The organism is Patulibacter americanus DSM 16676 (assembly GCF_000420025.1).
Taxonomy (GTDB): Bacteria; Actinomycetota; Thermoleophilia; order Solirubrobacterales; family Solirubrobacteraceae; genus Patulibacter; species Patulibacter americanus.
The window spans coordinates 1-56482 of the sequence record NZ_ATUD01000017.1 but is presented as its reverse complement, the minus strand read 5'-3'; the positions used below and the strand labels follow the sequence as shown (position 1 = coordinate 56482).

Annotated in this window: 50 protein-coding genes and 2 riboswitches (1 of these 52 cut by a window edge); of the genes, 24 read left to right on the top strand and 26 right to left on the bottom strand. The window is 74.7% G+C overall.

The genetic code is table 11. The features are described 5' to 3' along the window. Window positions 1-794, top strand: partial view of a hypothetical protein gene (locus tag F593_RS0119640; RefSeq protein ID WP_022930452.1) — the 3' portion only. It extends 622 nt beyond the left edge of the window; the window shows 794 of its 1416 coding nt (coding positions 623-1416); the start codon falls outside the window, past its left edge; it ends in the stop codon at window positions 792-794. A gap of 3 nt (window positions 795-797) precedes the next feature. On the opposite strand, the gene F593_RS0119635 is transcribed toward F593_RS0119640, so the two are convergent. After that, the gene (locus F593_RS0119635; RefSeq protein ID WP_022930451.1) at window positions 798-1160 is read right to left on the bottom strand and encodes a hypothetical protein; all 363 of its coding nucleotides are present in this window, start codon (window positions 1158-1160) and stop codon (window positions 798-800) included. A 155-nt stretch (window positions 1161-1315) separates the two neighbouring features. On the opposite strand from F593_RS0119635, the gene F593_RS26900 reads away from it, so the two are divergent. Further along, window positions 1316-2185 carry an acyltransferase gene (locus F593_RS26900; protein ID WP_084630229.1) on the top strand — a complete coding sequence of 290 codons (870 nt, stop codon included), beginning with the start codon at window positions 1316-1318 and terminating at the stop codon, window positions 2183-2185. Between the two features lie 65 nt (window positions 2186-2250). On the opposite strand, the gene F593_RS0119625 is transcribed toward F593_RS26900, so the two are convergent. Further along, window positions 2251-3192 carry a class I SAM-dependent methyltransferase gene (locus tag F593_RS0119625; protein ID WP_022930450.1) on the bottom strand — a complete coding sequence of 314 codons (942 nt, stop codon included), beginning with the start codon at window positions 3190-3192 and terminating at the stop codon, window positions 2251-2253. A 43-nt stretch (window positions 3193-3235) separates the two neighbouring features. Between F593_RS0119625 and F593_RS0119620 the strand changes: the two genes are divergently transcribed. Further along, window positions 3236-4033, top strand: a complete 798-nt coding sequence (locus F593_RS0119620) for a class I SAM-dependent methyltransferase (protein ID WP_022930449.1) — start codon at window positions 3236-3238, stop codon at window positions 4031-4033. A 43-nt stretch (window positions 4034-4076) separates the two neighbouring features. Next, window positions 4077-4172: riboswitch (TPP riboswitch) on the top strand. An 89-nt stretch (window positions 4173-4261) separates the two neighbouring features. Continuing rightward, on the top strand, window positions 4262-5062 hold the full coding sequence (locus F593_RS0119615; RefSeq protein ID WP_022930448.1) for a 3-oxoacyl-ACP reductase: 801 nt from the start codon (window positions 4262-4264) through the stop codon (window positions 5060-5062). Window positions 5063-5149: 87 nt separating this feature from the next. On the opposite strand, the gene F593_RS0119610 is transcribed toward F593_RS0119615, so the two are convergent. Further along, window positions 5150-6586, bottom strand: coding sequence for a cryptochrome/photolyase family protein (locus F593_RS0119610; RefSeq protein WP_022930447.1), 1437 nt, complete (start codon window positions 6584-6586; stop codon window positions 5150-5152). 135 nt (window positions 6587-6721) lie between these two features. Here F593_RS0119610 and F593_RS0119605 point away from each other — a divergent pair, with 135 nt between their 5' ends. Together F593_RS0119605 and F593_RS0119600 are read left to right on the top strand one after the other, a co-directional pair. Further along, complete coding sequence (locus F593_RS0119605) at window positions 6722-7345, top strand: LON peptidase substrate-binding domain-containing protein (RefSeq protein WP_022930446.1); 624 nt, start codon at window positions 6722-6724, stop codon at window positions 7343-7345. A gap of 2 nt (window positions 7346-7347) precedes the next feature. Beyond that, window positions 7348-7806: a GNAT family N-acetyltransferase gene (locus F593_RS0119600; protein WP_022930445.1), complete on the top strand. Its 459-nt coding sequence runs from the start codon at window positions 7348-7350 to the stop codon at window positions 7804-7806. Window positions 7807-7819: 13 nt separating this feature from the next. Here F593_RS0119600 and F593_RS26895 read toward each other — a convergent pair whose 3' ends face one another. The 5 genes from F593_RS26895 to F593_RS0119575 all read right to left on the bottom strand — a co-directional run bounded on the left by F593_RS26895 (window position 7820) and on the right by F593_RS0119575 (window position 14021). After that, entirely contained in the window at window positions 7820-8731 is a 912-nt protein-coding gene (locus tag F593_RS26895) for a DMT family transporter (RefSeq protein ID WP_022930444.1), read from the bottom strand. Continuing rightward, a complete protein-coding gene (locus F593_RS0119590; RefSeq protein ID WP_028721827.1) occupies window positions 8728-9855 on the bottom strand; it encodes an epoxide hydrolase family protein in 1128 nt (375 codons plus the stop codon). Before F593_RS0119590 ends, F593_RS26895 begins: the two co-directional genes overlap by 4 nt. Window positions 9856-9976: 121 nt before the next feature. Beyond that, window positions 9977-10780 carry an alpha/beta fold hydrolase gene (locus F593_RS0119585; protein ID WP_022930442.1) on the bottom strand — a complete coding sequence of 268 codons (804 nt, stop codon included), beginning with the start codon at window positions 10778-10780 and terminating at the stop codon, window positions 9977-9979. Next, window positions 10777-12417 (bottom strand): flavin-containing monooxygenase, encoded by a 1641-nt coding sequence (locus F593_RS26890; protein WP_022930441.1) that lies wholly within the window; start codon window positions 12415-12417, stop codon window positions 10777-10779. Before F593_RS26890 ends, F593_RS0119585 begins: the two co-directional genes overlap by 4 nt. After that, the gene (locus F593_RS0119575; protein WP_022930440.1) at window positions 12414-14021 is read right to left on the bottom strand and encodes a GMC family oxidoreductase; all 1608 of its coding nucleotides are present in this window, start codon (window positions 14019-14021) and stop codon (window positions 12414-12416) included. Before F593_RS0119575 ends, F593_RS26890 begins: the two co-directional genes overlap by 4 nt. An 81-nt stretch (window positions 14022-14102) precedes the next feature. Between F593_RS0119575 and F593_RS0119570 the strand changes: the two genes are divergently transcribed. After that, the gene (locus tag F593_RS0119570) at window positions 14103-15431 is read left to right on the top strand and encodes a PucR family transcriptional regulator (protein ID WP_022930439.1); all 1329 of its coding nucleotides are present in this window, start codon (window positions 14103-14105) and stop codon (window positions 15429-15431) included. A 21-nt stretch (window positions 15432-15452) separates the two neighbouring features. On the opposite strand, the gene F593_RS0119565 is transcribed toward F593_RS0119570, so the two are convergent. Then, the gene (locus tag F593_RS0119565; protein ID WP_022930438.1) at window positions 15453-16970 is read right to left on the bottom strand and encodes a flavin-containing monooxygenase; all 1518 of its coding nucleotides are present in this window, start codon (window positions 16968-16970) and stop codon (window positions 15453-15455) included. 106 nt (window positions 16971-17076) lie between these two features. Between F593_RS0119565 and F593_RS0119560 the strand changes: the two genes are divergently transcribed. Continuing rightward, window positions 17077-17778, top strand: coding sequence for a TetR/AcrR family transcriptional regulator (locus F593_RS0119560; protein WP_022930437.1), 702 nt, complete (start codon window positions 17077-17079; stop codon window positions 17776-17778). A 41-nt stretch (window positions 17779-17819) separates the two neighbouring features. Beyond that, window positions 17820-18422, top strand: coding sequence for a hypothetical protein (locus F593_RS0119555; RefSeq protein WP_022930436.1), 603 nt, complete (start codon window positions 17820-17822; stop codon window positions 18420-18422). A 31-nt stretch (window positions 18423-18453) separates the two neighbouring features. On the opposite strand, the gene F593_RS0119550 is transcribed toward F593_RS0119555, so the two are convergent. The 4 genes from F593_RS0119550 to F593_RS26880 form a co-directional block, all read right to left on the bottom strand. Then, the gene (locus F593_RS0119550; protein WP_157252010.1) at window positions 18454-19935 is read right to left on the bottom strand and encodes a hypothetical protein; all 1482 of its coding nucleotides are present in this window, start codon (window positions 19933-19935) and stop codon (window positions 18454-18456) included. 82 nt (window positions 19936-20017) lie between these two features. After that, a complete protein-coding gene (locus F593_RS0119545; RefSeq protein WP_022930434.1) occupies window positions 20018-21583 on the bottom strand; it encodes a gamma-glutamyltransferase in 1566 nt (521 codons plus the stop codon). Window positions 21584-21933: 350 nt separating this feature from the next. After that, window positions 21934-23403: a cell division protein FtsZ gene (ftsZ, locus tag F593_RS26885; RefSeq protein ID WP_022930433.1), complete on the bottom strand. Its 1470-nt coding sequence runs from the start codon at window positions 23401-23403 to the stop codon at window positions 21934-21936. Beyond that, entirely contained in the window at window positions 23400-24278 is an 879-nt protein-coding gene (locus tag F593_RS26880) for a ParA family protein (protein ID WP_022930432.1), read from the bottom strand. The genes ftsZ and F593_RS26880 overlap by 4 nt, the downstream gene beginning before the upstream one ends. A 124-nt stretch (window positions 24279-24402) precedes the next feature. Here F593_RS26880 and F593_RS0119530 point away from each other — a divergent pair, with 124 nt between their 5' ends. Continuing rightward, window positions 24403-25422 (top strand): ArsA-related P-loop ATPase, encoded by a 1020-nt coding sequence (locus F593_RS0119530; RefSeq protein WP_028721825.1) that lies wholly within the window; start codon window positions 24403-24405, stop codon window positions 25420-25422. Beyond that, on the top strand, window positions 25419-26546 hold the full coding sequence (locus F593_RS0119525) for an ArsA family ATPase (RefSeq protein ID WP_033208527.1): 1128 nt from the start codon (window positions 25419-25421) through the stop codon (window positions 26544-26546). Before F593_RS0119530 ends, F593_RS0119525 begins: the two co-directional genes overlap by 4 nt. Window positions 26547-26581: 35 nt before the next feature. Here the strand turns inward: F593_RS0119525 and F593_RS0119520 are convergent, their stop codons facing one another. Further along, the gene (locus F593_RS0119520; protein ID WP_022930431.1) at window positions 26582-28609 is read right to left on the bottom strand and encodes a hypothetical protein; all 2028 of its coding nucleotides are present in this window, start codon (window positions 28607-28609) and stop codon (window positions 26582-26584) included. 81 nt (window positions 28610-28690) lie between these two features. On the opposite strand from F593_RS0119520, the gene F593_RS0119515 reads away from it, so the two are divergent. Next, the gene (locus F593_RS0119515; RefSeq protein WP_022930430.1) at window positions 28691-29170 is read left to right on the top strand and encodes a Fur family transcriptional regulator; all 480 of its coding nucleotides are present in this window, start codon (window positions 28691-28693) and stop codon (window positions 29168-29170) included. Between the two features lie 100 nt (window positions 29171-29270). Then, window positions 29271-30572, top strand: coding sequence for a YibE/F family protein (locus F593_RS28890; RefSeq protein WP_022930429.1), 1302 nt, complete (start codon window positions 29271-29273; stop codon window positions 30570-30572). 122 nt (window positions 30573-30694) lie between these two features. Here F593_RS28890 and F593_RS28885 read toward each other — a convergent pair whose 3' ends face one another. The 3 genes from F593_RS28885 to F593_RS0119495 form a co-directional block, all read right to left on the bottom strand. After that, window positions 30695-32434, bottom strand: a complete 1740-nt coding sequence (locus F593_RS28885; protein WP_022930428.1) for an N-acetylmuramoyl-L-alanine amidase — start codon at window positions 32432-32434, stop codon at window positions 30695-30697. A 146-nt stretch (window positions 32435-32580) separates the two neighbouring features. After that, complete coding sequence (locus tag F593_RS26865) at window positions 32581-32943, bottom strand: winged helix-turn-helix transcriptional regulator (RefSeq protein ID WP_022930427.1); 363 nt, start codon at window positions 32941-32943, stop codon at window positions 32581-32583. A 230-nt stretch (window positions 32944-33173) separates the two neighbouring features. Further along, entirely contained in the window at window positions 33174-34274 is a 1101-nt protein-coding gene (locus F593_RS0119495) for a sigma-70 family RNA polymerase sigma factor (RefSeq protein WP_022930426.1), read from the bottom strand. 323 nt (window positions 34275-34597) lie between these two features. On the opposite strand from F593_RS0119495, the gene F593_RS0119490 reads away from it, so the two are divergent. From F593_RS0119490 to glpX, 3 genes are all read left to right on the top strand, one after another. Further along, window positions 34598-35242 (top strand): hypothetical protein, encoded by a 645-nt coding sequence (locus F593_RS0119490; RefSeq protein WP_022930425.1) that lies wholly within the window; start codon window positions 34598-34600, stop codon window positions 35240-35242. Between the two features lie 396 nt (window positions 35243-35638). Continuing rightward, window positions 35639-35807, top strand: a riboswitch (cyclic di-AMP (ydaO/yuaA leader). Window positions 35808-35876: 69 nt separating this feature from the next. Then, window positions 35877-36638, top strand: a complete 762-nt coding sequence (locus F593_RS28880; protein ID WP_022930424.1) for a septal ring lytic transglycosylase RlpA family protein — start codon at window positions 35877-35879, stop codon at window positions 36636-36638. Between the two features lie 135 nt (window positions 36639-36773). After that, entirely contained in the window at window positions 36774-37763 is a 990-nt protein-coding gene (glpX, locus tag F593_RS0119480) for a class II fructose-bisphosphatase (protein ID WP_022930423.1), read from the top strand. A gap of 21 nt (window positions 37764-37784) precedes the next feature. Here the strand turns inward: glpX and F593_RS0119475 are convergent, their stop codons facing one another. Together F593_RS0119475 and F593_RS26855 are read right to left on the bottom strand one after the other, a co-directional pair. After that, entirely contained in the window at window positions 37785-38588 is an 804-nt protein-coding gene (locus tag F593_RS0119475; protein WP_022930422.1) for a hypothetical protein, read from the bottom strand. A 51-nt stretch (window positions 38589-38639) separates the two neighbouring features. Further along, window positions 38640-39548, bottom strand: coding sequence for an NAD(P)H-binding protein (locus F593_RS26855; RefSeq protein WP_022930421.1), 909 nt, complete (start codon window positions 39546-39548; stop codon window positions 38640-38642). A gap of 139 nt (window positions 39549-39687) precedes the next feature. Here F593_RS26855 and F593_RS0119465 point away from each other — a divergent pair, with 139 nt between their 5' ends. From F593_RS0119465 to F593_RS0119425, 8 genes are all read left to right on the top strand, one after another. Beyond that, window positions 39688-40605 carry an ROK family protein gene (locus tag F593_RS0119465; RefSeq protein ID WP_022930420.1) on the top strand — a complete coding sequence of 306 codons (918 nt, stop codon included), beginning with the start codon at window positions 39688-39690 and terminating at the stop codon, window positions 40603-40605. Then, window positions 40602-42275: a transaldolase gene (locus tag F593_RS26850; protein WP_022930419.1), complete on the top strand. Its 1674-nt coding sequence runs from the start codon at window positions 40602-40604 to the stop codon at window positions 42273-42275. The genes F593_RS0119465 and F593_RS26850 overlap by 4 nt, the downstream gene beginning before the upstream one ends. Then, window positions 42275-43213, top strand: a complete 939-nt coding sequence (gene gnd / locus F593_RS0119455) for a phosphogluconate dehydrogenase (NAD(+)-dependent, decarboxylating) (protein WP_022930418.1) — start codon at window positions 42275-42277, stop codon at window positions 43211-43213. Before F593_RS26850 ends, gnd begins: the two co-directional genes overlap by 1 nt. Before the next feature lie 63 nt (window positions 43214-43276). Beyond that, window positions 43277-44806: a glucose-6-phosphate dehydrogenase gene (gene zwf / locus F593_RS0119445; protein WP_022930416.1), complete on the top strand. Its 1530-nt coding sequence runs from the start codon at window positions 43277-43279 to the stop codon at window positions 44804-44806. Next, complete coding sequence (locus tag F593_RS0119440) at window positions 44806-45948, top strand: glucose-6-phosphate dehydrogenase assembly protein OpcA (protein ID WP_022930415.1); 1143 nt, start codon at window positions 44806-44808, stop codon at window positions 45946-45948. The genes zwf and F593_RS0119440 overlap by 1 nt, the downstream gene beginning before the upstream one ends. Then, complete coding sequence (locus tag F593_RS26845; RefSeq protein ID WP_051160606.1) at window positions 45939-47849, top strand: glycoside hydrolase family 15 protein; 1911 nt, start codon at window positions 45939-45941, stop codon at window positions 47847-47849. The genes F593_RS0119440 and F593_RS26845 overlap by 10 nt, the downstream gene beginning before the upstream one ends. Before the next feature lie 50 nt (window positions 47850-47899). After that, on the top strand, window positions 47900-48580 hold the full coding sequence (pgl, locus tag F593_RS0119430) for a 6-phosphogluconolactonase (RefSeq protein ID WP_169449228.1): 681 nt from the start codon (window positions 47900-47902) through the stop codon (window positions 48578-48580). A gap of 70 nt (window positions 48581-48650) precedes the next feature. Further along, window positions 48651-49283, top strand: a complete 633-nt coding sequence (locus F593_RS0119425) for a histidine phosphatase family protein (RefSeq protein WP_245540832.1) — start codon at window positions 48651-48653, stop codon at window positions 49281-49283. Window positions 49284-49296: 13 nt separating this feature from the next. Here F593_RS0119425 and wecB read toward each other — a convergent pair whose 3' ends face one another. The 7 genes from wecB to F593_RS0119390 all read right to left on the bottom strand — a co-directional run bounded on the left by wecB (window position 49297) and on the right by F593_RS0119390 (window position 56369). Next, complete coding sequence (gene wecB, locus F593_RS0119420; RefSeq protein WP_022930411.1) at window positions 49297-50403, bottom strand: non-hydrolyzing UDP-N-acetylglucosamine 2-epimerase; 1107 nt, start codon at window positions 50401-50403, stop codon at window positions 49297-49299. Window positions 50404-50535: 132 nt separating this feature from the next. Next, the gene (locus F593_RS0119415; RefSeq protein WP_022930410.1) at window positions 50536-51570 is read right to left on the bottom strand and encodes a 6-phosphofructokinase; all 1035 of its coding nucleotides are present in this window, start codon (window positions 51568-51570) and stop codon (window positions 50536-50538) included. A 101-nt stretch (window positions 51571-51671) separates the two neighbouring features. Then, complete coding sequence (locus F593_RS0119410; protein ID WP_022930409.1) at window positions 51672-52310, bottom strand: hypothetical protein; 639 nt, start codon at window positions 52308-52310, stop codon at window positions 51672-51674. A 243-nt stretch (window positions 52311-52553) separates the two neighbouring features. Next, window positions 52554-53708: an acetyl-CoA C-acyltransferase gene (locus F593_RS0119405; protein WP_022930408.1), complete on the bottom strand. Its 1155-nt coding sequence runs from the start codon at window positions 53706-53708 to the stop codon at window positions 52554-52556. Between the two features lie 199 nt (window positions 53709-53907). Continuing rightward, a complete protein-coding gene (locus tag F593_RS28875) occupies window positions 53908-54534 on the bottom strand; it encodes a metallopeptidase family protein (protein WP_022930407.1) in 627 nt (208 codons plus the stop codon). Window positions 54535-54578: 44 nt separating this feature from the next. Further along, window positions 54579-55736, bottom strand: coding sequence for an acyl-CoA dehydrogenase family protein (locus F593_RS0119395; RefSeq protein ID WP_022930406.1), 1158 nt, complete (start codon window positions 55734-55736; stop codon window positions 54579-54581). A gap of 198 nt (window positions 55737-55934) precedes the next feature. After that, on the bottom strand, window positions 55935-56369 hold the full coding sequence (locus F593_RS0119390) for a Fur family transcriptional regulator (protein WP_022930405.1): 435 nt from the start codon (window positions 56367-56369) through the stop codon (window positions 55935-55937). Window positions 56370-56482 lie beyond the last annotated feature (113 nt).

Below are 56482 nucleotides of genomic sequence, written 5' to 3'. Positions count from 1 at the left end.
CGGGGGCGGTGGCCACGGCGCTCGCGGTGCGCGACCACCCCCGCACCTGGGCCGCGCTCTCCTGCGCGCTGCTGTGCGCCCTGCTGCCCTGGCTGTGGCTGCCGCTGGCGCCCGTGGCCCTGCTCGTCGCGGCCGCCCTGACCCGCTGGATGCGGCGCCGTCGCCGCGGCCTGACGGGGTTCCTCTCGCTCGAGGTGCTCCTGCTCTCGGCCTTCGTCTACCTCACCGTCCACGACCGCCTCTTCGGCGGCCCGACGCCGTGGGCGCCGCAGGTCGGCTGGTCGCTGCCGACGTACTTCGACGGCGTGGGCGACGTGCTCGCCCGGATCGTCCTCTCGCCGGTCGGGCTGCTCCTGGACCGCGACCTCGGCCTGCTGCGCTGGGCGCCCGTCCTGGCGCTCGTCTTCGTCGCGGTGTGGCGGCTCGTGCACTGGCGCCGCTCGCGGCTCTTCCGCGTGTTCGCCGACGAGATCCACGTCGAGGTGAGCGTCCTGTTCCTCCTGCTGGTGCTCGTGGCCGCCACGGTGCCCTACGCGATCCTCTCCCCCTGGCCGGCCACGAACTGGCTCGGCGGCGCGGGCGCGACGGCGGCGCTGCCGGTCGCCGCCGCGACCGTCGGTTGGGCGTGGCAGCGCGTGCCGCGGGCCGGCGCGGTGCTCGCCGGGCTCACCGTCGTCGCGACGGTCTGGACCCTCGCCGCCGCCGTCCTGGATCCGGGGGCCGGTTCGGCGCCCCCGCAGGGCGCGCTGCCCTGGGCCGGGGTCGAGCAGGTCCTGCCGGTCTTCCGGCGCTGAAGGTCAGCGGGCGTCGGGCGCGGGCCCGAGCTCGGCGAGCCAGCGGTCCGCAGCGTCGGCCTCGGGGGCCGACTCGGCGAACCAGAGCGCCATCATGCCGCGCGTCAGTCGGCGCGTCACGGCCAGGACGATCGCCTGGCTCACCACGAGACCGAGGGCGTCGCCCTTCTCGTTCGAGGGGCTCGCGAACAGCTCCGCGACGAACCAGACTGTCCCGCCGACCACCCCGATCAAGGACATGGCCGACGCCGAGACGACGAGCCCGAGGCAGATCAGCGTCCAGCTGGCTCGTGGTCGCGGCCGGCCGCGGGGCATCGGGGTGCGTCCGCGGGCACGCAGGACGTCGGGAAGCCGGGGACCACGCACGCGCGGCACCGTAGCGGAGACCATGGCAGCCCACGCACCCCGCGGGTGCCCCGAGCCCCGCCCAGGTCCTCCACCGCGCGGACCACGACGCTCGAGGCCTGGCCCGCGCCGCGTACCCCCCGACGCGGCGCGCCGCGCCGCCCTAGGCTTGGGCGGTGGCGACCGAGCACAGCCCCAGAACCGCCGCGGACGACGCCGACGGCCCCACCCCGGGCGTCCCGCATCCGGACGACGCGCCCGGCACCGACACGCCCGGCCCGGCTCCCGAGGTGCAGCGTCCGCCCGCCCCGGCGAAGGGCGGGCTGCTGCACCTGCTGCGCCACGCGCGGCGCGAGCACATGCTCGGCTGGCGGTACTGGGTCCTCGGCCTGCGGGCCCTGCGGCTCAAGCTCAAGTACCGCGAGCGGCTGCAGTTCGACGGGCCCGCGTTCATCTGCCCCGGCGTGCACTTCGAGATCGGCCCGAACGCCGTCGTGCGGCTCGGCCGCTGGTCGTGGCTCGGGGACGACACGAAGATCCGCTGCCACGAGGGCACGATCGAGATCGGTGCCAAGAGCGTGATCGGCCAGGAGTGCACGCTCTCGACGTACGAGCGGATCTCGATCGGCCGCGAGTGCATCGTCGCGGACCGCTCGATGTTCATCGACTTCGATCACTCCGTCGCGTGGACGGACACCCCGATCCGCAAGCAGGGGATCTACACCCGCCCCGTGATCGTCGGCCACAACGTGTGGATCGGCTACGGCGCCTGCGTGCTGCGCGGCGCCACCGTCGGCGACAACGCGGTGCTCGGCACCTACGCCGTCGTCACGAAGGACGTGCCGACGAACGCCGTGGCCGCCGGCGTGCCCGCCCGCGTCGTCCGGATGCGTGACGCCCCGGAGCGGATGGTCTGGGCCGATCCGCACGACGTGCCGCTGCCCGCCGAGGACCGGGTGCGCCTGCGCGAGGAGCGCCAGGCGAAGGAGCGGCGCGCGGCCGCCCGCGCGCGGAACGAGGCCCCGCCGGCCGCGCCGACGGACTGAGGCGGAAGCGCGGCGACCGGGGCGACGGCGCCTGTCGGCCGCCCCCCGGGGGGGTTGCGGCCCGCTCAGCCCGCCTTGCGGGCCGTGACCATCAGGTTGTAGAAGATGCTCGCGGGCAGCCGGCCCTCGAGCAGGCGGCGGTCGAGCTTCTGGAAGAAGAGGTAGCCCTTGAAGGCGTACATCTTCCAGCCCCAGGGGACGTCCTCGTCGCGGGCGCTGGACTCCATGCCGCGGTTGAACCAGCCGAACCAGTTTGCGGCGAGCTCCTCGCCCTGCACGTCGACCGTCTCGAACCCGGCGGCGGCGATGGGCGCGCGCAGCTCCGTGGGGACGAACGCGTGGACGTCGACCTGCGACTCCAGCGCGTGGTTCTCCGCGCCGCCGTCGTCGTGGCCGTGCTGGGCCGGACGGGCCCGGATCACGCGGCGCCACAGCGGCGCGGCGTAGTCGGCGGCCTTCTTCGGGACGATCGCGATCTTGTCGCCCGTGCGGGACGGCTCACCGGCGAAGAGGATGACGCCGCCGGGGCGCAGCACGCGGTGGAACTCGCGGAAGGCCTGCTCGAGGTCCGGGATGTGGTGCAGGACGGCGTGACCGAGGACGAGGTCGAAGGAGGCGTCGTCGAAGGGCAGGCGCTCGGCGTCGGCGACGGCGGTCTCGACCTGCAGGCCGAGCCGCTCGGCGTTGCCGCGCAACGCATCGATCATGCCGGGCGAGATGTCCGTGGCGGTCGCGGCGCCGACGATGCCGGCCTTCAGCATGTGCAGGCTGAAGTAGCCCGTGCCCGCGCCGATCTCGAGCGCGGCGTCGAAGTGCGGCAGCGGCGTGCCGAGCAGCTTCTCGAGCTTCTGGCGGACCTGATCGGCGCCGACCTCACCCCAGTCGATGCCCCACTTGGCGTCGTACTGCGCCGCCGCACCGTCGTGGTACCGGGTGTTGACGTCGCGGATGCGCTCGGCCGTATCGGGCTCCGCAGCCGCACTACCGGTGGTAGGAAAAGGGCTCATGGGCCGCCGCAGTCTACGGCCCGTCCAGTACGTTTGCGGACCGATGACCGCGCCCCCGCAGCACTACGTCCAACGGAACCAGCCCGAGGGCGTTCCTCCGCTGGAGCTGACCGGCGAGCGGACCCTCCCCGACGTGCCGGAGGAGAACTACTGGTACCGCCGCCACCTCGTGGTCTACGAGTGGATCGCGGAGCGGGTCGCGGCGCGGACGTCGCCGGCCAAGGTCGTCGACCTGGCCTGCGGCGAGGGCTACGGCACCGACGTGCTCGCCGGGGCGGCGAAGGAGGCCGTCGGCGTCGACGCGAACCCCGAGGCCTACGAGCACGCGCGCCTGCGCTACACGCGGGACAACGTCCGCTTCGTGCGCACGCTCGTCGAGACGTTCGACGAGCCGACCGACGTCCTCGTCTTCCTGCAGACGATCGAGCACGTGCAGGACCCCGACGCGATCCTCGAGCGGTTCAAGACCCTGATCGGCCCGGACGGCGAGGCCTACGTCTCGACCCCGAACCTGCTCACGCTCGCGCCCCCCGGCGCGGAGAAGTCCGAGAACCCGTGGCACATCAAGGAGTACCGGGCCAGCGAGTACCGCGAGCTCCTCGAGCGCCACTTCGGCCACGTCGAGATCCTCGGGCTCTTCCACGCCCGCAAGCTCAAGGTCCACGCGTGGGCGATCGAGCACCTGGGATGGGACCGGATCCACAAGACGCTGCGGATCACGAAGCCGTTCTACGCGTGGTTCACCCCCGCGATCGCCGCCTCGGACTTCGTGCTGCGGTCCGCGGCCGACGGGGCGAACCTCGACGAGGCGCTCGACTTCGTGGCGGTCCTGCGCCCCTGAGGGCGCGGGCGGAACCGGAGCGGGACGCGGTGCTACGGTGCCGCGCAGCGACACGGGGTGCCAGGGAGTCCTGGCTGAGAGCACACCCGTCGAACCTGATCCAGCCAGCACTGGCGAAGGGATGTCGAGCGCGGTCCCCGCGCACCCCGCCCGACGGAGGTCTCCCGGGCGGCGTGCCGCGGGGCGCCGGGTGCCGGCGTGCCCTCGCCCTTCCCGAGAGGCACCCGCATGAGCACGTCCATCCGCCCGCAGTCCGACCCTCGCGCTCCGGCGCTCGCCGACCAGGTCGTTCTCGTCACCGGCGGCGCTCGCGGCCTGGGCTTGAGCCTCACCGAGGCGTTCCTGCGCGAGGGCGCGAAGGTCGTCGTGAACTACCGCACCAGCCGCGAGGCCGCCGAGGAGCTCGAGGCGGCCAATCCCGGGCGCGTCGTCGCGATCCAGGCCGACGTGCGGGACCGCGGCCAGGTCGACGCGCTGCTCGCCCGCGGGAGCGAGGCGCTCGGCGCCCCGGTCTCCACCGTCGTCAACAACGCGCTCGTCGACTTCGCGTTCAACGGCGACGCGCGGCCCCACGCCCACGAGATCGGCTACGACGCGCTCTCGGCGCAGTTCGCCGGATCCGTCCAGGGCGCCCTGAACGTCATCCAGGCCGCGCTCCCCGGCTTCGAGCGGCTCGGCTCGGGCCGCGTAGTCAACGTCGGCACGAACCTCTTCCAGAACCCCGTCGTGCCGTACCACGACTACACGGCGGCGAAGGCGGCGCTGCTCTCCCTCACCCGGACCTTCGCCGCCGACCTGGGGCCGCGCGGGATCACCGTCAACATGGTCAGCGGCGGCCTGCTGCGCACCACGGACGCGAGCGCCGCGACGCCGGAGGCCGTGTTCGACGCGATCGCGGCGAGCACGCCGCTGCGCTCCGTCACCACCCCGGCCGAGTTCGCCGACGCGGTGCTGTTCTTCGCGGCCCCCTGGTCGCGCGCGGTGACGGGACAGAACCTCGTGGTCGACGGCGGGCTCGTCAAGGACTGAGGACCGAGGACCGCGCCGCCCGCCGCCGTCGCGCGTCAGGGCGGCGCGGCACGGTGTCCTTTCGCGCCGCGCCGCGCGCGTCGGCGCTCAACCGTCGCCGGCCGACCGGTAGCGGGCGGCGGCGACCGCGCGCTGCTCGGCGTGGTCGACGATCGGGCCCGGGTAGTCCTCGCCGATGACGCAGCCCGCGGCCTGCTGCTCGAGCGGGCCCATGGTCCACGGCTCGGCGATCCGCTCGACGGGGACGTCGCGCAGCTCGGGCACCCAGCGGCGCACGTAGCGCCCCTCGGGGTCGAACCGCTGCAGCTGGCGGGTCGGGTTGAACATCCGCTGGAAGTACGGCTTGGGGTCGACGCCGATCGAGGTGACCCACTGCCAGTTGCCGTCGTTCTGGTTCGGCTCGCCGTCGAGCAGGTGCGCGTAGAAGTGCGCCTCCCCCAGCCGCCAGTCCAGCTGCAGGTCCTTCGTGAGGAACGACCCCGTCACGAGCCGTGCGCGGTTGTGCATCCACCCCGTCGCGGCGAGCTGGCGCATCCCTGCGTCGACGAGCGGATAGCCCGTGCGCCCGGTGCGCCAGGCCTCCAGCGCATCGTCGTCGGTCTCCCAGGTCAGCGCGCGGTAGCGCGCCTGGTGGGCCTGCAGGCGGTCCTCGGGGTGGTGCAGGTAGACGTGGGCGTAGAAGTCGCGCCACGCGAGCTGGCGGACGAACGCGGCGGGACCCGGGCCCGACAGCCGGCGCGCGCGGGCCTCGAGCCACCGCGGGGAGATCGTGCCCCAGCGCAGGTGCGGGGACAGGCCGCTCGTGCCGCCCGCGGAGCGCTCGGTGCCCTCGGCCCCGGCCAGCACGTCGTGCAGGTCGTCGTAGGTCGCGACCGGACCGTCGAGCCACTCGCGGGCGGCGGCGAGGCCGGCGTCCTCCCCCGGCTCGTGGAACCGCTCGGGCGCGTCGGGGCGGCCGGTGCCGCCCAGCGCATCGGGCGCGGGGAGCGGCTCGGACGGGACGTCGGGGACGACGAGGCCCGCCGGCGCGTCGAGCACCGAACGGCGGTCGAGGTGCTCCCAGGCGCGGGCGAAGGGGCTGAAGACGGTGTAGGGGCGGCCCTGGCCGGTGCGCGGAACGGACGGGTCGGCGACGTACTGGCCCGGGGAGGGGCGGGCCTCGATCCCGGCCTGACGCAGCGCGGCGGTCACCCGGGTGTCGCGGCGGCGGGCGAACGGGCTGGCGTCGCTCGTCCAGCGCACGACCGTGGCGCCCGTCTCGCGGGCCAGCGCGACGAGGACGGCTGCGGGATCCCCGTGGCGGACGACCAGTCGGCCGTCCCGCTCCCGCAGCGACGCGTCGAGCGCGCGCAGGCAGCCGGCGAGGAAGTGCGCGCGGGGACCGCTCGCCGCGCGGCCGTCGGTGATGACGGGGTCGACGACGAAGAGGGGGACGACCGCGTCGGCCGCCGCGGCGGCGTGCAGCGCCGGGTGGTCGCGCACCCGCAGGTCGCGGCGGAACCAGACGATCTCCGTCGTACCCATCGAGAGGGCTACGACGGGACCCCGGCCGCCGGTTGCGGCGGGACGTCCGCCCGCGCCCGCGCGGCCCGGCGGGGGTTGGCGCGTCCTGGGCGCCGAGGGGTCGAGGACGCCGGGCGACCGGCGTAGACTCGGTGCATGGCCGATTCAGACCCCGATCTGCCGCTCTTCCCCCTCGGACTCGTCGCGCTGCCGGGCGAGCAGGTCCCCCTGCACCTGTTCGAGGAGCGCTACAAGGAGCTCGGCGCCCGCTGCATCGCCGAGAACCGCGAGTTCGGCATCGTCCTCGTCGACGAGGACGGGCCGCGCTCCGTCGGCTGCGCGATGCGCGTGACCGAGGTGCTGCAGCAGTTCGACGACGGGCGGCTCGACGTCGTCACCCGCGGCACCCGGCCGTTCCGCGTGATCGAGGAGCACCACCGCCACGCCTACGCCTCGGCGCAGGTGGAGTTCCTCGACGACGAGCCCGAGGCGCTCGACCAGGACGCCGCCGCCGCCGTGCGCCAGGCCTACGCCTCGCTCGCCAACCAGGCGACGGAGCACGAGGTCGCCCCCGCCGACCTCGTCGCCGCGTCCTCCTACGACCTCGCCGCGTCCGTCGAGTTCGCGCCCGACGCCAAGCAGCAGCTGCTCGAGGCGCGGTCGGAGAACCAGCGCCTGCGCCAGCTGCTCGCGCTCCTGCGCGCCGCGCTGAAGCGGCTGGAGTTCGCGGACCTCGCCGAGGTCCGCGGGGCGAGCAACGGCGTCGTCCGCTTCGGCTGACCGTGGAGGGCATCGAGCTCCGCCCGGCCCGCCCGGACGACGAGGACGCCGTCCTGGCCCTCGTCGGCGCCGACGCGATGACGCGGGCCCGCGTCGCGGGCGACTGGCCGGCTCCCGCCCAGCGCGACGGGTTCCGCCGGATCCTCGCCGCGGAGGACCACGAGCTGCTCGTCGCCGTGCGGGGCGACGCGGTCGTCGGGGTGCTGCAGCTGTCCGTCCTGCCCGAGTTCGCCCGCGACGGCGACCGCGCGCAGCTCGAGACCATCCACGTCGCGGCCGCCGAGCGTGGGACGGGCGTCGGCACCGCACTGGTCCGCCACGCGATCGGACGGGCGCGCGAGCGCGGCTGTGGCCTCGTGCAGCTCACGAGCTCGAAGTCCCGCGAGCGCGACGGCGCCCACCGCTTCTACGCGGGGCTCGGGTTCGAGGCCTCGCACGAAGGCTTCAAGCTGCAGCTCTGAGCGGGCCGCGGCCTCAGGGCAGCGGTGTGCGGGGCGGGCGCGCCGGTCGGGGCGCTCGCCCCGCGCCCGCGGAGCGGCTGCCGATGACGGACCCCCCGATCACGAGGACGATGCCGAGGACGACCCCGGCGGTGATCGCCTCGTCCAGGAACGCCGCGCCGTAGCCGACGGCGAACACGGGCGCCAGGTAGGTGACGAGCATCGTGCGGGACGGACCGACCTCGGACACCAGCGTGAAGAAGATGAGGTACGCCAGTCCCGTCCCGACGGCGCCCAGGACGAGCAGCGCGACGATCGCGCCGCCCGACGGGCTGGGCGGCGCGGCGGACGGCAGCGCCACCGCGCCGGTCATGGCGGTGGACCACAGCAGCGTGGACGCCGAGACCGCGAGGGGCGGCATGCCTGCGAGCTTGCGGCGGGAGAGCGTCGAGCCGACGCCGTACCCCAGGGCGGCCAGGACGAGGGCGAGGCCCGCGACGACGAGGCCGCCGCTGCCCGACAGATCCGCACCGAAGAGCAGCACCACGCCGACGAACCCTATGCCGACGCCGACGAGCCCACGGCGGCCGAGCGCCGTGTCGGGCACGAAGCGCACGGCCAGGAGCGCCGTGAAGAGCGGCGCGGTCGCCACCAGCACCCCCGCCAGCCCGGAGGGGAGGCGCCGCTCGCCCCACGAGATCAGGAGGAACGGCACGGCGATCTGCGCCGCACCGATGGGGGCCGTCCACCGCAGGCGGTCGCAGATCGCGGCCACCCCCACCTGTCGCACCGCAAGCGCGGTGATGATCAGCGCGCCCACGCCGATCCGGATGAACGCCACCCACGCCCACGGCACACCGTCGTCGAGGGCGACCTTGATGAGCGCGTAGCTGCCGCCCCAGATGCTGGCGAGCAGCAGGAGCAGGACGGTCTGCCGGCGGGTCACCGCAGAGGCCCGAAGAACGCGGTGATGTCGGCCGCGAGGAGCTCGGGCTCCTCGATTGCCGCGAAGTGGCCGCCGCGGGGCATGCGCGTGTACCGTGCGACCTCGTACGAGCGCTCGGCCCAGCTCCGCGGAGGCTGGACGAGGTCGCCGGGGAAGAGGGCGACCGCCGTCGGCACCCGCACACGCGGCGCGGCGAAGCTGCGGTTGAACGCCGCCTCGTAGTACGGGCGCAACGACGTGCCGATCGTGTTCGTGAACCAATAGAGCGACGCCTGCGTGAGCACGAAGTCGTCGCTGAGGCTCGCGGGCAGCCCCTCCCCGTCCGTCCACGCCCGGTACTTCTCGAGGATCCAGGCCAGCAGCCCGACCGGCGAGTCCGACAGGCCGTAGCTCAGGGTGACCGGGCGGGTCGCCTGCTGGTGCAGGTATCCGCCCTCGCCGGCGGACCACGCCGCGACGGACTCGCGGAACGTCCGCTCCTCCGCCGTGAGGGTCTCCGGGTCGACCTCGAGCGGCTCGCGGACGGCGAGCAGATGGATCCCGACGACCGCCTCCGGGTGCGCCCCACCCAGGTTCGACGTCACGCCCGCGCCCAGGTCGCCGCCGTGCGCCCCGTAGCGGTCGTGGCCGAGCTCGTCGTACATCAGCCGGTGCCAGAGCTCGTGCGTCGGCGTGCCGGCAGCGACCCGGGGGCGCGCCGGCGACCACCCGAACCCGGGCAGCGACGGCACGACGATCTCGAACGCGTCCTCGGCCCGGCCCCCGTACCGCGACGGGGTGGCCAACCGCCGCGCCAGGGCGGTGAGCTCGAGGACCGAGCTCGGCCACCCGTGGGTGAGGACGAGGGGCAGCGCACCGGGCACCTCGGCCGCGAAGTGCAGGTAGTGGACGGGCGTGCCGTCGATGTCGACGGCCCTCGAGGGCAGCGCCTCGAGGGCGCGCTCGTGGTGCCGCCAGTCGTAGTCCGACGCCCACAGCGCGACGAGGCGCCGCAGCTCGCCCTGTGGCGTCCCCGCGTCCCAGCCCGGGAGCGCCCACGGCTCCGACCAGCGCGTGGCGCGCAGTCGGCGCTGCAGGTCCTCGAGCTCCGCGTCGGGGACGCGCAGGTGGGCTGATGGGGTCACGACGCGCTCTCGGCGGGGGGACGGGCGGCGGGCCACCCGGGGACGGCTCCGAGCGTACCCGCCCGCGGGACGGCACCGGCCGTGGGCGTGCCGCCTGGGCACTCGGCGCCGGGCCCCGAGCTCAAGCCGCGCCGGCACCGCGACGGATGGCGGCGGCGCACATCCCCGGGTCGTCCGTGAACGGCACGTGGCCGAGGCCCGGCAGCGGCACGTGCCGCGCCCCCGGCAGGGCCGCCCGTGCCCGGGGCGCCTGCAGCGCGTAGGGCAGGAGCAGGTCGCGCGTCCCCCACAGCACCGTCGTGGGCGTGCCGGCGAGCTCGTCGCCGCGCGCGAAGACGTAGTCGTCGAACGCCCGGAGCGCGGGACCGAACGCCGGGGCGGCCCAGCCGTCGCGGAGCGTCGCGCGGAACTCGTCGGCGGGCACGCGCCACGGCCGGGCGAAGAGCTGGGCGGCCAGCGCCGTCCGACCCACGGGGCTGCCCGCCGCGGCCACCACCGCGGGACGCAGCGCGCGCGGCAGGCCCGCGAGCACCCCGAGGGTCGCCTGGCAGTACCGGCGCTCCGGCGCCGTCCAGAAGCCGGCGGGCGAGATCGCCGTCGCGGAGCGCACCACGCCGCGGCGGGCGAGCTCGAGTGCGATCGCGCCGCCCATGGAGTTGCCGGCGACGTGCGGCCGGTCGAGCCCCTGCGCGGCGATCCACCCGGCGAAGGCGTCGGCGTAGGCGGTCACGTCGGGCCGCACCCCCGCGGGCAGCGGCGCCGAGCGGCCGAACCCCGGCGAGTCGCATGCGTGCACGTCGAAGTCGCGGGCGAGGTCGCCCATGACGGGCGCGAAGGCCTGCCAGCGGTGCCCGATGCCGTGCAGGAGGAGGAGCGGCTCGCCGCGTCCCTCCCGGTGGTGGTGGACGACGGGCGCCGCCGTCATCGGACGCCGGCGGGGTCGGCGTCGTGGGCCGCATCGGCGCCCGTGGCCCCCGTGGACGTGGTGGTACCGGCGCCGTTGACCGGGTCGTCCTCGCCCGCTGCCCCGACCACGTCGGCCAGCCGCCCCAGCGAGCGGTACTCCCCCAGGTCGATCTGCCGGGTGTCGCGCTGGTACTCCCTCATCTGCCCGGGCCAGTTGTTCACGATCCGGCCGTCGGGCCCCTGGCGGTACCAGGAGCGGCAGCTCGACCAGACGGAGTGGCGCAGGCGCTCCTGCACCCGCTCCGTCGAGATCCGCTGGACCTCGGGCCGCAGCTCGAGCGCCGCCGTGCCGCTGGCCCGCAGGGTCCGCAGGGCGCTCAGGACGTACCGGACCTGCGCCTCGATCATCACGATGATCGACCCGAAGCCCAGGTTCGTGTTCGGGCCGTAGAGCAGGAAGAGGTTGGGGAACGCGGAGACCGTGATGCCCAGGTGCGCCTCGGCGCCGCCGGCCCACGCCTCGGCCAGGGTCCGGCCGCCCGTGCCGGTGACCTCCATCGGCGCCACGAAGTCGTGGGTGCGGAACCCCGTGCCGTAGATCAGGACGTCGGCCGGGCGCTCGCGCTCCGTGCCGTCGGGCTCGCGGACGACGACGCCCGTGGGCGTGATCCGGGCGATCGGGTCGGTGACGACGTCGACGTCGGGGCGCGTGAGCGCCGGGAGGAACGCCGAGCTGAAGAGGACCCGCTTGCAGCCGATGGGGTAGTCCGGGAACAGCTTCTGCCGGAGCGCCGGGTCCGTGACCTGCCGGCGCATGTGCCACGTGGACCAGGCCCGAAGCGCCAGGCGGATGGCGGGCATCCGGGTCTGGCCCGCGATCCCCGTCTCCATGAACGTCCACATCCCCAGCCGGCGCAGCGCCTGCAGGCCCGGGACGCGCTCGATCGCCTTCCGCGCCCAGCTCGCGTAGGGCCGGTTGCGGCGCGGGAGGATCCAGTTCGCGGTGCGCTGGTAGACGTCGAGGTGCTCCGCGGCCTCGGCCACCGGGGGGACGAACTGGGCGGCGCTGGCGCCCGTGCCGATCACGGCGACCCGTCGGCCCTGCAGGGGCACGGAATGGTCCCAGCGGGCGGAGTGGAACGTCTCCCCCACGAAGGTGTCCTGCCCCGGGATGGACGGGAACGCCGGCGCCGAGAGCTGACCGCAGGCGAGGACGAGCGCCGCGCAGGTCAGCGTCTCGCCGCCGCGCAGCTCCACGCTCCACGCCAGCGCCTCCGGGTCCCACGACGCCCGCTCGACCGTGACCCCGGTGCGCACACGCTCGTGGAGCCGGTGGTGGCGGGCGACGTCACGCAGGTACGCGTGGATCTCGGGCTGCGGGGAGCAGGGCCGGGTCCAGTCCTTCCGCTGGTCCGTCGACAGCGAGTAGAGGTAGGACGGGACGTCGCAGGCGGCCCCGGGGTAGGTGTTGTCGCGCCAGACGCCGCCGACGTCGCCCTCCTGCTCGAGGACGACGAAGTCCTCCTGCCCCGCCTGCCGCAGGCCGACGGCCATCGCCAGGCCGCTGTAGCCCGCGCCGACGATCACGGTGCCGACGTCGAGGTCCGGGCGGGTGCGGCCCGACGTGGGCGGCAGGCTCTCGAGGACGGCGCTCACGCCGTGGCCCCCGCGGCCGCCGCGCCGACGCGCCCGCGGATGAGGTCGGCCGCGCGCTCGGCGATCATCATCGTCGGTGCGTTCGTGTTGCCGCCGGTGATGACGGGCATGACGGACGCGTCGACCACGCGCAGCCCCTGCAGGCCGTGGACGCGCAGCTCGGCGTCGACGACGGCGTCCTCGGCCGTGTCGCTCATCCGGCAGGTGCCGACGGGGTGGTAGATGAGCATGAGCCGCTCGCGGATGTCGTCCTCGAGCTCCTGGTCGTCGACGACGGACGGGCCCGGCTTGAGCTCGCGGATGACCTTCGACGCCAGGGGCTCCTGCGCGGCGATCTCGCGGGCCAGCTTCATGCCGGCGACGAGCGACTGCAGGTCCTCGGGGTCGGAGAGGCTGTTGGTGACCATCCGCGGCTTGTCGGCCGGGTCGCTCGAGCGCAGCCACACCCGGCCGCGGGCCTTCGGGCTGACGAGCACGGGGGCGATCACGACGCAGTGCCCCTCGTAGGTCTCCTCGCCGTGGTTCTCGTAGTACGCGGCGCCCATGTGGAACTGGATGTCGGCCGCCGGCAGGCCCGGCCGGGTGCGGACGAACGCGTTAATCTCGGCCACGGACGAGGTGAGCTTGCCGCTCTTGCGCAGGGCCCACTCCAGCAGGTGCTTCGGCTTGTCGGCCTGGTAGAGCGTGTCGGTGTCGGAGACCTCGAAGATCGCGCCGAGGAACGGGTGGTCCTGCAGGTTGCGCCCCACGCCGGGGAGCGTGTGGCGGGGCGTGACCCCGACCTCGCGCAGCTCGTCCGGGTCGCCGATGCCCGACAGCAGCAGGATCTGCGGCGAGCCGATCGCCCCGGCGCTCAGCAACACCTCGCGGGAGGCGCTGGCGACCTGCTCGCCCGAGCGGCCCTTGCGGTAACGCACGCCCGTCACGCGGTCGCCGTCGAGGACGAGGCCCTGGACGAGCGCGCCCGTGACCACCTGCAGGTTGGGCCGCTTCATCGCGGGCTTCAGGTAGGCGTCGGCGGCGCTCCAGCGGCGGCCGTCCTTCTGGAACACCTGGAACGGCGACACGCCGTCCTGCTCCGGCCCGTTGTAGTCGGGGATCTGCGGGATGCCGGCCGCGACGGAGGCCTGCAGGAGGTCCCGCGAGAGCCGTCGCGGCGAGCGCTGCTCCGTGACCTCGACGGGCCCGCCGACGCCGTGGAACTCCGAGGCGCCGCGGGCGTTGTTCTCCGACCGCTTGAAGTACGGGAGCACGTCGTCCCAGCCCCAGCCCGGGGCGCCCTGGCGCTCCCACAGGTCGTAGTCCAACGGTCGGCCGCGCACGTAGAGCATCGCGTTCATCGAGCTCGACCCGCCGAGCGACTTGCCGCGCGGCACGTACATCCGCTTGCCGAGGACGTGGGGCTCCGGCTCCGTCTCGTAGTCCCAGTCGAGCTTCGTGTGGAACTGGTTCGGGAACGCCGCGGGGATCCGCACGTTGATGCTTCCGTCCTTCCCGCCCGCCTCGAGCAGGAGGACCGTGACCTCCGGGTCCTCGCTGAGGCGGTTGGCGAGGACGCAGCCGGCCGAGCCGGCCCCCACGATCACGTAGTCGGCACTGGGCATGCTCCGATCCTCGTCGTGTGCGCCCGCGCGCGTACTGTGGATTCCCCACAAGCGCGGTCCCTCGCCCTAGGGTCGGTCCCCATGAGCGAGAGCAGCACCGCGGGCCGGGACGCGGCGGGCCGAGGCACGGCGGACCGGTGGCGATCGGTGGATCGGCCCGGGGTGGTCGCGGACGGCCGGTTGCGGTCGCCCGGCGCGGGGTCGGACGCCGACGCGTGGCGTGCTCTCGCCGCCCGCCTTGTCGCCGAGCCGGAGTGGCGCGACCGTCTGGCCATCCAGGTCACGGACGCGCTGCACCGCGAGGTCGAGGGGCTCGGCCGCGACTCCGAGCTGCGCGACGCCACGCGCGCCAGCACGGAGGAGAACCTGGCGATGTTCGCGGGCCTGGCGTCGCGCGGCGAGGACCCCTCGGCGGTGCGGCTCGGCGCGGCGGCGATGGGCTACGTGGGCCTGCTCGTCCGTCGGCGGTTGGACTCGGCCGTGCTCGTGCAGGTCTACCGCGTCGCCCACGGCGCGTTCTGGCGGGCGTGGACCGAGACGCTCCACGCCGCGCTCCCGCCCGAGGCCATCGGCCCCGCGCTGGAGTCGTCGGCGACCTACATGTTCGCCTTCATGGACGCGCTCACCGCCCACGCCCTGCGCGAGCACGACGAGCAGCGCGCCCGGTGGGTCCGCAGCCCGGAGGCCGTCCGCGCCGAGACGGTGCGCGCGCTGCTCGACGGCGACCCGATCGACCCGCGCGCGGCCGAGAGTCGTCTGCGCCACGGCTTGGAGCGCCACCACGTCGGGTTCGTCCTCTGGGGCGCCGCGCCCGACGCGGGGACGCCGGCCGAGCTCGAGGCGCTGGCCCGCCGCGTCGCCGGCGTCGGCCGCCCGGGCCGCGAGGCGCTGCTGCTCCACCCCCTCGGACGCGACGCGCTCGCGGGCTGGGTCAGCACCCCGGGGGCCCCAGACCCACTCCCGGAGTGGGACCTCGGCCCCCGCGTGCTCGCGGCGGTCGGTTCCCCCGGCCTCGGGGTCGACGGGTTCCGCCGGACGCATCGCGAGGCGACGGGCGCTCGGCGCGTGGCGATGCTCGCGGGGGCCGACGGCGGCAGCCGGACGGCCTGGTCGGCGGTCGCCCCGGCCGCGCTGGCCAGCGCGGACCTCGACCACGCGCGCCGGTTCGTGCAGGAGCAGCTCGGCCCCGTGGCCGCGAACGACCCGCGGGCGCGCACGTGGGCCGAGACGCTGCGGGTGCACCTCGAGCACGGCTGCAGCGTGCGCACCACCGCCGGGCTGCTCGGCGTGCACGAGAACACCGTCGCCAACCGCCTCAACCGCGTGCGCGCCGCGACGGGCCGCGACCTCGAGGGCCGCGTCACCGACGTGCTGCTGGCGCTGGCGTTGCTGCCCGTGGTGCGCGGGTGAAGGGTCCGGCCGGCGCCTGGCTCAGACCGCGGTCGGCTCCTCGGCGACGGGCGCCGACACCCGGCCGGTGCGGTCCCGGCTCGGCGGCGAGGTGAACCGCATCACGCCGTCGTCGACCTTGCCCAGGCGCAGCGCGACGGCGTCTACCGCGTAGTTCATCCCCATCCGCCACGGAGCCTTCGAGCCCGAGCGCGGCAGCTGGTCGACGGAGCGCAGGACGTAGCCGGCGTCGAAGTCCAGCAGCGGCACCTGCTCGACGGTGGGGTCGTCGTTGACCGGCGTGGCCTGCTTCTCGCCCTTGCGGTCCAGCTCGTTCAGCAGCCGCCCGACGTACTCGCCGGTGAGGTCGGCCTTCAGCGTCCAGGACGAGTTCGTGTAGCCGATCGCGAAGGCGAAGTTCGGCACGCCCTCGAGCATCATGCCCTTGTAGGTCATGGCCTTCGGCACGTCGACGGGCGCGCCGTCCTTGGCCAGCTCGATGCCGCCGAGCATGAGCAGGTTCAGGCCGGTGGCCGTGATGACGACGTCGGCCTCGAGCTCCTCGCCGCTCTTGAGCAGGATCCCCTTCTCGGTGAACGTCTCGATGTGGTCGGTGACCACGGACGCCTTCTCGGAGCGGATCGCGCGGAACAGGTCGCCGTCCGGGACGAGGCAGAGGCGCTGGTCCCACGGGTCGTAGCTCGGCGAGAAGTGCCGGTCGATGTCGTAGCCCTTCGGCAGCTGGCGCTCGAGGATCTTGCGCAGGAAGCCTTTGACGGTGTTGGGCCGGCGCTGCGAGAGCTGGTAGATGCCGATCTGCTGCAGCACGTTCTTCCACCGGACGGCGGGGAAGGCGAGCTTGTCGGGCAGCACCTTCCGGGCGCGCTCGGCGAACGGGTCGATCGAGGGCAGCGACGTGATGTACGTCGGCGAGCGCTGCAGCATCGTGACGTGCGCGGCCTCCTTCGCCATCGCCGGGACCAGCGTGACCGCCGCGGCACCGGAGCCGATGACGACGACGCGCTTGCCCGCGTAGTCCAGGTCCTCGGGCCAGTGCTGCGGGTGGACGATCTCGCCCGCGAACCGGTCACGGCCCTCGAAGTGCGGCGTGTAGCCCTCGTCGTAGCGGTAGTAGCCCGTGCAGCCCAGGAGGAACGAGCAGGTGAGCTGCTCGCGCTCGCCCGTGTCCGTGCGCTCGATCTCCACGTTCCAGCGCGCGTCGGGGGTCGACCAGTCTGCGGCCACGACCTTGCGGCCGTAGCGGATCTTCTCGTCGATCCCGTACTCCCGGGCCGTGTCGCGCAGGTACTCCAGGATGGAGGGCCCGTCGGCGATCGCCTTGGCCTCTTTCCACGGGCGGAACCCGAAGCCGAGCGTGTGCATGTCCGAGTCGGAGCGGATGCCTGGGTACGTGAACAGGCTCCACGTGCCGCCGAGCTCCTCCCGCGCCTCGACCAGGGCGAAGCGCTTGCCGGGGCAGCGCTCCTGCAGGTGGTGGGCGGCGCCGATGCCCGAGAGGCCGGCGCCGACGATGAGGACGTCGAGGTGTTCCGTGGACATGGGGCTACTCGCGAGTCGGGGGCGGACCCGGGGGACCGTAGCGACACGCAGTCGGCGTTGTCAACACCCTGTCGAGTGCGCCGACGTGTTGTACGCTCGGACACCGATGTCGGCCCCCTCCGCCCCCTCCGCGTCGTCCGACGGCACCACCGAGAGCGCGCCGTTGCCGTCCCCGTCCCCTCCCGCCCGCGGGCGCCGCGCCCCGCGGGTCTCGGGCGACGAGCGCGAGCGCGCGATCCTCGCCACGGCCGAGGAGCTGCTGCAGACCCGCGCGCTCCACGAGATCTCCGTCGACGACCTGGCGAAGGGCGCGGGCATCTCGCGGCCGACGTTCTACTTCTACTTCGGGTCGAAGGAGGCGGTCCTGCTCACGCTGCTGGACCGCATGGTCGAGGAGGCCAACGTGCTCCGGGTGGCCGCGCTGGCCGCCGCCCCGCCGGAGCCGGCGGCCCGCTGGCGCGCCGCGATCGCCGCCTTCCACGACGCCTTCGCCGCCCACCGCGCCGTCGCGCTGGCCGCCGCCGGCGCCCGCGCCAGCAGCCCGGACGTCCGCGACCTCTGGGCGCGTGTGATGGAGGGCTGGGTCCAGGAGACGACGGACGCCATCGAGGCCGAGCGCGCCCGCGGCGCCGCCCCCGACACCGTCCCGGCCCGCCACCTGGCCGTCACCCTGAACTGGATGAACGAGCGGGTGCTCCACACGACCTTCGCCGGCGAGTCGCCGGCGGTGCCGGCCGCGCAGGTCGTCGACGCGCTCGTGGCGACGTGGCTCGGGGCGATCTACGCGGGGGCGGTTCCGCCGGCGTAGGGGGCACCTGCGCGCGCGACCTGCGAGCGTGTCGCGCGCGGATGCTGAGCGAGACCGAGCTGCGCCAGTGGGCGACGGAGTGCAGGGGCCGCGCGCTCGAGGCCCTCGCGGCCGGTCGCCCCATGGTCGTCTACGACCACACGCAGGCCTGGATCTCGGCCGGCGGCGCCAGGACGCTCGCCCCGTGGTTGGTCTCCGCCGCCAGCGCACTGCAGCTCGGGCAGAACAAGACCGCGGTGCACGCGACGGACCACGCTCTCGAGCACTGGATCGGGGATGACGGCCAGCGTGGGGTCCTGTGTTCCGTGCGAGGCGAGGTCGTCCGCCGGCACCTGAAGGATCCGAAGACGGCGCGCGTCGACCTCGACGTGGCCGCACGGTTGGTACCGCAGTGGTTGCGGGCCGACGCGGAGAGGGCGGCGAGTACGTGCCACCGGGAGGCGACGGCCAGTCGGAAGCGCAAGCCCTCCGTCGGTCCCGCACCGGGGCACGCCCCGATCCCGAGTGAGCTCCCGTGGGCGACGACGGTCATCGATCTCGACCGGCCCGTGTCCGAGGCTCCGCCGAGCGTCTGGAGCGACGTCCACCGGGTGCTCGTCGCCGACGATCCTCGCGTCCCGGCCGAACAGCGCTGGGTCCGCTGACGGCACCGCCCACCGTGCGGGTTCCCGACGCTCAGCCGGACGCCCGCGCGGACACGCGGTGGACGACGTCGCCGGGGACGGGACGAACCGGCACGGAGACCGGCCCCGCCGGCCCCGTCCACCCGACCGTCGAGGGCGTCAAGGTCAGGGCCGGGTACAACGGCGCGTCGGCCGGAAGCCGGCCGACGACACGGGCACCGTCGGCGTCCGCGACCCACACGTCGCGGTCGACGGGCGTCGCTTCCACATCCGTCGCCGCAGGACCGGTGACCCAGGCGACCACTCCGGGGAGCACGCGGACCCCGACGGACGCGGCCGGCTCGCCGCCGGCCGGTGGCGGCGTGGTCACGGCGACCGTCTCGGGATCGTCGACGATGCCCCGCGCGATCGTGGGGCGCCTCGTGGCCAGGGGCGTGACCTCCGTGGCGTACGAATAGGCGTAGCTGCCACCCGACGCGCGATCGACGTGGAGCAGCACGCCGGCGGTCGCCAGGGTGGCGACCGGCGTGGTGCCGAACGCGTTGCCGTACTTGTCCCCGCCGCCGAAGCTCGCGTGGACGTGCACGTAGTCGCCGACGGCCGGGTCACAGACGAGACGCTGGGACCACTCCTGCACGTCGGTGCTCTCCTGCGCACGGACGCCGGGCACGCTCACGAGCTGCAGCCCACCCAGCGCGTCGACCGCTGCCCCGACCGGCGTGGGACAGCGTCCGGGGGTCGCGGGCCCGTAGCGCAGCACCGTGCTCGTCGAGCCCAGCAGCACGTGGCGGTCGTCGACGATGCGCACGTCCCACCCCCCGGGCTGCCGCTCCCGGTCCGGCGGCACCGTCAGCCGACGGGGACGCGCGCCGCGGGGCCACAGCCAGACGGCCGCGCGCCCCGCGACCTCGAGGCTCCACGACGCCGTGCCGTCGGGCATCACGACGATGCGGCCGTTGACCGCGCCGCGGGCCCCGACGACGGGCAGCTCGGTGCGTCGCAGGCCGACCACGCGCCCGCGGGACACCCTGCCGACCGTCACCGTCCCGCGGCGGCCGGGGCGCCACGTGCGCCAGACGAGGCGATCGCCGTTGACGCTCACGCCGCCGACCCGGGCCTGCGGGTCCGCGGCGCCGACCACGGCCAGCCGACGACCACCGTGACAGAGCACGAGCCGGGGCGACCGGCCGTCCTGGCCCACCCGTCGCAGCACGACGGGCCGACCGCGCGGCAAGCCGGTCCCGCCGAGGGCCCGCGCCGCGAGGTGGCCGAGCCCCGACGCGACCCCTCGGGTCTCGAAGCCCAGGAGGTCCTCGCCGTCCAGCAGCTCCTCGGGCGCGGTGATCTCCGCGCCGTCGGACGACCACGTACCCAGTGTCGCGACGACCCCCGGGTTCGACCGCGAGCAGTCCCCGGCGTTCTCGGCACCGACGGCGGGGGCCACCGGAACGCCGAGGGCCAGGGCGACGGCCCCGACGAGCACTGCTGGTTCGCCGCGGCGAGATGCGCGGCGGAGGGAACGGACGGGGATCATGGGCGGGACGCTCCTGGAAGACGGGACGCCCGTCGAAACCCCGGCGCATCCCGGAAGTTGCTGCGCGTCGGGCCGTCGGCCCTCAGGCCGTCGCGACCGCCCCGCCGCGCCGCGGGTCCGCGGCCGCCGACAGCGCCCCGGTCTCCGGGTCGCGACAGACGAGCTGGACGCCGCCGAAGAAGAGGTTGCGCTCGCGGAACTCCACGAGCGTCTGCCCGCCCGCCGCCGCGCAGGCTGGGTCGACACCGGGCTCGGCGTAGACCACTCCGTCCTCGAGGTGGACGCGCGGGGCGTCGACCGCGTCGACCGGGCCGCGGCCGTGGTCGACGAGCCCCACGACGGTCTGCAGCAGCGCCGAGCGAATGCGGTTGGAACCCGCGGAGCCGAGGATGGCCTCCACGCGGCCGCCCGGGGCACGCACCGCGGTCGGGGCCATCATCGACGGCATCCGGCGGCCGGGCGCGAAGGGGTCGAGGCCCCGCCCGCCGGGCCGCAGCCGCGGGTTGAGGTCCTCCTCCCCCATCACGTTGTTGAGGTGGATCCCGGTGCCGGGCACGACGACGCCCGAGCCCTCGCCGTTCGTGGCGGTCAGCGCGCAGGAGAGGCCGTCGGCGTCGATGACGGAGACGTGCGTCGTCGAGCCGAGGCGCAGGGCGAGCAGCTCGTCGGCGAACCCGTCGCGCACCAGCCCCTCCTCGAACGCGGCTGTGCGCTCGGCGTCGGCGTCGGCCATCGCGGCGACGAGCGCCGCCGCGCTCGGCGGGACCCGTCCCCCGTGCTCTCCTCGCGCCGTCGCGTCCTGCCCCACGCCGGCGCCCCGGCCGGCCGCCTCCAGGCGCCCCAACGCCAGCGCGAGCAGCACCCCGCCGGCCGACGGCGGCGGGACGGTGAGGATCTCGCGATCGCGGTAGGGCAGAGCGATCGGGGGCCGCTCCACGGCGCGGTAGGCCGCCTGGTCGGCGCGGGTCAGCGTGCCGCCGCGCTGGGCGCACCAGTCCGCGCACGCCGCAGCGAGGTCGCCGTCGCGCAGCGGGGCGGCGCCCTCGCGGCCCAGGCGCTCGATGGTGTCGCCGAGCTCGGGGTCGAGGAAGACCTCGCCCTCGCGCAGCACGCGCCCCTCGGGGAACCAGAGCGCGCGCGACTCCGGGGTCAGCCCCAGGATGCCCTCGAGCAGCACCGCGACGAAGGCCTGCTGCTCGTTGAGCGCGACGCCCTCCCGGGCCATCGCGGCCGCAGGCGCAGCGAGGTCGGCGAGGGGCAGCCGGCCCCAGCGGCGGTGCAGGCGCTCGAGCCCGTCCATCAGGCCGAACGCCGCGACGGACGCCACGCCGGCGTGGAACGTCTGGTGCGCCCCGCCGAAGTCGACCTGCACGGGGACCAGCGCGTCGAGCGGATCCCCCGCCCCGGCGGGCGCGTCGCGGCCCGGGACGGAGCAGAAGGCGTCGATCGCCACGGCGTCGCCCGTCGCCGGCACCGCGAGCAGGTGCCCGCCGGCCGCGGGCCCGGTCAGCAGCGGCTCGCAGACCCACGACGCCAGGGCCGCGGCGACGACGGCGTCGGCCGCGGTCCCGCCCTCGCGCAGGACGGCGGCGCCGACCTCGGCGGTGCGCGGGTGGCCGGCGGCCACGGTGCCGCGGGACGAGGACATGGAGGGAAGGATGGCGCGCGGGGGCAGTGCGCGCCGAGAGACCCTGGCTGGCGGTTCGTCGTACCGCTGCCACCCCGTTCCGCCGACCGCGACCGCCCCCGCGCGCCGCGGGCCACGAACGACGCCGACCGGGCCCTGGAACGCGAACCGCCCCACGGTGCGCCGTGGGGCGGAAGGGTCCTGCGTCGTCGGCCCGGGGCAGGAAGGGCCGACGTCCAGGCGCGAGCGACACCGCCGCGCCACCCCGGGCGTGAGCGGGCGGTCGCGGTCGGCGGAGCGGAGCGGTCAGTGGCGCGGCGAACCGCCGCGGCAGATCCGCCGCGGCGCCCTGCCCGCTCGCGCCCCCGGCCTCACCTCTCGCGGCGCTGGTACTCCGGGGTGCTCCAGCCGGGCGCGCCCGAGCCGCTGCGGCCGCCGACGGTCGCCGGCTCGGCGACCTCGCGGCGGCGGACGACGCGGGGCTCGCGGTCGGCCGGGATCGTGCCGCGGGAGTCGCGGACGGGCTGCTCGACCGGGCGCTCGCGACGCGGCTCGGCGCGGCGGGCGGCCGGGGCGACGTCGGCCGCCTGCAGGTGCGGCTGGTGGTCGTAGTCCGTCGCGACGACGGTGATCCAGACCTCGTCGCCCATCTTCTCGTCGACCTGCGCGCCGAAGATGATGTTCGCGTCGGGGTGCGCGGCGGCACCGATCGCCTCGGCGGCCTCGTTGATCTCCCACAGGGAGAGGTCGCCGCCACCGACGATGGAGAGCAGGATGGCCTTGGCGCCGTCCATGGAGGTCTCGAGCAGCGGGGAGGAGACGGCGCGCTCGGCGGCCTGCACGGCGCGGGACTCGCCCGTGCCGTGGCCGATGCCCAGGAGGGCCGCACCGCGGTCGGACATGATCGTCCGCACGTCCGCGAAGTCGAGGTTGATCAGGCCCGGGACCGTGACGAGCTCGGAGATGCCCTGGACGCCCTGGCGGAGCACGTCGTCGGCGACGCGGAACGCGTCGACCATCGAGGTGTTGCGCTCGAGCACGGACAGCAGGCGGTTGTTCGGGACGACGATGAGGGTGTCGACCTCCTCCGCCAGCTCGCGGATGCCGACGTCGGCGGACTCCGCGCGGCGCTTGCCCTCGAAGGCGAACGGCTTCGTGACGATGCCGACGGTCAGCGCGCCGAGCTCGCGGGCGATGCGGGCCACGACCGGTGCGGCGCCGGTGCCGGTGCCGCCGCCCTCGCCGGCCGCGATGAAGACCATGTCGGCCCCGCGGAGGGTCGCCTTGATCTCGTCGTACTCCTCCATCGCGGCGTTGCGCCCGACGTTCGGGTTCGCGCCGGCGCCGAGGCCGCGGGTCGACGACTGCCCGATGTGGATCGTCGTGTCGGCCGAGGAGTCCTGCAGGGACTGGGCGTCCGTGTTGATCGCCATGAACTCGACGCCGGTGATGCCGGCCTCGACCATGCGGTTGACGGCGTTCGTGCCGCCGCCGCCCACGCCGACGACGCGGATGACCGGGCCGTAGGCGTTCTGGATCTTCGGCTGGCGGTCGCCCCAGGCCTCGACCGTCGCGGCGGTCTGCGCGACGTGGTCGACGTAGCTCGAGCCGACCTCCTCACGGGTGGGCTCGACGTCCGCCAGCCCGAGGATCTGCTCCGGGTCGGCGTCGAGGCCGACGCGGGTCGGGTAGCGCGAGTCGTACGCCGCCTGCGAGGTGGCGTTCCCACCCGTGACGCCGGGAGCCGGGGCGGCCGGAGCCGCCGGCTCGTCGGTGCGACGGAAGAGGTCGGCCAGCGGGCCCTCGCGGAGGCTGGAGCGATTGTTGTTCTGCGGGGTCATGAGCGGAGCACCTCTTGAGCAAGGTCGCGGTAGGCCTGGGCGGCCGTACTGTCAGGGTCGTAGCGCAGCACCGACATGCCCCGGACGGGGGCCTCGGCGAAGCGGATGGTCTTGCGCACGCGCGTCACGAACATCTGGTCGCCGAAGTGCTCCTCGAGCATCTCCAGCGCCTCCTTCGCGTGCACGGTGCGCGTGTCCAGCAGGGTCGGGAGGATCCCCTGGATCACGAGGTCCGGGTTGAGCTGCTCCCGGACCATCTCGACGGTCTGGCGCAGCTGCGCGAGCCCGCGGAGGGACAGGTATTCGGCCTGCACGGGCACGATGACCTTGTGCGCGGCGCAGAGCGCGTTGATCGTCAAGAGCCCCAGGCTGGGCGGCGTGTCGATGCAGACGTAGTCGTAGTCCGCGGCGACGGCGCGCAGGGCGCGCTCGAGGGCGCGCTCCCGGCCGATCATCGGGGCCATCGCCACCTCGGCCGACGCGAGGTCGATCGAGGCCGCGGCCACGTCGATCTCGGCGGTGTGGGTGACGTCCGCGATCGGCTGTCCCTGCACCAGCACGTGGTACATGGAGGGGACGACCCGGTCGGGGTCCAGCCCCTGCGACATCGTCAGGTTGCCCTGCGGGTCGAGGTCGATCGCGAGGACGCGGTGCCCCTGTTCCTTCAGCGCGACGGCCAGATTCAGGGTGGTCGTGGTCTTCGCCACGCCGCCCTTCTGGTTGGCCATGACGATGACGCACGGCCCGGTGGGAGCCGCGGGCTTGGGCGCGGGGGTCTCGACGACGGCGTGCTGCGGCGCGGCCGCGGGGCGGTCCAGCGCCGACCCGAAGGCGGCGGCGCGAGAGACGGGGGGTGGCGTGCTGTCGGGGGTCACGAGGCTTGGGGCGAGGCGTGGAGACGCCCTGCGGTCCCTAGGTTCGCCGGGCCGATCGGCGTTCCTTCCCGCGTCGCGGACGAGTTGTGGGCGCCGGCGGGCGGTCCCGTAGGATCGGCCGCCGATGCCCCACGATCTGCTCCAGCGGCGCCTCGTCGTCGTGACCGGCAAGGGCGGCGTGGGCAAGTCGACCGTCGCCGCGGCCCTGGGCGTCCTCGCCGCCCGCGCCGGCCGCCGCGCGGTCCTGGCCGAGGTCGGGCGGCGCGGCGACGTCCTCGACACGCTCGTCCCGCCCGTCGCCCCCGTCGGCGACGCGGAGGGGCCGGGGGACCCGGACGGCTTCGTCGAGACCGCGGTGCCCGTACCGGGGGGCGCGCCCGGGGCCCTCTTCCACGTCTCCGTCTCGCCCGAGGCCGCGCTGCGCGAGTACCTGCGCGACCAGCTGCCGATCGCCGGGATCGCCGACCTGCTCGGGTCGGGCAAGCTCTTCACCGGCCTCACCGCCGCGACCCCGGGGCTCCGGGAGCTGCTGGCGATGGGCAAGGTCTGGGAGCTCGCGCAGCCCGATCGCCGCACGCCCGGGGCGACGCCGTACGACCTCTGCGTGATGGACGCCCCCGCCTCCGGGCACGCCGTCACCGTCCTCGGTGCTCCGGCCCAGTTCGCCCGGACCGCCCGCGTCGGCCCGATCGCCCGGCAGGGGACGATCATCTCCGGCACGCTCGAGGACCCGGCGCAGACCGGCGTGGTCGTCGTCACCACCGCCGAGGAGCTGCCCGTGACCGAGGCGCTCGAGCTGCAGGACGCGCTGGCCGAGCGCGCCGGCGTGCGGGTCGTGCTCGGCGTCGTCAACGGGGTGCTCCCCGACCGCTTCTCCGCCGCGGAGCGCGACGCGCTGGGCGCCGGGGCGCCCCACGACCCGGCGATCGCCGTGGCCGACGCCCACGCCCGCCGCGCCCACGGGCAGGCCCTCCAGCTCGCGCGGCTGCGTCGGGGTTTCCGCGCCCCCGTGATCACGCTCCCCGCCGCCCCGGGCCGGCGGCTCGGCCCGGACGACGTCGCACTGCTGGCCGACCGGCTCGAGCAGGGCCTGCGGCGCGTCGCCGCCGCTCCCTCGTCGCCGACCACGCCGGAGGCCTCGTGAGCGTGCGTCCGCTGGTCGACCGACTGGACGACGCCCGCGTCGTCGTCTGCGCCGGCCCCGGCGGCGTCGGCAAGACGACGACGGCCGCCGCCCTCGGCCTGGCGCTCGCAGGCCGCGGCCGGCGGGTGGCCGTCGTGACGATCGACCCCGCGCGCCGGCTGGCCGACGCCCTCGGCCTGGGCAGCCTGTCGAACGACCCGGAGCGCGTCCCCGCCGACCGCCTGACCGCGCTCGGCGTCACGCCGCCCGGCGAGCTGTGGGCGTGCATGCTCGACCCGCAGCGCACCTTCGACGGCCTGATCGCCGAGCTGAGCCCGGACGCCGCCACGCGCGAGCGGGTGCTCGAGAACCCGCTCTACCGCCAGATCTCGGGCGCCGCGGGCGGCTCCCACGAGTTCACCGCGGTCGCCCGGCTCCACGATCTCGTGGCCGACCCCCGGTTCGACGTCGTCGTCCTCGACACGCCGCCCTCCCGCAACGCGCTGGACTTCCTCGACGCCCCCGACCGCATCGCCGGCTTCCTCGAGGGCCGAGCGATGCAGGCGCTGCTGGGTCAGGGTCGCACCGGGTTCGCCGCGCGCCTGGCCCGGCGGGGCACGGGCCTCGCCCTCGGCGCGCTGCAGCGGCTGACCGGGGTCGACGTGGTGCGCGACCTCGCGACGTTCTTCGAGGCGCTTGGGCCGCTCACGGACGGCTTCGCGCAGCGGGCCGTGGCGGTCCGGGCGATCCTGCGCGACCCCGGCACGCGGTTCGTCGTCGTCACCTCCCCCGCCCCGATCCCGGCGGCCGAGGCGCGCTTCTTCCGCGCCCATCTGCAGCAGAACGACATGCCGTTCACGGGCCTCGTCGTCAACCGCGTCGAGGTCGTCGCCCCCGACGACGCGGCCCGCGACGGCGCACGGGTCACGGCCGAGCTGACCGACGTGCTCGGCGCCGCGCTGGCCGGCAAGGTCGGCCGCACGTGGGACGAGCACCGCGAGCGCGCCGCGCGCGACGCCGAGACCGTGGCCGAGCTGGCCACGGCGGTCGGCGACCCGCGCCCGGCGGTCGTGCCGACCCAGGGCGGCGAGGTCTTCGACCTGCCTGCGCTCGGCGCGATCCGCGACGTGCTCGTCGCCGGCTGAGGCACCCGGGCGTCACGCCACGCCCGCCCCGTCCCTCAGCTGGCCTCGGACACCGGCCAGGGGCCGGTCGAGTCGTCGTCGTCGCCCTTCTCGCCCATCTGCGGCTCGTCCCACGTGACGTCGAGCCAGAGGTCGCGGGGCGGCGCCGGGCGCAGGCGGGCGGCCCGGATCTCGCCCGTCGGGTCGAGCGGGCGGATCCGCGCGGGGCGCCCGTCGTCGGGAGCGTTCTCGCCGGGCGTGCCCGCGTCGCGGGAGCGGAACGGCGTCGGCGGCGCGTACTCGGGCACCGGCGCGTCGAGGCCCTCGGGCGTCCGGCCGGTCGCCGGCGTGTGGCCGCCGACGGACCGCTGGTCGCCGGGGTGCGAGCCGTCGGCCGGGTGGGCCTCGCCCGGCGCCACGTACGGCGGCATCCCGAAGGTCGGCTCGCGGATCCGCGGCGGCATCGGCGGAGCGGCGTCCACGGCGGGCGGGGGCACGTCGAACGCCGGGCCCTCCTCGGAGGCGCGCGCCTCGTCGAGGCCCTGCTCCTCGTCGAAGCCGGGCCCCTCCTCGAAGCCGGGTGCCTCCTCGAAGCCGGGTCCCTCCTCGAAGGTGTCCTCGTCCTCGAACCCGGGGGCGTCCTCGAAGGTGTCGTCGTCGACCTCGGCCGCGTCGTCGAAGGCCGCCGCGTCGTCGAAGGCCACGGCGTCGTCCGCCGGCGCGTAGGGCTCCTCCGCCGCCGGCGTCCAGACCGGGGCGTGCAGCCGGCGGTGGGCCGCGCCGGCCTCGCGCTCGGACGGCCAGCCGGCCGGGGCGGGGCGGGCCTCGTCGGCGACGCCGTCGAGGATGCCCTCCGCGATCTCCACGAGGTCGCCGCGCAGGTGCCCGACGACGCAGTCGCGCAGCACCGCGCGCAGGCACTCCGCCAGCTCATCGACGCGGTCGGGCAGGTCGCGGTCGATGCGGCGGCTGCCGGCCACGACTTCCTGCTCCTGCAGGGCCAGGCGCGCGAGGCGGCGGGCCAGCGCGGTCCGCTCGTCCCCGGTGGCGCAGAGCGCGGCGAGCCGGCCGGCCAGGCGGCCGGAGCGCGGGCCCTCCGGCTCGAGCAGCGCGCGGCCGGCGAGCAGCAGGTCGCTCAGCGTCTCCTCGGGCCGGTCCCGGTCCAGCGCGAGCGTCCAGCGGCGCAGCGCCCAGGCGACCTCGCCCTGCTGCGGCAGGCGCCGCGCGACGAGGTCGACGAACGTGCGCAGGTCCGGGATGTCCTCCGGGGTGATCGTCGCGACGCCGCGCGAGGCGAAGGTGCCGCCGATGGCCATCGCACGCCACCCGGAGCCCGAGGCGCGCAGCCAGACGAGCGGGCCGGCGGACGGGACGGCGCCCGCAACGTGCAGCCGCAGCGCGGTGACCAGCCGGCGTGACGCCTCGCGGGCCCGGGTGGGCGTGGCCGTGGAGCCCGGGCGGGCCGACCAGCGCAGGGTGGCGATCGCGTCGGCGGGCTGGCCGTCGGGGCCCGTCAGCGCGGCGTCGGGCACCTCGCCGCGCAGCGCGTCGGGGCGCTGCAGCGCCACGCCCCGCGTGATCGCCACGGTCGCCATGGCGGGCTCCACGCCGACGAGCGGGATCGCGACGACGGTCTCCGTCACGTCGTTGGTCAGCACGGCGTCGAGCTCGGCGAACGCCCGGTCGAAGTGCTCCTGCGTCGGCGCGAAGTCCGGGGCGTCCTCGAACAGGCGCTCCAGGAACTGCCGGACCGCCAGGGCCGCCCGGGCGTGCGGGTCGGCCGGGGGCCGCGAGACGCCGCGGGCCTCGAGGTACGCCTCGACGCCCCAGGCGGCCACCATCGTGTGCTCCGCCTCGGCGACGGCGGGGAGCCGCGCCAGGGCGTCGGCGTGCCGCTCGACGTACAGCCCGACGAGCGGCCGGTACGAGTAGAGCGTGGGCCGCGGACCGCCGGGCTTGCCCCGGTGCGCGTGCTCGAGCAGCTCGAACGGCACCTCGTCCCCGTCACGGACGCGGGCGGCGAGCTCACGGGCGGCGTGCTGGCCCGCGGAGCGGAGGGCTGCGTGCAGCTGGGGGTGACGCATGTCCGCCGCTTCGCCGCCCCAGGACGGGCGCCTTCCGGCTGCACGCCGTCGTGCACCGGCCGGGCGGCTACGATGGAACGGATGGGTACTGCGCACAGCGGGGTCGAGACGGACTGGCGCCGGCACGCCGACGAGCGCCTGACGGACGCGGGGTACCGCCGCGGCGGTGCCCGCACGGCCCTGCTGGACCTCCTCGACGTCCAGCGCTGCGCCCGCACGGTGCTCGAGATCGAGGACGAGCTGCGCGCGAGCGACCGCACGATCGGCCGCGCGAGCATCTACCGGGTGCTGGACGAGCTCGAGCAGCTACACCTCGTCCAGCGGATCGAGGTCGGCCAGGGCATCGCCCGCTACGAGCGTCTCGCCCCCGACCACCATCACCACCACCTCGCCTGCAAGGACTGCGGCGCGGTGATCCCCTTCACGGACGACCGCCTCGAGGACGCGATCCACCGGCTCTCCGCCGGCGCCGGCTTCGAGGTCACGGGCCACGACGTCGTCCTGCACGGCACCTGCGCGGCCTGCCGCGCCGCGGCGGCCGCGTCCGTCAGCACCGCCTGAGCCGTCCGCCCCGCGTCGCCGCCCGCGACGCGCCGCACCGGCCCGCGCCCGCAGCCGCGCCCGGGCAGGATCCGCCCCTCCCGCGGCGTAGTTCGGGAGGATGCGCGCCGCCGACCGCCACGCCCTCCGGACCCTCCTCGACGGCGGTCCGGGGCGCCTGCTCGTCGGCGTCGTCTCCCTCGTCGGCCTGCTGACCGTCGTCGGCCTGATCGCGCTGTGGCCGCAGGGCGACGGACCGAGCATCCCCGGGGCGGGCACACGCACGGTGGGCGCGACCGTCGTCGGCGTCGCGTCGGCGTCCTGCGGCGGCCCGTCCGACCAGCGCTGCCTGACGGCCACCTTCCGCGTCACGGACGGACCCGACGAGGGGTACCGGGCGAAGGTCGTCCTGGGCCCGCCCGAGGTCAGCCCCGCGCTCGAGGTCGGCGACAAGGTGCGCCTGGTCGACCAGCGCCCCGCCGAGGGCACCCCCGGGGCCGCCGGAGCGAGCGGGGCCGGCGGCGGCGGTTCGGCCGGCCAGGCCGGGGCCGCGGGCGACGCCGGCGGGGCGGACGCCCCCGGGGCCGGCGCCGCCGACTCCGGGCCCGTCTACGCGTTCAGCGGGGTCGACCGCCGCGTCCCGCTCGTGGCGCTCGCCATCATCTTCGCCCTGCTCGGCGCGGTCGTCGCCCGCGGCCGGGGCCTGCTGGCGCTCGTGGGCACCGCCGCCAGCCTCTCCCTCGTCGTGCTGTGGCTCGTCCCCGCGATCCTGGACGGGTCCTCCCCCATCCTCGTGGCGACGGTCGGAGCGCTCGCGGTCATGTTCGTCACGACGGCGCTCACCTACGGGGTGACGACGCAGAGCCTCGCCGCCGTCACGGGCATCGGTGTCTCGCTGCTCGTCGCCGCGCTGCTCGGCACGCTGTGGTCGGAGCTGGCGGGCCTCGACGGCAAGGACGGCGACCTGGGCTCGTTCGCGCTACAGAGCGGCGGCGAGCTGCCCCTGCAGGGCATCCTCCTGGCCGGCATGGTGATCGGCGCCCTCGGGGTGCTCACCGACACCGTCGTCTCGCAGGTCTCCACGGTCGCGGCGCTGCACCGCAACAACCCGTCGCTGCCGCCGCGCGCGCTGTACCGCGAGGCGTTCATCGTGGGCCGCGACCACCTCTCCGCCACGATCCACACCCTCGTCCTGGCCTACGCGGGCGCGACGCTGCCCCTGCTGCTCGTCGCCTCCGCCAACGGGGTCTCGTTCGGCGACGCGATCAACGACTCCCAGCTCGCCGAGCCGATCGTCTCGACCCTCGTCGGCTCGGCCGCGCTCGTGCTGTCCGTCCCGCTCTCGACCGCGCTGGCCGCGGCCCTCGTGGGACGGCTCCCCGAGGCGGCGCTCGGCGACGCGCACCACCACCATCACCACTAGGACGACGACGTCCGGCGGCGAGGACCGCGTGGCCGCCGGCGCCGCCCGGCGACCCGTGAGCGGCCGAGCACGCCGTGGGCGGCCGAGCGACGGGGGAGCGGGCGGGCCGAGGACCGACGGCGCTAGCGGGCGCGGGTGAAGCGCGACGCGGAGCGGTAGTTGCGGCCGCCCGACGTCGCCTGCACCGAGACGTTGTGCATCCCGGCGCGCCGCACGGGCAGGCGACCGCTGAACCGGCCGTTCTTCACCCGGACGGTCTTGCTCGCCACGACGACGTACCGGCCGCGGACCTTCCGGCGCAGGACGATCTTCGCCTCCCTCACCCCGCGCGCCCGGCCCCGGACGAGCAGCGTGCCCCCGGCGCGTGTGCGGCCGGTCGGCGGGGTGACCTCGAGGCCCGGGTCGAGCGCCGGCGTCACCGCCGTGGACGTGACGGCCTCGGTCCGGGCGCGGACGGCGGTCGCGCTGCGCAGCGGGAAGCCGACGGACCATGCGCCGGACCCGTCGGTCGTCGTCTGGGCCAAGGGGACCCACTTGCCGGTGGGCGAGCGCTTGTCGAGCACGACGGTGACGCCGGCGACGGTCGCGCCCTCGACGCGACCCGTGACCGTCGTCGTCTCGCCGTACTTCACGGCGAAGTCGGGCTCCTCGATCTGCAGGCCGGCGGTCGCGACGGGCGCGGGCTCGACGGTGCCTACGCGGGAGCGCAGCGCCGGCAGCTGTCCGTAGAGGCTGGCGCCCGGGCAGTCCGTGGAGCACCCGTCCTGGTGGCCGCTGATGCGGTTCATGGCGACGGTCGCGCCGGACTTCCAGCGGTTGCCGGAGCCGCCGGACGAGACGAGGGAGACGGTGCCCGCCGTGGGCACGCCGTGGAGGGGCAGCTTCCACCCGATGATCGACGCGACGGCGCGCAGCGCGGGCTCCGGAGCGGGCGTGTTCTCGAACGTGCCGATGATCGCGATGCCCGTCGAGACGCTGTTCCAGCCGACGGCCTGGGCGCCGATGACGGCCTGGTCGATGCCGCCCGCGCGCCCCTCGAAGATCTGCCCGAAGCGGTCGACGAGGAAGTTGTAGCCGATGTCGTTCCAGCCGTTGGACCGCACGTGGTAGTCGAAGATCGCCCGGACGATGCCGGCGCTCTCCTCCTGGGAATACGTGTTGCCGTTGACGGTGTGGTGGACGAAGGCGACCTGCACCTGTCCGAAGTCCGGGGTCCCCTTCGGGGTCAGCCCGGCGGCCCACGCGGTGCGCGGGATGATCGTCGGAGCGGCGCGCGTGGTGGAGGCCCGTCCGGCGGCGCGGGTCGCCGCGGGGCGCAGATCGGCCCCGCCCCGGGCGACGGCGCGGGATGACGCACGACCCGCGGCGCGCTTGGCCGCGGGGTCGACGGCCACGAGGTCCAGCCGCACGTCGCGTGCCGGGCGGCGGCGGGCCCGCAGCTCGACCTCGTCGACGTCGCCGAACCAGAGCGGATCGCACATGCGCGACCGGCGCCCGTCCGGGGCGTGCCCGTCGTGGCCCGAGAGCGACTGCCACGCGCTCCAGCGGCCGCGGGCGGCGCGGGCGCGGATCTGCAGCCCGGCCCCGTGGAGCACGTCGACGGGGGCGCCCAGCAGATCGAAGCGGTGCGGCGCGCGCAGCGGCCCCGTGGTGCTGCCGGGGGTGAGCGCGGCGCGGCGGACGGTGAGGCGTCCGGTCCGACCGGAGGCGGTCGCGGCGGCCGGGACGGCGCTGCCGAGGACCGCCGCGGCGCCGACGGCGGCGCCGGCGTGCACGACGCGTCGACGCGTCAGCCCCGCGCCGGGCGCGGGGGCACCGTCGGTCGCGTCGGGGCGGTCGTGGGGGCTCGGGACGTACGGCATCGAAGGTCCCAACCGGGGACTCGCCCCAGAGTTCCGGTCCGAGGACGAATCCGCAACGCCTGCAACCCGCCGCTCATTCTCCGGACCGGGCATCGCGGGCCCCGATCCGCGGTCGGAGCGCGGCGTCGCTGGGGCCCCGCTGGGCGTCAGCCGGCGACGGTCGCGACGGGCCGGTCGGCTCCGTCGTCGTCGGCGCACGCGTCACCGAGCCACTGCGTGCCGTAGGCGCGCATGCCCTCGATGATCGGGAGCAGGGCCTGCCCCTTGGCGGTGAGCGCGTACTCCACGCGCGGCGGCACCTCGGAGAACGTCTGCCGTTCCACGATGCCCTCCTCCTCGAGCCCGCGCAGCCGCAGGGACAGCGTCCGGGGGCTGATCCCGGCCAGGGAGCGCTCGAGCTCGCAGAACCGCGTGTTGCCCTCCGCGAGGTCGCGGACGAGCAGCAGCGTCCACTTGCCGCAGACGATGTCGGCGGTGCGGCACACCGGGCAGGTCGGATCCACAGCCATGGCCAACACTTTACCGAATGAAGCACGGCCCCCACGGGCGTGTCCACCCGGGAACGCCGAAGGGCGCCTCACGGCGCCCTTCGTGTCGAATCCCGACCACCCGCGAGTGCGTCGCAGGTGTTCGCGGGTCGAGCAGGTCGGTTCGGACGGGGCGAGAGCTGTACGCCAGTACTGCCGAGCCCCGTCCGGGCCGAGATGCGACGCGCCCGCGGACGCCTGAGGCGTGCTCGCTAGGCGACGTCGCGGAGCTTCTGGGCCTCCGCGAGGGACTGCAGCTTCTTCAGCGACTGGTTCTCGATCTGGCGGATGCGCTCACGCGTGACGTTGAAGCGGTGACCCACCTCGTCGAGCGTGCAGGGCTTCTCGCCGCCGAGGCCGTAGCGGAGCTCGAGGACGCGCCGCTCGCGGTAGCTCAGGTTCTCGAGCGCCTCACGGAGGTGCTCCTTCGTCAGGATCTCCGCCGCGCGCTCGTACGGGGACTCCGCGCGCTCGTCAGCGATGAACTGGCCGAACTCGGACTCCTCCTCGTCACCGACCGGCTTCTCGAGCGACACCGGGGCCTGGGCGGAGCGCTTGATCGACTCGACCTCCTCCGGGTCGATGCCGGTGACCTCGGCGATCTCCTCCGGGGTGGGCTCGCGGCCCAGCTCCGTGACGAGCTTGCGCTCGGCGCGGCCGATCTTGTTCAGCTTCTCGACGACGTGGACCGGGATGCGGATCGTCCGGGCCTTGTCGGCCAGGGCGCGCGCGATCGCCTGACGGATCCACCACGTGGCGTACGTGGAGAACTTGAAGCCCTTGCGGTAGTCGAACTTCTCCGCCGCACGGACGAGGCCGAGCGTGCCCTCCTGGATGAGATCCAGGAAGGGCAGGCCCTGGTTGCGGTAGTTCTTGGCGATCGAGACGACGAGTCGCAGGTTGGACTCGACCATCTTCTGCTTCGCGTCGAGGTCGCCGCGCTCGATGCGCTTGGCGAGGTCGACCTCCTCGGCGGCCGTCAGCAGGCGGACCTTGCCGATGTCCTTGAGGAACAGCTGGAGGCTGTCCGTCGTCATGTCGGGGCGGAGGTCCAGCGGCGTGGCGACGCGCTTCTTGCGCGTGCGCTTCTCCGGCGCCCGCTCGACCTGGTCGGCCTGGGCGGGATCGATCTCGTCGACGAGCTCGATCTCGACCTTCTCGAGGTACGTGTTCAGTTCCTCGACGTCGGAGTCGTCGAAGTCGAGCTCGGCGATCGCCTTCTTCACCTCGGCGTGCGTGAGCACCCCGAGCGTCTGGCCCCGGTGGACCAGCGTCTTGACCTCTTCGAGTTCCTGGAGTTCAACGGCAGACATATATGAGGCGTCCCATCGGCGCTCCGCCGGGCGAGCGGCGGAGCAAATACATAAGAGAAGAGGAGTGCGTCGGCCAGATCGAGTGATTGGCGCAAGCGGCCCAGGCTACCGACAGACTTCTCGCAGTCTACCACGGTTCGCCGGACGGATCCCGCGCGTGAAGGGGATTCGTCCGGGCGTCGCAGCGACGTCAGGTTCCAATACACCGCCGGGGCCGAAAAGGTGCACCCGTCGACGCCGAAAAGCGCCGGAAAGGGCCGTCGTGTGCCCCATCGCACGCGAAGGATGCGTTCCGAGCCCGCGTACGCCACCATCCTCCCACGATGGCCGACGATCCGCAGGACCACGCAGGGGCCGACGGCGTGCTGGGCAACCTGCCCGCCACCCGCCCGGGACGCCGCAGCACCCGCCGGGCCGCCGTCCCCTCCGACCCCGTGGCGGTCGACGAGCCCAACCCCCCGCGCGCCCAGGCCGACGCGACCGGCGAGGCGCAGGCCGACGGGGCCCGGACGACCGGCACGACGGCCCGCGACCGCAAGGCCGCCGGCGCGACCGGGGCGGCGAAGACCCGAGCCGCCACGGGCAAGACCGGCGGGACGAAAGCCGACGGGTCGAAGGCCGCCACACCCAAGGCCGGCGGCACGAAGAGCGGGACGAAGGCCGCCGCGGCGAAGGCCAGCGCGGCGAAGGGCGGTGGCACCAAGGCCGCGACCACCAAGGCCGGCGGAACGAAGCCCGGCCGCGCAAAGGTCGAAGCCGCCCGGCCGTCGGCCAACCGCAGCGTCCGGCGCGGCCCGGCTCCCGACTCGCCGCCCGTCCCGCCTGCGCCCCGCTCGGGGTGGGCGACGCCGCGGACGGAGGACGGCGCGAAGGACGGCGGCGGAGGCCTGCCGGGGCTCGTGGGCGGCGCGGTCCACGGCGGCGAGCGCCTCGTGCGGGGCGTCTTGGGTCGGATCGTCCGCCGGTAGGCCTCCGGCGGCGCGCCGCTCCGCAACCCCGACACGCCGATGGAGGTCTCGGCGTGGCCGGCCGGGCCGATTCGTACGTCGTCGGTCCCTGGCCCCCACGATGCACGAATCGTCCGGGACCGCCCCGCGAGACGTACATCGCCGGCCCGGCCGGGCGCCCGCCCGCCACGCCACCCGTCGTGCCGCCCACCACGCCACCCGTCGTGCCCCGCCACGCCACCCGTCGTGCCCCGCCACGCCACCCGTCGTGCCGCCCGCCACGCCCCCCGCCACGCCGCCCGCCACGCCTCCCGTCGCGCCGCCTCGCCGTCGACCGGCCCGCCCTCACCCCTCCTCCGAGCCCCCGTCGGCACGCGGGTTCCACCCCGCGTTATGACCCCCGGCGAACGTCTGCCATACTCCTCGTCGCCGAGTCCGGACCGACCTGATCGATCCGGAACGGGGGACCCACCGCGACCCGCCTGAGAAGGCCGGTCGTCGGGGCGAATCGGACCGGTTGTGGTCCGTAGCGCACTCGTTCAGCGCGAGCCCGACAGCTCACCCCGTAGGCACGGAACGAGACCAACTGGATGACGTGACCGCACACTTGACCGTGCGTCGCACGGCCGCTCTCGGCCTGCTGACGCTTCTCGCCATGCCCGCTGCCGCCCGTGCGGCGGACGCCCCGACCGGTGGCGTCGCCCCGCCCGCCGCGGCCGCCCCCGCGGCGCCGCCCGCCGCCGACCCCGCGCCCGTCGCCGAGGCCGGCGCTCCGACGACCGCGAGCGCCGAGCTCGCCGGTGCCGGCACCTGGACGGCGTCGCCGTCGTCCAAGCCCGGGCGCCCCGTCAAGGTCGCCGGGACGTTCCGGGCCGACCTCGCCGGCCGCACGGTGCAGGTCCAGCGACGCACGCCCGGCGGTCGCTGGGCGCGCGCGCTGACCACGAAGGTCCGCAGCACCGGCAGCTTCTCCTCCACCTGGAAGACGAGCGCCGCCCGGGTCCACGAGCTGCGCGTCGTGCTCGACGACGAGAAGGCCGCGAAGGCCGGCTCCCGCACCGCCGCCGCGACCTCCGAGACCGTGACGATCGCCGTCCTCGGCCGCGCGAAGGCCACCTGGTACGGCCCGGGCTTCTACGGCCGGAAGACCGCCTGCGGCCTGAAGCTGCAGAAGGACACGGTCGGCATCGCGCACCGCACCCTGCCGTGTGGCACGCAGGTCGAGGTCCGGATGGGCGGCCGCTCCGTGGTCGCGCCCGTGATCGACCGCGGCCCGTTCGCCAACGGCGCCTCGCTCGACCTGACGAAGAACGTGGCGGACGAGGTCGGACTCGACGGCGTCGGCGCCGTCACCTTCCTGCAGCGCGACGACCTCCCGCGGCTCAAGACGCCGGGCAACGCCCCGGCGATGCGCTGAGCCGCAGCCCGCGCCGCGCGGCATCCGCGCGGCGCGCGCCCTCGGGCGGCGCGCCATAAGCTCCCGGCCACGCATCGCCCCGGCCCGCGCAGGCGCGCCGAGCGTGCCTCGTCCAACTCCCGAGCATCCGAGAGCATGACCACCACGCCTGACCGCACCCTCGCCATGGAGCTCGTCCGCACGACGGAGGCGGCCGCGCTCGCGGCGTCCCGTCTCGCCGGACGCGGCGACAAGATCGCCGCCGACCAGGCCGCCGTCGACGGCATGCGCCACGTCCTCGAGACCGTGGCGATGGACGGCGTCGTCGTCATCGGCGAGGGCGAGAAGGACGAGGCGCCGATGCTCTACAACGGCGAGAGCGTCGGCAACGGCGAGGGCCCCCAGGTCGACATCGCCGTCGACCCGCTCGAGGGCACGACGCTGACCGCCAAGGGCCAGCCCAACGCCCTCGCCGTCATCGCGATCGCGCCGCGCGGGTCGATGTTCGACCCGGGACCCTGCGTCTACATGGAGAAGCTCGCCGGCGACCGCGACATCGCCGACCTCCTGGACCTCGACCGCCCGGTCACCGAGACGATCGGCCTCATCGCCGAGCGGCGCAAGAAGGACGTCTCCGAGGTCCTGACCGTCGTCCTGGACCGGCCCCGCCACGAGCAGCAGATCGACGCGATCCGCAGCGCGGGCGGCAAGGTCCGCCTGATCTCCGACGGCGACGTCGCCGGCTCGCTGCTGGCGTGCATGGAGGAGTCCGCCGTGGACCTCCTGTGGGGCATCGGGGGCACGCCGGAGGGCGTTATCTCCGCCGCCGCCATCAAGTGCCTGGGCGGCGCGATCGTCGGCCGCCTCTACCCGCGCAACGCCGCGGAGCGCAAGGCCGCCATCGCCGGCGGATACGACCTCGACGCCCAGCTCACGCAGGACACCCTGGTCAACGCGGACCAGTGCCTGTTCTCCGCCACCGGCGTGACGGACGGCGAGCTGCTGCAGGGCGTCCGCCGGCTGCCCGGCGGCGGCGCGACGACGGAGTCCGTCGTCATGCGCGCCGGCTCCGACACGATCCGCCGCGTGAACGCGCGCCACCGCCGCCTGAAGCTCGTCGACATGCCGGGCTACGGCATCTCGTAGGACGCAGCGCCCGCGGCGCGCTCAGCCGAGCGGGCCGCGCGGCTCGCCGAGGACCTCGGGGTCGCCCTCGTCGCTCAGCTCGCGGGTGCCCGTCTGCGGGATCTTCTCCGGCGGGGCCTCGCCACTGCCCTGGAACACGCGGGCGAAGCGGCCGATCTTGGACGGCGCCAGGTCCGCCGACGCGAGCGAGCGGATGAAGCCGTAGGCCAGGAGCACGTGGTAGCGCGACTGGGTCTGCTTGTAGATCCAGTAGGCGATGCCCGACGACATCGTGGGGTAGAAGCCCGAGACCTCGAGCTCGACGTACGCCCGGCTCATCGGGTCGCCGTCCTCGCCCACGCCGTCGCGGCGGTGGACCTCGATCTCGAGGTAGCCGCGGCCCCGGCCCTTGCGCGAGATCAGCAGGCCGCGGTCGATGGGCCAGCGCACGACGCCGAGCCGCTCGCCGAACTCGTACTCCGGCTCCTTGAACCCGAGCAGCGGGAGCCGCTTGGAGAGGAAGCAGACGTAGCGGCCGCGCGCGTCGTAGTGCACGCGCACGAGGCCGAGCGAGAACTTCTCCATGTAGAGCCAGTAGGAGCGCGCGAGGCGCTCGAGGTGCTCCGTCGTCCAGATCTCGTCGAGCCGCTCCGTGGGCGTCGTGATCGACGCCGTCTGGATGGAGTAGACGGAGCCCGTGCCCGTGTCGAGGCCCGTGTGGTTGACGAGCGCGCCGATGCGGATCCGGTCGTGCCGCTCCTGCGCCTTCAGGCGCGCGCGCATGATCCGGAGGGCCAGCGGCAGGGTCACCATCATCACGACGGCGATCAGCGGGGCGAACGGCATCGCGCCCTAGTCAAGCACTCGCGGAGGGCGCCGGGGCGCGGGCCGCGCCGCTCAGGAGCCCGCGAGGGCCTCGCGCGCCGCGGCGTCGAAGCCCAGCGGGGCGTCGTTCACGCCCGCGGGCGGGGGCTCGCGCACGATCATCTCGGCGCGCAGGCCGTCGACGAGGGGGCGCACGAGCGGGTACTCCACGCCGCCGAACAGGCTGACCCAGAGGGACGAGAGCTTCGGGGTCATGAACGGCACGGGGACCATCGGCGGGCGGCGGCGGCCGAGCGCGTCGGCGGTCCGCAGCATCATCTCGCGGTAGGTCAGGACCTCGGCGCCGCCGAGCTGCACCTCGTCCGGCACGCCGTCGACCTCGGACAGCGCACGTAGCGCGGAGACGACGTCGCGGGCGGCGATGGGCTGGCTCGAGGTGCCGACCCACTCCGGGCAGATCATCACGGGCAGCCGGCTGACGAGGTGCTTGAGGATCACGAACGACTGGCTGTCGGACGCGATCACCATCGCCGCGCGGGCGTGGACGGGCTCGGGCACGTGGGCGGCGAGGATCTTCGCGACCTCGGCCCGGCTCTGCAGGTGGTGGGACTGCTCCTCGCCCCGGCCGCCGAGACCGCCGAGGTAGATCACCCGGCGCACGCCCGCCCGGCCGGCGGCGGCGCCGAACGCGTGGGCGCCGCGCCGGTCCAGCTCGGCGAAGTCGCCCTTGTTCCCACGGCCCATGGCGTGGATGAGGTAGTAGGCCACGTCGACGCCCTCGAACGCGGCGTCCATGCCCTCCCCCGCGAAGACGTCACCACGGACGGTCTCGACCGCGCTGGGCAGCGACGCCTTGGCCGGGTCCCGGACGAGCGCGCGCACGGGCGCGTCACGCTCGAGCAGGGCGGGGAGCAGGCGGCCGCCGATGGCGCCCGTCGCACCGGTCAGCAGGATCCGCTCGGGAGCCGTCGTCTCGACCATCACCGCAGACTACGCAGCGCCCGGGCGGGCGGTTGCGTCCGATGCGACGGCCCGCGTGCGCCGTCCGTCCAGCCCGATCGTCCCGGATGTTCACGTGCGGCCACCAAGGAGCGGCGGCCGATGTGCGAACCTCGCCGGGATGGATCGCACGTCCCGGACAGCGGGAGTGGACGTCGGAGGCACCAAGGTCGCAGTCGGCCTCCTCGACGGAACCACCCTGACCCCTCACCAACTCGAGCCCACGGAGCTCGACGAGCCGGAGGCGTTGCTGAGTCAGATCGCCCGCCTCGTCGGCACGCTCGGTCCCGTGGACTCCGTCGGGGTCGGGGTCCCCTCCGTCGTCCGGATCTCGGACGGCCGGGTCATGAGCTCGGCCAACATCGACGCGTTCCGCGACGTCGCGCTGCGCGACGAGCTCGCCCAGCGCCTCGGCGTCCCCGTGCACGTCGACAACGACGCCAACCTCGCGGCGCTCTCCGAGGCCTGGGACGACGACCTGCACCTGCTGCACGAGTCGCTCGTGTGCATCACGGTCGGCACCGGCATCGGCGGCGGCGCGGTCCTCGGCGGCCGTCCCCTGCACGGCTCGCACACCTCGGCCTTCGAGCTCGGCCACCTCATCGTCGCCGCGGACCTGCTCGACGGCGCGCCCGCGCCCGTCGACGCCCCGCATCCCGCGTCGCTGGAGTACTGGGCCAGCGGCCGCGCGCTCGACCGCCTGGCGCGCGACCGCGGCTACGCCGACGGCCCCGCCATCACCGACGCCGCCGAGGCCGGCGAGGACGCCGCCGTCGACGCGCTGCGGATCCTGGGCGAGCGCCTCGGCGTCGGCATCGCGTCCGTCGTGACGCTGCTGGAGCCGGAGGCCGTCGTGATCGGCGGCGGCGTCTCCCGCGCCGGCGAGCTGCTCGTCGGCCCGGCGCGGGAGACCGCGAAGCGCTTGTTGTTGCCCGGTCTGGGAATCCAGACCGAGATCCGCGTCGCCCAGCACGGCCCCCAGGCGGGCCTCCGTGGCGCCGCACTGTTGGCCCGAATCGAGGAGAGCACCCCCGCATGAGCAGTCCCCCCGTCCTGCGTTGGCGCCTGAGCGACGAGCACGAGCAGGCCGTCCAGGCCCTCGTACGCCGCGCGGAGGAGGAGCGCGTCCCCGAACGCCTCTGGGAACGCGACGACACGCTCTGGGGGCCCGCGGGCCAGCCCGAGGTCGCGAACCGGCTCGGCTGGCTCGACGCCCCGGACCACGGGCTGGAGCAGCAGTCGCGGCTCGAGACCCTCGCCTCCGAGGTGGCCGCGGACGGCTACACCGACGTCGTGCTCGTCGGCATGGGCGGCTCCTCGCTCGCCCCCGAGGTCATCTGGGAGTGGAGCGGCGGCCAGGGCGACCACCTGCGCCTGCGGATGCTCGACTCGACCGACCCCGACGCGATCGCCACCGTCGAGGCGGCGACGGAGCCCGAGCGCACGCTCGTCCTCGTATCGACGAAGTCCGGCGGCACGCTCGAGACCGTGTCGCTCTTCCGGCACTTCTGGGAGCGCAACCCGGACGGCAAGGCGTTCGTCGCCGTGACCGACCCGGGCTCCGGGCTCGAGACGATGGCCAAGGCCCACGGGTTCCGCGCCATCCTCCACGGCGATCCGGAGATCGGCGGCCGCTACAGCGCCCTCTCTCCCTTCGGCACGGTCCCCGCCGCGCTCGTCGGCGCCGACCTCGGCACGCTGCTCCACGGCGGCAAGCGCGCGCTCGAGGCCTCCCGCGGCCCCGTCGCCGACAACGCTCCCGTCCGCCTGGGCGCCGCGATCACCGCGCTGGCGCAGGCCGGCCGGGACAAGCTGACGCTGAAGGTGCAGGACCCCCGCCTGGCGTCCTTCGGCCTCTGGCTCGAGCAGCTCGTCGCGGAGTCGACGGGCAAGCACGGCGTCGGCGTGGTCCCCGTCGTGGACGATCCCGCCGCCGACGCGAGCGCGCTGAAGACGGTCGGCTCCGACCGGCAGTTGCTCGTGCTGCGCGGCTCGGCCGACGACCCGGCGCTCGAGGACGAGCTCGCCGAGGCGGCCGCCGCCGGCGTGCCGATCCTCGAGCTCGTGCTCGACGGCGAGGAGGCGCTCGGCGCCGCGTTCACCGCGACCGAGGTGGCCGTCGCCGTCGTCGGCTGGGGCCTCGGCATCAACCCGTTCGACCAGCCCGACGTGCAGGCCGCCAAGGACGCCACGCAGGCCGTCCTGACCGAGGTCCAGGGCGGCGGGAAGATCGAGGGGGCGCCCGAGCTCGAGCCGGAGGACGTCGTGCGCTTCGTCGACGGCCTCGCCGCCCCGGGGTACCTGGCGATCCTCGCCTACCTGCCCCCGAGCGCGAACGCCGCCGCGACGATCGGCCGCCTGCGGGCCGCCATCGCCGCGAAGACGGACGCCGCGATCACCACGGGCTTCGGCCCCCGCTACCTGCACTCCACGGGGCAGCTCCACAAGGGCGGCCAGCCCGTCGGGCGCTACCTGATCCTGGAGCACGACCCGCGGGCCGAGCGCACCATCCCGGCCCCCGCGAAGGACGGCGAGGAGGGTGGCCCCGCCAACCCGACCACGTCCTTCCGCACGCTGTTCCACGCCCAGTCGCAGGGCGACTACCGCACGCTGTCCGCGCACGACCGGCCCGTCCTGCGGGTCAACCTGGGCAGCGACTGGCTCGAGCGCCTCGAGGCGCTCGTCACCGCAATCGAGGAGGACCACTGATGCAGATCGCCTTCGTCGGACTCGGCAAGATGGGCGGCAACATGGTCCGCCGCCTGCGCCGCGACGACCACGACGTCGTCGCCTACGACCGCGACCTGGCCCTGACCCAGGCCCTGGCCGAGGAGACCGGCGCCCGCGCCGTCGACTCGCTCGAGGCGCTCGTCGCCGCCATGGACGGCCCGCGCCACGTGTGGGTCATGGTGCCCCACGGCGTGCCGACGATCTCCACCGTCCACGAGCTCGGTCAGCTGATGGACGAGGGCGACGTGATCGTCGACGGCGGCAACAGCCGCTGGAGCGACGACGCCGCCCGCAGCTCCGAGCTGGCGCAGAAGGGCATCCACTACCTCGACGTCGGCACCTCCGGCGGCGTGTGGGGCCTGGACGTCGGCTACTGCATGATGGTCGGCGGCCCCGCCGAGGCCGTCGAGACCCTCTCCCCCGTGCTGGACTCGCTCGCGCCGGAGACGAGCGAGAGCTCGCGCCACGTCATCGGCGAGCGGGGCTGGGAGCACGTCGGCGAGTCGGGCTCGGGCCACTTCGTGAAGATGGTCCACAACGGCATCGAGTACGGGATGATGCAGGCGTTCGCGGAGGGCTTCGCGCTCCTGCACAAGAACAACCCCGAGCTCGACCTCGCCCGCGTCGCGCACCTCTGGGAGCAGGGCTCCGTCGTGCGCTCCTGGCTCAACGAGCTCTCCGCCCGTGCCTTCGAGGAGGAGGGCACGGGTCTCGACGCCCTGCAGCCGTGGGTCGACGACTCCGGCGAGGGCCGCTGGACCATCGAGGCCGCCCTGGACCACAACGTCCCGGTGCCCGCCATCACGGCGTCGCTCTTCGCCCGCTTCGGCTCCCGCGGCGAGGACGACTACGAGAGCAAGGTGCTGGCGGCGCTGCGCAACCAGTTCGGCGGTCACGCCGTCAAGCGCAACGCCTGACCGGCCGACCACCCCAAGACCCCCAAGACCCCGAAGACCGACCCCTCCGCGGACCGGACACCCATGAGCCCCGACAGCAGCACCACCATCGAAGACAACCCCCTCGGCGAGGGACTCGACCAGCTGCCGCCGCCGTCCTCGGTCCTGGTGATCTTCGGGGCGACGGGCGACCTGGCGCGGCGCAAGCTGCTGCCGGCGCTCTACAACCTGGCGCACGACGGGGCGCTCCCGGAGCGCTTCGCGTTCGTCGGCGTGGCGCGCAGCGAGCTGACGGACGAGGAGTACCGCCAGGACGTCCGCGAGGCGATCACGAAGTTCTCGCGACGCCCCGCGGACCCGACGGTGCTCGACGCGTTCCTCGAGAACGTCGGGTACGTCACGGGCGGGTTCGAGGAGGACGACGCCTACGTCGCCCTCAAGCCGCGCCTGGACGCGCTGGACCTCGACGCGGGACAGGCGCTCAACCGCGCGTTCTACCTCTCGACCGCCCCCCGGTTCTTCGGCCCGATCGTCGAGCAGCTCGGCGCCCACGGACTGTCGGACCGCGAGGAGTCCGACGTGCGGGTCGTCATCGAGAAGCCGTTCGGCACCACGAAGGCCGAGGCGCACCAGCTCAACCGGCGCGTGCTCGACGTGCTCCGCGAGGAGCAGGTCTTCCGCATCGACCACTACCTGGGCAAGGAGACCGTCCAGAACCTGCTGGCGCTGCGCTTCGCCAACGGGCTGTTCGAGCCGATCTGGAACCGCAACCACATCGCGTCCGTGCAGATCACGGCGGGCGAGTCCGTGGGCCTCGAGGGCCGCGCCGGGTACTACGACACCGCCGGCGCGCTGCGCGACCTCGTCCAGAACCACCTGCTGCAGCTCCTCTGCCACCTGGCGATGGAGCCGCCGACGGACTTCACCGCGGACGACCTGCGCACGGAGAAGGTCAAGATCCTCCGGGCGATCAACCCGATCGACCCGGATCGGATCGAGGAGGTCGCCGTCCGCGGCCGCTACGGCCCGGGTGCCATCGCCGGCGAGGAGGTCCCGGGTTACCTCGAGGAGCCCGACGTCCCGGCGGACTCCGTCACGGAGACGTTCGTCGCGCTGCGGCTCGAGGTCGACACGTGGCGCTGGGCCGGCGTCCCGTTCTACATCCGCACGGGCAAGCGCGTCTCGCGCAAGCTCACGGAGATCGCGGTCACGCTCAAGCCCGTCCCGCACATGGCCTTCCAGGGCAGCGCGGTCGAGCCGAACCAGATCGTCTTCTCCATCCAGCCCGACGAGCACGTGTCGATCAAGATGGCCGCGAAGGTGCCGGGCTCCGGCATGCACCTGCGCCCCGTGACGCTCGACTTCTCCTACGGCACGGCGTTCCTCTCGACCTCGCCCGAGGCCTACGAGCGCCTGATCACCGACGCGCTGCGCGGCGACGCGACGCTCTTCACGCGCGCCGACGAGGTCGAGGCGCAGTGGGCCGTGATGGACCCCATCATGCAGGGCTGGGCCCGCTCGTCGGCGCCGCCGGACGAGTACCCGGCCGGCTCGGACGGCCCGAAGACGCAGCGCCGCATCCTGATGCCGGGCGACCGCTGGCGGGCGATCTGATGTCCGGGGACCACACGGATCGGCCGCCGGCCGGCGAGCCCGGTCCCGGCGCGGTCCTCGACACGGACGCCCTGATCGTGGAGCACACGGTCTGGCAGCAGGACGACGTCGACCCCGCCGCCGTCGAGCAGGCCATGCGCGCCCTGGAGCGCGAGCGGTTCCAGCGCCGCTCCGGCGGCCTGCAGGCCCGCGCGCTCAACCTCGTGGCGATCGTCGACGCCGACTACGCCGGCGAGATCGCCCGGCGGCTCGAGGGCATCGGCCGCAACGCCCCGTCCCGCACGATCCTGATCCGCGTCCACCCCAAGCGCAAGGGCCTGAGCGCCCGCGTGACCGTGGCGACGCAGGGCGACGGCGCGGCCGAGGCGGCCAACGAGCTCGTGATGCTCGACGTCGCCGAGCGCCACCTGACCCGCCTGGAGTCGATCATCGACCCCATGGTGATGACGGACGTGCCGACGCTCGTGTGGGCCCCGCACGGCCACGGCGCCGCGCTGGAGTCCCTCGGCGAGATCGCCCAGACGGTGATGCTCGACACCACGGACGCGGCGGACATCGCGACCGGGTTCGACGAGGCCGCGGGGCTCATCGACCCGCGGGGCCTGCAGGTCGTCGACCTCGCGTGGCTGCGCGCCACGCCGTGGCGCCTGCGACTCGCCGCCCACTACGAGCCCGCGCACCGCCGCGCGGGCCTGTGGTCCATCCGCGACGTCCACGTGCAGCATCACCCCGGCTCCGAGGCCGCCGCGTGGCTCTTCCTCGGCTGGCTCGGCAACCGCCTGAACTGGCGCTGCGAGGGCTTCCGCGTGCTCGACGCGGCCGGCCACGACGTCGGCCTGCGGCTGACCCCCGTCGACGTGGGCGTGCAGGGCCTCGCCGGCACCGCGGTGTCCTCCCGCGACGGCTCGGCGTTCGCGCTGGGCCGCAACCCCGGTGGGCTCCGCGCCCGCCGCCTCGACGTCCAGGGCGACCAGAGCGGCCCGGGCGCCGGCGAGCCGGCCGTCGAGCGCCAGTGGACCGTCCTCGGCGCCTCGCGCGGCGAGGCGGGCGTGCTCGGCCGCGCCCTGCGCCGTACCCTCGTTCCGGACGACGGCTACGTCGGCGCCCTCGACACCGCCCGGAGACTGCTCTCGTGCACTTGAGCCCCGTGGAACGCCCGCACCAGAACTCCCCCTTCCCGCCGATCGCGGACTACGCGTTCCTCTCGGACTGCGAGAGCAATGCGCTCATCGGTCCGTCGGGCGGCGTGGAGTGGATGTGCCTGCCCCGGCACGACTCCCCGTCCGTGTTCGGCGCGATCCTCGACCGCGACGCCGGCCAGTTCCGCGTGGCGCCCGTCGGCCAGGCCGTCCCGGCGGGTCGGCGCTACCTGCCGGGGACGATGATCCTCGAGACGACCTGGGGCACCCGCACGGGCTGGGTCGTCGTCCGCGACGCGCTGCTCGTCGGTCCCTGGCACCACGAGGGCGAGCGCTCCGAGACGCACCGCCGCTCCCCCACGGACGACGACGCCGACCACGTGCTGCTGCGGACCATCCGCTGCGTGAACGGCTACGTCGAGATGTACATGGAGTGCGAGCCGGTCTTCGACTACGGCCAGCGCCACGGCACCTGGTCCTACGGCTCCGAGGGCTACGGGATCGGGAAGATCAAGGACCCGGGCGGCGAGACCGAGCTCACGCTGACCACGGACCTGCGCCTGGGCTTCGAGGCCCAGCGCGCCCGCGCCCGCACCACCGTCCGTGCCGGCGACACGCACTTCATCGCCCTCTCGTGGTCCAACCACGGCGCGCCGCAGACCTACGAGGACGCGCACGCCCGGCTGAACTACACCGCCGACTTCTGGCACGAGTGGCTCTCGCACGGCGAGTTCCCCGACCACCCGTGGCGGACGCACCTGCAGCGCTCGGCGATCACGCTGAAGGGCCTGACGTTCGCCCCCACCGGCGCCATGCTCGCCGCCGCGACGACCTCGCTGCCCGAGACGCCGCAGGGCGAGCGCAACTGGGACTACCGCTACTCGTGGATCCGCGACTCCACGTTCATGCTGTGGGGCCTCTACACCCTGGGCTTCGACGAAGAGGCCAACGACTTCTTCTACTTCATCCAGGACGTCGCCCGGGGCGAGCAGCCACTGCAGGTGATGTACGGCATCGGCGGGGAGCGCGAGCTCGAGGAGTTCGAGCTCGACCACCTCGAGGGCTACGACGGCGCGCGGCCCGTGCGCATCGGCAACGGCGCGTACCGCCAGAACCAGCACGACGTCTGGGGCGCGATGCTGGACTCGATCTACCTGCACACGCGCTCGCGCGACCAGCTGCCCGAGTCGATCTGGCCGATCCTGAAGAAGCAGGTCGACGAGGCGATCGCGCACTGGCGCGAGAAGGACGCCGGCATCTGGGAGGTCCGCGGCGAGCTGCAGCACTTCACCTCGTCCAAGGTCATGTGCTGGGTCGCGCTGGACCGCGGCGCCCGGCTGGCCGAGCTGCGCGGCGAGCACGAGATCGCGGTGGGCTGGCAGAAGATCGCGGACGAGATCCACGCCGACATCTGCGAGCACGGCATCGACGAGCGCGGCGTGTTCTGCCAGCACTACGACACGGACGCGCTCGACGCCTCCCTGCTGATGATGCCGCTCGTGCGGTTCCTCCCCCCGGACGATCCGCGGATCCGCGCCACGGTGCTGGCGATCGCGGACGAGCTGACGGAGGAGGGCCTCGTCCTGCGCTACAAGGTCGAGGAGACCGACGACGGCCTCTCGGGCGAGGAGGGCACGTTCACGATCTGCTCCTTCTGGCTCGTCTCCGCCCTGGTCGAGATCGGCGAGGTCGAGCGCGGCCGCGAGCTGTGCGAGCGCCTGCTGTCCTTCGCCTCGAGCCTGCAGCTCTACGCGGAGGAGCTCGACCCCCGCACGGGCCGGCACCTCGGCAACTTCCCGCAGGCCTTCACCCACCTGGCCCTGATCAACGCCGTCATGCACGTCATCCGCGCCTCCGAGCCCACCGGCCCGTTCGGCCCCACCCCGCCCTCGGTGCAGCCGTGAACGGTCCGCAGAGCACCCAGCCCCCGCGCGAGCGGCCTCGGATCGTCGCCGTGGCCGACGCCGCCGCGGCCGCAGAGCTGGCGGCGCGCACCCTGGCCGACGCCGTGGCCGAGACCCGCTCCGGCGGCGCCGACCGCGTCCGCGTGGCGCTCTCGGGCGGCACCACGCCGGTCAAGGCGTACGAGCAGCTCGGTCCCCTCGTGGAGGACTGGCCCGCGGTCGACGTCTTCCTGGCCGACGAGCGCTGCGTGCCCTACGACAGCCCGGACAGCAACGCCCGGCTCGTCGACGAGGCGCTCGGCGCCGACCGCGGCCACGTCCTGCACCGCCTCTCGGAGCGCGGCTCCGCCGGCGAGCGGGCGCGCTCCTACGCCGCGGCGCTCGGTGAGGACCCGCTCGACGTCGTGCTGCTCGGCATGGGCGAGGACGGCCACACCGCGTCGCTCTTCCCCGGCCACCCGGCGCTCGAGGCCGACGGCGTCACCGTCGGCGTGCTCGACTCGCCCAAGCCGCCGCCGGAGCGCGTGACGCTCACCCTGCCGGCGCTGCAGGCCGCGCGCCGGCTCGTGCTGCTCGTGACGGGCGCCGGCAAGGCCGAGGCGCTCGCGCGCACCCTCGCGGTGCCCGGCGTCGACGCTCCCGCGAGCCTGCTGCCCGCGGACCGGCTCCTGATCATCGCGGACGAGGCGGCGCTGACCGACGCCCGCGCCGCCGGATCGGTCCCCGCGTGACCCCGGACGACGTGGCGGGTCCGAGCGTGAGCCCGCGCGGCGCGGCGGTCCCGTCGTGACCCCGGACGGCGTGTCCGCCCACCGGGCCGGGCCGGACGGGATGGCGCCGCCCGCCGAGGGCGAGACGCGGCTGTGGCTCGCGCGCCACGGCGAGACGGAGTGGTCGCGCACCGGCAGGCACACGGGCCGCACCGACATCCCGCTGACCGACCGCGGACGGGAGCAGGCGGGCAAGCTCGGCGACCGCCTGCGCGCCGAGCGGTTCGTGGCCATCCGCTCCTCCCCCCTGTCCCGCGCTCGCGAGACCCTGGAGATCGCGCGACCCGGCGAGCCCTACGAGCTCGACGACGACCTGCGGGAGCGCGACTACGGCGTTGCGGAGGGCATCACGACCGCCGAGCTGCGCGAGGAGCAGCCCGGCTGGAACTCGTGGACCACCCCCACGCAGGACGCGGAGACGATCGACGAGGTCGGCGCCCGCGTCGACGGCGCGATCGCCCGGGCCCGTGCGGCCGGCGACGCCCACGGCGGCGGCGACGTCCTCGTCGTCGCCCACGGCCACCTGCTGCGGATCCTGGCGGCCCGCTGGCTCGAGCAGCCCGCCGCCTTCGGCGCCCAGCTCGTGCTCGGCACGGCGGCCTACTCCGTGCTGGGCTCGGAGCGCGAGCGCCCGGCGCTCGTGCGCTGGAACGTCGGCGGCTGACGCCGCCGGGTCCTCAGCGCGGGGGCGCAGCCAGCCCGCGCTCCAGGGCCTGCACGACCCGCTCGCCCGCGCGGCCGTCGCCGAAGACGTCGGGGTGCTCGCGCGGCACCGGCACCGCGAGCGCGGCCACCGCGGCCTCGGCGTCGAGGTCCACGAGGGCGTTCCAGCCCGTCTGGACGGTCTCGCCCCACTCCGTCGTGTCGCGCAACGTCACGCAGCGGATCCCCGCGAGGTAGGCCTCCTTCTGCACGCCGCCCGAGTCGGTCAGCACCGACTCCGCGCCGACGAGCAGGGTGGCGAAGTCCAGCGGGCCCGCCGGCTCGACGAGCCGCACGCCCGGGGCGCCGCGCAGGCGCTCGTCCAGGCCGTGCTCGGTCAACCGGGCCGCGGTGCGCGGGTGCAGCGGCAGGACGAGCGGGCGCTCCGGCGCGGCCACCGCCAGCAGCACGTCGACCAGCGCGGCCAGGCGGTCCGGGTCGTCGACGTTGCCGGCGCGGTGGGCGGTCGCCAGCACGTAGCCGCCGGGCCGCAGGTCCCGCGCGGCGAGCCACTCCCCCGCGCGTTCCCGGGCCTTCGGGTGCACGAGCAGCGTCACGTCCGTCATCACGTCACCGACGTCGACGACCCGCTCCCCCAGACCCTCGCGCTCGAGGTTGCGCTCCGCAGTGGCGGTCGGGACGAGCAGGAGCTGCGCGAGGTGGTCGGTGACGACGCGGTTGCGCTCCTCCGGCATCCGGCGGTCGAAGGAGCGCATGCCGGCCTCGACGTGCGCGATCGGCACCCCGAGGTCGGCGGCGACGAGCGCGGCGGCCAGGGTGGTGTTCGTGTCGCCGTAGACGAGCACCCCGTCGACGGGACCGTCGTCCAGCGCGCCCCGCAGCAGCCCTTCGAGCTCGACGAGCATGCGCGAGGTCTGGGCGAGGTTCGTCCCCCCGCCGAGCCGCAGCTCGTGGTCGGGCGCCGGCAGGTCGAGCTCGCGGAAGAAGACGGCCGAGAGCGCGTCGTCGTGGTGCTGCCCCGTGTGGATCAGCACCTCGTCGTGGTGCTCCCGCAGGCGGCGCGAGACCGCGGCGGCCTTGACGAACTGGGGGCGGTTGCCCACGACGGTGACGATCCGCATCGCGGCGGATCGTCGCAGGTGGTCCGGCGCGGGGCCCTGGTCGTCGCTCCCCGGAGCCGGGCGATCCTGTGGCGCATCCGGGGGCGGCACAAGCCGCGCCCCGGCGCCCGTGCCGCCCGGACGGCGTCCGGCCTAGAAGAACGTCGTCGCGAGCTCGAGCAGGCGCAGGTCGACGCCCTTGACGCCGACGACCTCGGCGAGCGGGATCGGCACGATCTCGCTGCCGCGCAGGGCGACCATGGTGCCGTAGTGCTCGGCCATGACGGCCTCGGCGGCCGCGACGCCGTAGCGGGTGGCCAGCACGCGGTCCGTGGCGGTCGGGGTGCCGCCGCGTTGGATGTGGCCGAGGACGACGACGCGGGTCTCGTAGCCCGTCGCGGCCTCGAGCTCCTGCGCCAGCGCCGCCCCGATCCCGCCGAGGCGCTCGTAGCCGTACTCGTCGGTGGTCTCGTTCGCGCGGACCTTCTTGCTCGACCCGTCCTCGAACGCCAGCCGCGCGCCCTCCGAGACGACGATGATCGAGAAATCCTTGCCGCGGTCGTGGCGCTGGCGGATGGTGGAGGCGATCTGCTCCACCGGGATGTCGACCTCGGGCACGAGGATGCCGTCGGCGCCGCCGGCGATCCCCGCCGTCACCGCGATCCAGCCGGCGTTGCGGCCCATGACCTCGACGACCATCACGCGGTCGTGGCTCTGCGCCGTCGAGTGCAACCGGTCGATCGCCTCCGTCGCGACGTGGACGGCGGTGTCGAAGCCGAACGTGCGGTCCGTGCCGACGATGTCGTTGTCGATCGTCTTCGGCACCCCGACGACGGGCAGGCCGAGCTGGGCGTGGAGCTCGCGGGTGATCTCCATGGTGTGCTCGCCGCCGATGGCGATGACCGCGTCGACGTCGCAGCGCTCCATCGCGGCGCGGACGAGCGCCGGGCCGTCGTCGTGGCGGAACGGGTCGTAGCTCGACGTCGACAGGATCGTGCCGCCCATCGGCAGCAGGCCGGAGAGCGCCTCGTGGTCGAGCGAGCGGTGCTCCTGGTGGGCCAGGCCGCGGTAGCCGCGCAGCAGCCCGACGGGCTCGTGCCCCTCGCGGAGCAGCTTGCGGCCCGCGGCGCGGATCACCGCATTCAGTCCCGGGCAGTCGCCGCCGGCGGTCAGGATCCCTACGCGCATGGGGCGAGCCTACGGTCGCGTGCGGCGGGCCGGGGAGGACGCCGTACGACGGACCCGCCGGACGGCGGGACGTGACCGCCGTCGGCCGGACGCTCCGCGCCCTAGACCGGAGTGCCCGGGTCGGGCGCACTGCCGGGGTCGACGCGCACCCAGTCGTCGATGCGCGCGGGCCCGTCCCCGGTCTTCACGTGGATGGCGACGGACACGGCGGAGCCCTCGCCGTCGCACGACCCGGCGCCCGCCTTCGCCGTCAGGCGCATGCTGAGGACGACGTAGCCGCCGGCCGCGCCGCCGATCTCGATCGGCAGCGCCCCGCAGGGCAGGCCGGCGGCGGCGGCGACCCGGGCGGTGCGGTTGCGCAGCACGAGGATGGCGCCGTTGACGTACCGGGTCCCGTCGGCCATGAGCGCCGCCGCGCCGACGTCGTCGCCGCGCCGCACCCGCGCGAACCACTCCTCGGCGACCCGACGCGCGGCCGGATCGGCGGCCCCCTCGGCCCGCCGCGGCACCTGCTCGAGCGCCGGGAGCCCACCGCGGGGCCCGTGCCCAGGCGGCATCGCCCCGGGCCCGGGAGGCGCTGTCTCCGGGGCCGTCGGCGCGGTGGTCGCCGGCGGGGCGGCCGTCACCGAGGCGGACTCGCCCGACGGCGCGTCGGAGCCACAGCCGGCGAGCAGCGCGCCGGCCACGAGGAACGGGGCGAGGCCGACCGCACGCGGGCGGCCCAGGGAACGAAGGGTCATCTGCCCCTTCCAACGCCGCGGACCGACCACCGGATGCGGCCGGCGTCCCGCCAGGGCCGATGCGGCACCGCCACGCGCAGACAGTGCGGCGGTCGCGGTCGACCGGCGTACGCCCGACGACTGAGCCTCGTCGCCACCCGCCGCGCCCCGGTCGGGCGCGGATGGCGGACGGGGGTGGGAGCGATCCGGCGAACCCCGGACGCAGCGCCGGCCGACGACCACTGCCGGCGCCCGACCCCAGCCTCAGATTCGCTCGATGAGCGCGGCCATGCCCATGCCGCCGGCCACGCACATCGACTCGATGCCGTAGCGGCCGTTCTTGGCCTCGAGGCCGTTGATGAGCGTCGTCATGATGCGCGCGCCGGTCATGCCGAACGGGTGGCCGAGGGCGATCGCGCCGCCGAAGGGGTTGAGCTGCTCGTCCGCGATGCCGAGCTCCTGCTTGCAGGGGACGATCTGGGCGGCGAAGGCCTCGTTGATCTCGACGATGTCGATGTCCTCGATCGTCTTGCCCGTGGCGGCCAGGAGCTTCTGGATCGCGGGGATCGGGCCGACGCCCATGACCTCGGGGCGGACGCCCGCGACGGAGGTGGCGATGATGCGGGCGCGCGGCGTGAGGCCGAGCTTCTCCGCCTTCGTGGCGCTCATGATCAGCGTGGCGGCGCCGCCGTCGTTGAGCGGGCAGGCGTTGCCGGCGGTGACCGTGCCGTTCTCCGGGTCGAAGACGGGCTTGAGCTGCGCGAGCTTCTCGACGGTGGTGCCGGGGCGCGGGCCGTCGTCCTTCGACACGACGGTGCCGTCGGCGAGCGTGACGGGGACGATCTCCTTGTCGAAGTGGCCCGACTCCTGGGCCGCGACGGCGCGCTGCTGCGACGTGGCGGCCCACTCGTCCTGCGCCTCGCGGGAGACCCCCCACTCCTTCGCGACGTTCTCGGCGGTGAGGCCCATCGGCAGGTAGACGTTGCAGATCGAGCCCTCCGAGCCGTTGAGCTGCGGGTGGAACTCCCACTGGCCGCCCTGGACGGTGCGGGAGACGGCCTCGACGCCGGCGGCGATGTACTGGTCGCCCTCGCCCGCGGCGATGGCGTGGAACGCCGTGCGGATCGTGTGCAGCGAGGACGCGCAGAAGCGGTTGGTCGTGACGCCCGGGACCTCGAAGGGCAGGCCTGCCAGGAGCGCGGCGTTGCGGGCGATGTTGTAGCTCTGCTCGCCCTCGCCCGACGCGGCACCCATCAGGACGTCGACGGTCTCGGACCAGTCGACGCCGGGGTTGCGCTCCATGAGCGCCTTGATCGGCAGGGCGGCGAGGTCGTCCGCCCGGACGTCCTTCAGCGAGCCCTTGACGGCGCGGCCGATCGGGGTGCGGACAGCATCGACGATGACGACTTCGGAAGACACGGCGACTCCTCGGGGTGGTGCGGTCGTGTCGCATGTTACCCACTAGATTGACTGGTCAGTCAATGAATTCGCCACGGCCGTCCGGCGCGGACCCGCGGCAGGCCGCCGCGGAAGGGGTCCGTTCGCTGCCCTGCGTGGAGGACGACGGCAGGGCCGACGACGGCAGGGCGGACGGTGTTGCCCCGCGCCGCCCGGCGGCCTACAGCCCGAGGTCGCGCACGCCGAGCTCGTCGAAGCCCACGTGGTGGGCGAGCTCGTGGCGGACGGTGATCGTGACCTGCTCGCGCAGCAGGTCCGGGTCGTGCCCGAAGTCGCGCCGCAGGGTGTCGCGGAAGATCATGATCCGGTCGGAGTGGTCGTCACGCGTGGCGCCGTCGCCCATGTACAGGCCGTAGGCGCCGTGCCGGCGGCCGAGGTCGGAGATGACGACGGCGACGTTCGTGTCGAGCACGCCCAGCAGCAGGTCCGGGAGGTCGTCGAGGGCGTCGCGGACGAGCTTCTCGAAGTCGTGGTCGTCGAACGGGTCGCGGGCGAGGAACTCACCCTCGTCCGGGTCGACGGCCAAGCCCTGCTCGGCCAGGAACTCCGAGCGGGCCACGACGCGCTCGAAGTCGTCGTCCGACGCGGGCTCCTGGTAGTCCGAGAGCTTGCTCACGATGAGCGCCAGAACGCCGAGGATCACGCCGAGCACGGTGCCGATGACGCCGAGCTGCTGGATCACCCGGACCGTGCTGTCGCCGACCCAGTCTCCGACGAGGAGGTACCCGAGCGTCGAGGCCAGGCAGATCCCGGCGAGCGCCACGACGATCGGCGTGCGACTGGTCATGCGCCCAGCGTACGCGACCGCCGCGACCGGCAGGCCAGGACGGGCTATCGGAGCATGGAGCGCGAGACGATCATGCGCTGGATCTCGTTCGCGCCCTCGTAGATCTGGGTGATCTTCGCGTCGCGCATGAACCGCTCCATGGGGTAGTCCTTCACGTAGCCGTAGCCGCCGAGGATCTGGAGCATGTCGACGGTGACGTCCATCGCGGTGTCGGACGCGAACAGCTTGGCCATCGACGTCCACTTGCCGAGGTCCTCCGGCTTGGGGTCGCGGTCGGCCATCGCGCAGGCCTTGTAGAGCAGCTCGCGGGCCGCGGCCGTTCGGGTCTCGGCGTCGGCGAGCTTCCACTGCAGGCCCTGGAACGTCGCGATCGGCTGCCCGAACGCGATCCGGCCCTTCGCGTAGTCGCGGGCGTAGTCGATGGCGCCCTGGGCGATCCCGACGGCCTGGGCCGCCGCACCGAGCCGCGTGCGCTCGAGGGTGCCGAGCGCGACACGCATCCCGCGGCCGACCTCGCCGACGACGTTGGCCTGCGGCACGCGGACGTCGTCGAACGTCGGGGAGCCCGTGGGCGAGCCCTTGATGCCGAGCTTGTGCTCCAGCGGACCCCAGGAGAGGCCGGGCCGGTCCTTCTCCACGACGAACGCGGTGACGCGCCCGGCGGCGATGTCCGTCTTGGCGAAGACGACGTAGAAGTCGGCGATCGACGTGTTCGTGATCCAGTTCTTTCCGCCGTTGATGACCCATTCGTCGCCGTCGAGGACGGCGTGGGTCTTCATCGCGGAGGGGTCCGAGCCGGCCTCGGGCTCCGACAGCGCGAAGGCGGGAGACCACTCGCCCGTGGCGATCTTCGGCAGGAACCGCCCCTTGAGCTCCTCCGAGCCGAACAGGCGGATCGGTAGCGAGCCGAGCTCCTGCACCATCAGCATGAGCGCGGAGGACGCGTCGACCTTCGCGATCTCCTCCACCGCCATCTGCAGCATGAGCGTCCCCATGTGCGCGCCGCCGTACTCCTCCGGCACCGCGAGGCCCATGATGTCCTGCTCCGACAGGAGCTTGCGGACGTCCCACGGGTACTCGCCCGTGGCGTCGATCTCGGCCGCCCGCGGAGCGATCCGCTCCTGCGCGATCTGCCGGACGAGGTCGCGGAACTCGGCGAACTCCTCCGGGATGTCGTAGAGGCCGGCGGTCGGAACGGACATGCCATCGATCCTACGACTGCGCCCCGGAGGGCGGGCGGCGCCGGGGGGATCAGCGTGCCGGGCCGCGCGGGGTGCGGGCACGGCGTCCCCCAGGACCGACGGGGGCCGAACGCCCGATTCGGGGGCGACCGGCGCGAGCGTCCGTGTCGTCGTTTGCCACCGTGGAGGTGGTCGACGACTACACGGACGCCGCGCGGCTCAGCCGAGACAGGAGACGCAGAGGCCGGTCACGACGACCGTCGCGGCCTCGACCTGGTGCCCGGCGGACTCCGCGGCACGGCGGGCGGCCGCGCGGCCGGCGCTCGTGTCGAGGTCGTACAGCTGCCCGCAGCGGACGCACGTGAAGTGGTCGTGCGGGGACGGATCGGTGTCGTACCGTGCGGCGCCGGGGGCGGCGACGCGACGCACGACGCCCAGCTCCGCGAACAGCTCGAGCGTCGAGTAGACCGTGGGCAGCGCCAGGCCGGGAAGCTCGGTCGCCGCCTCGCGCAGCAGCGCCTCGGCCGTCACGTGGCGCGGGCTCCCGGCGACCAGGCGGTGCAGCGCCAGGCGCTGAGGCGTGACCCGCAGGCCCGCACCGCGAAGGCGCGCGACCAGACGGGCGTCCACTTCGGCGGGGGCGACGGGCGACATACACGGGAATTCTAGGGAGCCGCGGCCGGCAGGGCGCAGTGGCCGCCCCGCCGTTGCGGTTCGCCGCGCCGCACGTCCTGCGGTACGCCGTCCGCGACCGCCGGCCACGGCTC

Excerpts from the sequence above, each read along its gene's own strand:
- F593_RS0119625 (WP_022930450.1), bottom strand. The coding sequence starts at position 3,192 with ATGAGCCCTTTTCCTACCACCGGTAGTGCGGCTGCGGAGCCCGATACG.
- F593_RS0119620 (WP_022930449.1), top strand. The coding sequence starts at position 3,236 with ATGACCGCGCCCCCGCAGCACTACGTCCAACGGAACCAGCCCGAGGGC.
- F593_RS0119615 (WP_022930448.1), top strand. The coding sequence starts at position 4,262 with ATGAGCACGTCCATCCGCCCGCAGTCCGACCCTCGCGCTCCGGCGCTC.
- F593_RS0119610 (WP_022930447.1), bottom strand. The coding sequence starts at position 6,586 with ATGGGTACGACGGAGATCGTCTGGTTCCGCCGCGACCTGCGGGTGCGC.
- F593_RS0119605 (WP_022930446.1), top strand. The coding sequence starts at position 6,722 with ATGGCCGATTCAGACCCCGATCTGCCGCTCTTCCCCCTCGGACTCGTC.
- F593_RS0119585 (WP_022930442.1), bottom strand. The coding sequence starts at position 10,780 with ATGACGGCGGCGCCCGTCGTCCACCACCACCGGGAGGGACGCGGCGAG.
- F593_RS0119575 (WP_022930440.1), bottom strand. The coding sequence starts at position 14,021 with ATGCCCAGTGCCGACTACGTGATCGTGGGGGCCGGCTCGGCCGGCTGC.
- F593_RS0119570 (WP_022930439.1), top strand. The coding sequence starts at position 14,103 with ATGAGCGAGAGCAGCACCGCGGGCCGGGACGCGGCGGGCCGAGGCACG.
- F593_RS0119565 (WP_022930438.1), bottom strand. The coding sequence starts at position 16,970 with ATGTCCACGGAACACCTCGACGTCCTCATCGTCGGCGCCGGCCTCTCG.
- F593_RS0119560 (WP_022930437.1), top strand. The coding sequence starts at position 17,077 with ATGTCGGCCCCCTCCGCCCCCTCCGCGTCGTCCGACGGCACCACCGAG.
- F593_RS0119555 (WP_022930436.1), top strand. The coding sequence starts at position 17,820 with ATGCTGAGCGAGACCGAGCTGCGCCAGTGGGCGACGGAGTGCAGGGGC.
- F593_RS0119550 (WP_157252010.1), bottom strand. The coding sequence starts at position 19,935 with ATGATCCCCGTCCGTTCCCTCCGCCGCGCATCTCGCCGCGGCGAACCA.
- F593_RS0119545 (WP_022930434.1), bottom strand. The coding sequence starts at position 21,583 with ATGTCCTCGTCCCGCGGCACCGTGGCCGCCGGCCACCCGCGCACCGCC.
- ftsZ (WP_022930433.1), bottom strand. The coding sequence starts at position 23,403 with ATGACCCCGCAGAACAACAATCGCTCCAGCCTCCGCGAGGGCCCGCTG.
- F593_RS0119530 (WP_028721825.1), top strand. The coding sequence starts at position 24,403 with ATGCCCCACGATCTGCTCCAGCGGCGCCTCGTCGTCGTGACCGGCAAG.
- F593_RS0119520 (WP_022930431.1), bottom strand. The coding sequence starts at position 28,609 with ATGCGTCACCCCCAGCTGCACGCAGCCCTCCGCTCCGCGGGCCAGCAC.
- F593_RS0119515 (WP_022930430.1), top strand. The coding sequence starts at position 28,691 with ATGGGTACTGCGCACAGCGGGGTCGAGACGGACTGGCGCCGGCACGCC.
- F593_RS28890 (WP_022930429.1), top strand. The coding sequence starts at position 29,271 with ATGCGCGCCGCCGACCGCCACGCCCTCCGGACCCTCCTCGACGGCGGT.
- F593_RS28885 (WP_022930428.1), bottom strand. The coding sequence starts at position 32,434 with ATGCCGTACGTCCCGAGCCCCCACGACCGCCCCGACGCGACCGACGGT.
- F593_RS26865 (WP_022930427.1), bottom strand. The coding sequence starts at position 32,943 with ATGGCTGTGGATCCGACCTGCCCGGTGTGCCGCACCGCCGACATCGTC.
- F593_RS0119495 (WP_022930426.1), bottom strand. The coding sequence starts at position 34,274 with ATGTCTGCCGTTGAACTCCAGGAACTCGAAGAGGTCAAGACGCTGGTC.
- F593_RS0119490 (WP_022930425.1), top strand. The coding sequence starts at position 34,598 with ATGGCCGACGATCCGCAGGACCACGCAGGGGCCGACGGCGTGCTGGGC.
- F593_RS28880 (WP_022930424.1), top strand. The coding sequence starts at position 35,877 with ATGCCCGCTGCCGCCCGTGCGGCGGACGCCCCGACCGGTGGCGTCGCC.
- glpX (WP_022930423.1), top strand. The coding sequence starts at position 36,774 with ATGACCACCACGCCTGACCGCACCCTCGCCATGGAGCTCGTCCGCACG.
- F593_RS0119475 (WP_022930422.1), bottom strand. The coding sequence starts at position 38,588 with ATGCCGTTCGCCCCGCTGATCGCCGTCGTGATGATGGTGACCCTGCCG.
- F593_RS26855 (WP_022930421.1), bottom strand. The coding sequence starts at position 39,548 with ATGGTCGAGACGACGGCTCCCGAGCGGATCCTGCTGACCGGTGCGACG.
- F593_RS0119465 (WP_022930420.1), top strand. The coding sequence starts at position 39,688 with ATGGATCGCACGTCCCGGACAGCGGGAGTGGACGTCGGAGGCACCAAG.
- F593_RS26850 (WP_022930419.1), top strand. The coding sequence starts at position 40,602 with ATGAGCAGTCCCCCCGTCCTGCGTTGGCGCCTGAGCGACGAGCACGAG.
- gnd (WP_022930418.1), top strand. The coding sequence starts at position 42,275 with ATGCAGATCGCCTTCGTCGGACTCGGCAAGATGGGCGGCAACATGGTC.
- zwf (WP_022930416.1), top strand. The coding sequence starts at position 43,277 with ATGAGCCCCGACAGCAGCACCACCATCGAAGACAACCCCCTCGGCGAG.
- F593_RS0119440 (WP_022930415.1), top strand. The coding sequence starts at position 44,806 with ATGTCCGGGGACCACACGGATCGGCCGCCGGCCGGCGAGCCCGGTCCC.
- wecB (WP_022930411.1), bottom strand. The coding sequence starts at position 50,403 with ATGCGGATCGTCACCGTCGTGGGCAACCGCCCCCAGTTCGTCAAGGCC.
- F593_RS0119415 (WP_022930410.1), bottom strand. The coding sequence starts at position 51,570 with ATGCGCGTAGGGATCCTGACCGCCGGCGGCGACTGCCCGGGACTGAAT.
- F593_RS0119410 (WP_022930409.1), bottom strand. The coding sequence starts at position 52,310 with ATGACCCTTCGTTCCCTGGGCCGCCCGCGTGCGGTCGGCCTCGCCCCG.
- F593_RS28875 (WP_022930407.1), bottom strand. The coding sequence starts at position 54,534 with ATGACCAGTCGCACGCCGATCGTCGTGGCGCTCGCCGGGATCTGCCTG.
- F593_RS0119395 (WP_022930406.1), bottom strand. The coding sequence starts at position 55,736 with ATGTCCGTTCCGACCGCCGGCCTCTACGACATCCCGGAGGAGTTCGCC.
- F593_RS0119390 (WP_022930405.1), bottom strand. The coding sequence starts at position 56,369 with ATGTCGCCCGTCGCCCCCGCCGAAGTGGACGCCCGTCTGGTCGCGCGC.